The 57,671-nt window shown below is 63.5% G+C and carries 45 protein-coding genes and 1 pseudogene (2 of these 46 only partly in view); 29 read left to right on the top strand and 17 right to left on the bottom strand.

Annotated features, from left to right (window positions below; all coding sequences use genetic code 11):
• The 5 genes from EN869_RS20010 to EN869_RS19990 all read left to right on the top strand — a co-directional run.
• Window positions 1-1,137: the 3' portion of an acid phosphatase gene (locus EN869_RS20010; protein ID WP_245489437.1), read on the top strand. The gene continues 408 nt to the left of window position 1, outside the view; only the last 1,137 of its 1,545 coding nucleotides appear in the window; the start codon falls outside the window, past its left edge; the stop codon is at window positions 1,135-1,137.
• Between the two features lie 23 nt (window positions 1,138-1,160).
• Window positions 1,161-1,373: a hypothetical protein gene (locus EN869_RS20005; protein ID WP_127227366.1), complete on the top strand. Its 213-nt coding sequence runs from the start codon at window positions 1,161-1,163 to the stop codon at window positions 1,371-1,373.
• A gap of 134 nt (window positions 1,374-1,507) precedes the next feature.
• Window positions 1,508-2,308, top strand: a complete 801-nt coding sequence (locus EN869_RS20000; protein ID WP_127227367.1) for a MipA/OmpV family protein — start codon at window positions 1,508-1,510, stop codon at window positions 2,306-2,308.
• A 247-nt stretch (window positions 2,309-2,555) separates the two neighbouring features.
• Window positions 2,556-5,519, top strand: coding sequence for an isoleucine--tRNA ligase (gene ileS, locus EN869_RS19995; protein ID WP_127227368.1), 2,964 nt, complete (start codon window positions 2,556-2,558; stop codon window positions 5,517-5,519).
• A gap of 304 nt (window positions 5,520-5,823) precedes the next feature.
• Window positions 5,824-6,498 carry a hypothetical protein gene (locus EN869_RS19990; protein WP_127227369.1) on the top strand — a complete coding sequence of 225 codons (675 nt, stop codon included), beginning with the start codon at window positions 5,824-5,826 and terminating at the stop codon, window positions 6,496-6,498.
• A gap of 21 nt (window positions 6,499-6,519) precedes the next feature.
• On the opposite strand, the gene EN869_RS19985 is transcribed toward EN869_RS19990, so the two are convergent.
• Window positions 6,520-6,972, bottom strand: a complete 453-nt coding sequence (locus tag EN869_RS19985) for a nucleoside deaminase (protein ID WP_127227370.1) — start codon at window positions 6,970-6,972, stop codon at window positions 6,520-6,522.
• A 181-nt stretch (window positions 6,973-7,153) separates the two neighbouring features.
• On the opposite strand from EN869_RS19985, the gene EN869_RS19980 reads away from it, so the two are divergent.
• From EN869_RS19980 to EN869_RS19960, 5 genes are all read left to right on the top strand, one after another.
• Complete coding sequence (locus EN869_RS19980) at window positions 7,154-9,103, top strand: pseudouridine synthase (protein WP_127227371.1); 1,950 nt, start codon at window positions 7,154-7,156, stop codon at window positions 9,101-9,103.
• 17 nt (window positions 9,104-9,120) lie between these two features.
• The gene (gene rsmD, locus EN869_RS19975) at window positions 9,121-9,675 is read left to right on the top strand and encodes a 16S rRNA (guanine(966)-N(2))-methyltransferase RsmD (protein ID WP_127227372.1); all 555 of its coding nucleotides are present in this window, start codon (window positions 9,121-9,123) and stop codon (window positions 9,673-9,675) included.
• A 94-nt stretch (window positions 9,676-9,769) separates the two neighbouring features.
• Complete coding sequence (locus EN869_RS19970) at window positions 9,770-11,131, top strand: pitrilysin family protein (RefSeq protein WP_127227373.1); 1,362 nt, start codon at window positions 9,770-9,772, stop codon at window positions 11,129-11,131.
• A gap of 242 nt (window positions 11,132-11,373) precedes the next feature.
• The gene (locus tag EN869_RS19965) at window positions 11,374-12,687 is read left to right on the top strand and encodes a pitrilysin family protein (protein WP_245489438.1); all 1,314 of its coding nucleotides are present in this window, start codon (window positions 11,374-11,376) and stop codon (window positions 12,685-12,687) included.
• Complete coding sequence (locus EN869_RS19960; protein ID WP_127227374.1) at window positions 12,684-13,538, top strand: patatin-like phospholipase family protein; 855 nt, start codon at window positions 12,684-12,686, stop codon at window positions 13,536-13,538. The genes EN869_RS19965 and EN869_RS19960 overlap by 4 nt, the downstream gene beginning before the upstream one ends.
• 186 nt (window positions 13,539-13,724) lie before the next feature.
• Here EN869_RS19960 and EN869_RS19955 read toward each other — a convergent pair whose 3' ends face one another.
• A complete protein-coding gene (locus EN869_RS19955; protein ID WP_127227375.1) occupies window positions 13,725-14,378 on the bottom strand; it encodes an outer membrane protein in 654 nt (217 codons plus the stop codon).
• A 289-nt stretch (window positions 14,379-14,667) separates the two neighbouring features.
• Here EN869_RS19955 and EN869_RS19950 point away from each other — a divergent pair, with 289 nt between their 5' ends.
• On the top strand, window positions 14,668-14,940 hold the full coding sequence (locus EN869_RS19950; RefSeq protein ID WP_245489439.1) for a class I SAM-dependent methyltransferase: 273 nt from the start codon (window positions 14,668-14,670) through the stop codon (window positions 14,938-14,940).
• 197 nt (window positions 14,941-15,137) lie between these two features.
• Here EN869_RS19950 and EN869_RS19945 read toward each other — a convergent pair whose 3' ends face one another.
• Window positions 15,138-16,907, bottom strand: coding sequence for a winged helix-turn-helix domain-containing protein (locus EN869_RS19945; protein WP_189341242.1), 1,770 nt, complete (start codon window positions 16,905-16,907; stop codon window positions 15,138-15,140).
• Window positions 16,908-17,041: 134 nt separating this feature from the next.
• Between EN869_RS19945 and EN869_RS19940 the strand changes: the two genes are divergently transcribed.
• On the top strand, window positions 17,042-17,896 hold the full coding sequence (locus tag EN869_RS19940; RefSeq protein WP_167507053.1) for a DUF1194 domain-containing protein: 855 nt from the start codon (window positions 17,042-17,044) through the stop codon (window positions 17,894-17,896).
• Between the two features lie 107 nt (window positions 17,897-18,003).
• On the opposite strand, the gene EN869_RS35110 is transcribed toward EN869_RS19940, so the two are convergent.
• Complete coding sequence (locus EN869_RS35110) at window positions 18,004-19,284, bottom strand: HNH endonuclease signature motif containing protein (RefSeq protein ID WP_245489440.1); 1,281 nt, start codon at window positions 19,282-19,284, stop codon at window positions 18,004-18,006.
• Between the two features lie 126 nt (window positions 19,285-19,410).
• Here EN869_RS35110 and EN869_RS35105 point away from each other — a divergent pair, with 126 nt between their 5' ends.
• From EN869_RS35105 to EN869_RS19905, 6 genes are all read left to right on the top strand, one after another.
• Window positions 19,411-20,154 carry a hypothetical protein gene (locus EN869_RS35105; RefSeq protein ID WP_245489441.1) on the top strand — a complete coding sequence of 248 codons (744 nt, stop codon included), beginning with the start codon at window positions 19,411-19,413 and terminating at the stop codon, window positions 20,152-20,154.
• Between the two features lie 721 nt (window positions 20,155-20,875).
• The gene (locus EN869_RS19925) at window positions 20,876-21,925 is read left to right on the top strand and encodes a LacI family DNA-binding transcriptional regulator (RefSeq protein WP_127227378.1); all 1,050 of its coding nucleotides are present in this window, start codon (window positions 20,876-20,878) and stop codon (window positions 21,923-21,925) included.
• 75 nt (window positions 21,926-22,000) lie between these two features.
• Entirely contained in the window at window positions 22,001-23,248 is a 1,248-nt protein-coding gene (locus EN869_RS19920) for a sugar ABC transporter substrate-binding protein (protein WP_127227379.1), read from the top strand.
• 421 nt (window positions 23,249-23,669) lie between these two features.
• Window positions 23,670-24,584, top strand: coding sequence for a sugar ABC transporter permease (locus EN869_RS19915; protein ID WP_127227380.1), 915 nt, complete (start codon window positions 23,670-23,672; stop codon window positions 24,582-24,584).
• Window positions 24,584-25,441 (top strand): carbohydrate ABC transporter permease, encoded by an 858-nt coding sequence (locus tag EN869_RS19910; protein ID WP_127227381.1) that lies wholly within the window; start codon window positions 24,584-24,586, stop codon window positions 25,439-25,441. Before EN869_RS19915 ends, EN869_RS19910 begins: the two co-directional genes overlap by 1 nt.
• Before the next feature lie 25 nt (window positions 25,442-25,466).
• Entirely contained in the window at window positions 25,467-27,449 is a 1,983-nt protein-coding gene (locus EN869_RS19905) for a glycoside hydrolase family 127 protein (RefSeq protein WP_127227382.1), read from the top strand.
• Window positions 27,450-27,520: 71 nt separating this feature from the next.
• Here EN869_RS19905 and EN869_RS19900 read toward each other — a convergent pair whose 3' ends face one another.
• Window positions 27,521-28,177 carry a TetR/AcrR family transcriptional regulator gene (locus EN869_RS19900; RefSeq protein WP_127227383.1) on the bottom strand — a complete coding sequence of 219 codons (657 nt, stop codon included), beginning with the start codon at window positions 28,175-28,177 and terminating at the stop codon, window positions 27,521-27,523.
• 76 nt (window positions 28,178-28,253) lie between these two features.
• On the opposite strand from EN869_RS19900, the gene EN869_RS19895 reads away from it, so the two are divergent.
• On the top strand, window positions 28,254-28,784 hold the full coding sequence (locus EN869_RS19895) for a quercetin 2,3-dioxygenase (RefSeq protein ID WP_127227384.1): 531 nt from the start codon (window positions 28,254-28,256) through the stop codon (window positions 28,782-28,784).
• A 6-nt stretch (window positions 28,785-28,790) separates the two neighbouring features.
• Here EN869_RS19895 and EN869_RS19890 read toward each other — a convergent pair whose 3' ends face one another.
• Complete coding sequence (locus EN869_RS19890; RefSeq protein ID WP_167498624.1) at window positions 28,791-29,600, bottom strand: endonuclease/exonuclease/phosphatase family protein; 810 nt, start codon at window positions 29,598-29,600, stop codon at window positions 28,791-28,793.
• A 24-nt stretch (window positions 29,601-29,624) separates the two neighbouring features.
• The gene (locus tag EN869_RS19885) at window positions 29,625-31,085 is read right to left on the bottom strand and encodes a phospholipase D-like domain-containing protein (RefSeq protein WP_127227385.1); all 1,461 of its coding nucleotides are present in this window, start codon (window positions 31,083-31,085) and stop codon (window positions 29,625-29,627) included.
• Window positions 31,086-31,452: 367 nt separating this feature from the next.
• Between EN869_RS19885 and EN869_RS19880 the strand changes: the two genes are divergently transcribed.
• From EN869_RS19880 to EN869_RS19870, 3 genes are all read left to right on the top strand, one after another.
• Window positions 31,453-33,030 (top strand): HD domain-containing phosphohydrolase, encoded by a 1,578-nt coding sequence (locus tag EN869_RS19880; protein WP_127227386.1) that lies wholly within the window; start codon window positions 31,453-31,455, stop codon window positions 33,028-33,030.
• Between the two features lie 90 nt (window positions 33,031-33,120).
• Entirely contained in the window at window positions 33,121-33,393 is a 273-nt protein-coding gene (locus EN869_RS19875; RefSeq protein WP_027024197.1) for a hypothetical protein, read from the top strand.
• A gap of 81 nt (window positions 33,394-33,474) precedes the next feature.
• Complete coding sequence (locus EN869_RS19870) at window positions 33,475-34,608, top strand: substrate-binding protein (protein WP_127227387.1); 1,134 nt, start codon at window positions 33,475-33,477, stop codon at window positions 34,606-34,608.
• A 150-nt stretch (window positions 34,609-34,758) separates the two neighbouring features.
• On the opposite strand, the gene EN869_RS19865 is transcribed toward EN869_RS19870, so the two are convergent.
• Window positions 34,759-35,406: a class I SAM-dependent methyltransferase gene (locus EN869_RS19865; protein WP_127227388.1), complete on the bottom strand. Its 648-nt coding sequence runs from the start codon at window positions 35,404-35,406 to the stop codon at window positions 34,759-34,761.
• A 33-nt stretch (window positions 35,407-35,439) separates the two neighbouring features.
• A complete protein-coding gene (locus EN869_RS19860) occupies window positions 35,440-36,498 on the bottom strand; it encodes an aminopeptidase (RefSeq protein WP_127227389.1) in 1,059 nt (352 codons plus the stop codon).
• 317 nt (window positions 36,499-36,815) lie between these two features.
• Between EN869_RS19860 and EN869_RS19855 the strand changes: the two genes are divergently transcribed.
• Window positions 36,816-42,470, top strand: a complete 5,655-nt coding sequence (locus EN869_RS19855) for a HAMP domain-containing protein (protein WP_348630821.1) — start codon at window positions 36,816-36,818, stop codon at window positions 42,468-42,470.
• Between the two features lie 6 nt (window positions 42,471-42,476).
• On the top strand, window positions 42,477-44,531 hold the full coding sequence (locus tag EN869_RS19850; protein ID WP_127227391.1) for a response regulator: 2,055 nt from the start codon (window positions 42,477-42,479) through the stop codon (window positions 44,529-44,531).
• A 24-nt stretch (window positions 44,532-44,555) separates the two neighbouring features.
• Here EN869_RS19850 and EN869_RS19845 read toward each other — a convergent pair.
• Both EN869_RS19845 and EN869_RS19840 read right to left on the bottom strand, forming a co-directional pair.
• Window positions 44,556-44,744 (bottom strand): annotated as a pseudogene (locus EN869_RS19845) (hypothetical protein); the annotation flags it as partial.
• Window positions 44,745-44,894: 150 nt separating this feature from the next.
• On the bottom strand, window positions 44,895-45,644 hold the full coding sequence (locus EN869_RS19840) for a DUF899 family protein (RefSeq protein WP_127227392.1): 750 nt from the start codon (window positions 45,642-45,644) through the stop codon (window positions 44,895-44,897).
• 121 nt (window positions 45,645-45,765) lie between these two features.
• Between EN869_RS19840 and EN869_RS19835 the strand changes: the two genes are divergently transcribed.
• Window positions 45,766-46,986, top strand: a complete 1,221-nt coding sequence (locus EN869_RS19835; RefSeq protein ID WP_127227393.1) for a helix-turn-helix domain-containing protein — start codon at window positions 45,766-45,768, stop codon at window positions 46,984-46,986.
• A 65-nt stretch (window positions 46,987-47,051) separates the two neighbouring features.
• The gene (locus EN869_RS19830) at window positions 47,052-47,693 is read left to right on the top strand and encodes a DUF5074 domain-containing protein (RefSeq protein ID WP_127227394.1); all 642 of its coding nucleotides are present in this window, start codon (window positions 47,052-47,054) and stop codon (window positions 47,691-47,693) included.
• Between the two features lie 20 nt (window positions 47,694-47,713).
• On the opposite strand, the gene EN869_RS19825 is transcribed toward EN869_RS19830, so the two are convergent.
• The 3 genes from EN869_RS19825 to EN869_RS19815 all read right to left on the bottom strand — a co-directional run bounded on the left by EN869_RS19825 (window position 47,714) and on the right by EN869_RS19815 (window position 50,903).
• Entirely contained in the window at window positions 47,714-48,802 is a 1,089-nt protein-coding gene (locus EN869_RS19825) for an acyltransferase family protein (protein ID WP_127227395.1), read from the bottom strand.
• A 107-nt stretch (window positions 48,803-48,909) separates the two neighbouring features.
• The gene (locus EN869_RS19820; protein WP_245489442.1) at window positions 48,910-50,175 is read right to left on the bottom strand and encodes an MFS transporter; all 1,266 of its coding nucleotides are present in this window, start codon (window positions 50,173-50,175) and stop codon (window positions 48,910-48,912) included.
• A complete protein-coding gene (locus EN869_RS19815) occupies window positions 50,172-50,903 on the bottom strand; it encodes an MBL fold metallo-hydrolase (protein WP_127227397.1) in 732 nt (243 codons plus the stop codon). Before EN869_RS19815 ends, EN869_RS19820 begins: the two co-directional genes overlap by 4 nt.
• Window positions 50,904-51,015: 112 nt before the next feature.
• Here EN869_RS19815 and EN869_RS19810 point away from each other — a divergent pair, with 112 nt between their 5' ends.
• Complete coding sequence (locus EN869_RS19810; protein WP_127227398.1) at window positions 51,016-51,687, top strand: metalloregulator ArsR/SmtB family transcription factor; 672 nt, start codon at window positions 51,016-51,018, stop codon at window positions 51,685-51,687.
• A gap of 3 nt (window positions 51,688-51,690) precedes the next feature.
• Here EN869_RS19810 and EN869_RS19805 read toward each other — a convergent pair whose 3' ends face one another.
• Window positions 51,691-53,685: a BTAD domain-containing putative transcriptional regulator gene (locus EN869_RS19805; RefSeq protein WP_245489443.1), complete on the bottom strand. Its 1,995-nt coding sequence runs from the start codon at window positions 53,683-53,685 to the stop codon at window positions 51,691-51,693.
• A 170-nt stretch (window positions 53,686-53,855) separates the two neighbouring features.
• Here EN869_RS19805 and EN869_RS19800 point away from each other — a divergent pair, with 170 nt between their 5' ends.
• A complete protein-coding gene (locus EN869_RS19800; protein WP_127227400.1) occupies window positions 53,856-54,098 on the top strand; it encodes a DUF1127 domain-containing protein in 243 nt (80 codons plus the stop codon).
• Between the two features lie 376 nt (window positions 54,099-54,474).
• Complete coding sequence (locus EN869_RS19795; RefSeq protein ID WP_245489444.1) at window positions 54,475-55,221, top strand: DUF4239 domain-containing protein; 747 nt, start codon at window positions 54,475-54,477, stop codon at window positions 55,219-55,221.
• A 410-nt stretch (window positions 55,222-55,631) separates the two neighbouring features.
• On the opposite strand, the gene EN869_RS19790 is transcribed toward EN869_RS19795, so the two are convergent.
• Window positions 55,632-56,951, bottom strand: a complete 1,320-nt coding sequence (locus tag EN869_RS19790) for an epoxide hydrolase family protein (protein ID WP_127227402.1) — start codon at window positions 56,949-56,951, stop codon at window positions 55,632-55,634.
• A gap of 659 nt (window positions 56,952-57,610) precedes the next feature.
• A protein-coding gene (gene efp, locus EN869_RS19785; RefSeq protein WP_127227403.1) for an elongation factor P crosses the window boundary here: on the bottom strand, window positions 57,611-57,671 show its end. The gene runs 509 nt beyond the window's last position; 61 of the gene's 570 nt are visible here — the last part of the coding sequence; the start codon falls outside the window, past its right edge; its stop codon occupies window positions 57,611-57,613.

Genomic DNA, 57,671 nt, shown 5'->3' with positions numbered 1-57,671 from the left:
TACCAGAACCAGATGCAGATCAACGGCGGCAAGAACGACATGTTCGTTGCCTGGGGTGATTCAGGCGCCATGCCGATGAGTAACTGGGACACCTCCAAGGGCGACATGTGGGCGGTCGCACAGAAATACGTGCTGGCCGACCATTTCTTCATGGGTGGCTTCGGCGGCTCGTTCTTCAATCACCAATGGCTGATCTGCGCCTGCGCACCCTACTACGCCAATGCCGATAAAAGCCCGGCCAAGCCATCGATCGCGGTGACGGACGATAGCGGCACGGCGCTAAAGATCGCCGACAATTCACCGAAATCAGCGCGCGACGGCATCCCGAAATTTGTCTCCGACGGCAATCTCACGCCGGATTTCTACGCCGTGAACACGATGCAGCCACCCTACCAGCCAAGCGGCAACGACCCGGCGGCCGGCGGCGACCCACTGCTTGCTGATCCGGCCAAGCCCACGACATTGCCGCCGCAGAGCGAGCCGACCATTGGCGACATGCTCAGCCTAAAGCACGTCACCTGGGCCTGGTATTCTGGCGCCTGGCAATACACGCTTGACCACGGCAACCATACGCCGATGCCGAATTTCCAGTACCATCACCAGCCGTTCAATTACTACGCCAACTATGCTCCGGGCACCGAAGCCAGGCGTGAACATCTTCGCGACGCCGGGCTGAGTGGCGTGAGCTTCATCCAGGCGATCGACGACGGCGTGCTGCCGCAGGTTTCGTTCTATAAGCCGCAGGGCAATCTCAACGAGCATTCCGGTTATGCCGACATCCAGGCCGGCGATCGACACATCGCCGATGTCGTGGCGCATCTGGAGAAAAGCCCGCAATGGCCGCATATGCTGGTCGTCGTCACCTATGACGAGAACGGCGGCATCTGGGATCACGTCGCTCCGCCCAAGGGCGATCGGTGGGGGCCAGGCACGCGCATCCCCGCGATCATCGTTTCGCCCTTCGCCAAACACGGCTATGTCGATCATACGCCCTATGACACGACTTCGATCCTGCGGCTCATCACCGAGCGCTTCGAATTGCCGGTGCTGCACGGCATCGTGGTTCGCGACCGGGCGGTTGCCGCCAATGGCGAGCCGCCTCTCGGCGACCTTACCGGTGGGCTCGACCTGAATTGAAGGGCCGTCTCCGGAGGACGAGGATGGACGCTGACAGGATTGTCGCTCTGGTTACCGCTGCCGGTATCGAGCTAACCGACCGTCGCCGCAACGTCAAGGGCGACGGCTGGTCGCTTAGCTTCGCCAGCGGTGCGACGGTGGAAGTGGGTGACGACGGAACGGTTCGCGTCGCCGGGAAGGGCGCCAAGGCCGTGATTAGTCTGCTCGACCTGTCGATCCCGGCGCGCGGCACCTGATCCGCGTGGTCGACCTCGTGCATCGCTTACCGCTGCCCGACGTTACCAATTTTAAGTCAAATTTTACCGAACGCACGGCATGGCTTGGGCGCCGGCGGGTGGTGTTGCCGGCGCGTTTCGCGTAAGGGGTGACAATGCGTATCGTCGGGAAGATTCCGCTGGCCGTCGCCATGGGCCTGCTCGCCGCGCCTGTCGCCCAGGCGGGCGAGGGCGGCAGCTGGATAACCGGCGACTGGTACCTGACGCTTGGCGCCACCGGCCTGGTCGCGCCGAATTTCGAGGGCGGCAAGAAATACATGCTGAGCGCCCAGCCGATCATCTCGCTCGGCAAGGTCGGCCCGGAGGCTCGCTTCACCTCGCGCAACGACAACATCTCGCTGGCGTTGATCGACGATGGCTCCGTGCGCGCCGGCCTGACCGGCAAGTTCCTGTTCCACCGTACCAGCAAGGACGAGCTCCAGGGCCTCGACCCGGTGCGCTTCGGCGGTGAGGTCGGCGGCTTCTTCGAGTTCTATCCGCTGGACTGGCTGCGCGCCCGCGCCGAGTTGCGGCATGGCATCCGCTCCCACAATGGCTTCGTTGCCGACATCGCGGCCGACGCGTTCTACGACATCACGCCGACCGTGCGCATCTCCGGCGGCCCGCGCGTGACCTTCGCCTCGGCCAACTATTTCGACGCCTATTACGGCGTCAACGCCACCGAGGCGGCCGCCTCGGGACTCAGCGAATACCATCCGGGCGGTGGCGTGAAGTCGACCGGCCTTGGCGGCGCCATCACCTGGAAGGTGACCGAGCCGATGACCGCGAGCGTCTTCACCGAATATTCGCGCCTGATGGGGCCGGCAGCCGATTCCAGCTTGGTCAAGGAACGCGGCGACCGCAACCAGTGGATGTTCGGCGTGTCGACCACCTACCGTTTCGATTTCACCATGTAGGCCGCGAGAGCGGCCTCATGCCTTGAATTCCGCGCTTTATTCCTGTCGCGTCATCCGCTAAAAGCCACGCCATGACGAGCTTTTCGCGCCTTTTTGCGATCGCGATACGAATTACGGGCCCGGTGTTCCGGGCGGCCTGAGCCGCCGGAGCCGCCGGGAGTTTTCGCGCGCACCCCTCGCGCATTTTCAGAAATCAACGCACATCGCCCGGGCTTTTCGCCACCGGGCACCCTGAGATGGCAGATCAATGACCGACACCGTTGAAACGATCGACTATTCCAAGACGCTTTATTTGCCGCAGACGGATTTCCCGATGCGCGCCGGCCTGCCCGAGAAGGAGCCCGGCCTGGTCAAGCGCTGGCAGGACATGGAGCTTTACAAGAAGCTGCGCGAGGAGGCCGCCGGCCGCGAAAAATTCGTGCTCCATGACGGCCCGCCCTACGCCAACGGGAACATCCATATCGGCCATGCGCTGAACAAGATCCTCAAGGACGTCATCAACCGCTCCTTCCAGATGCGCGGTTACGACGCCAACTATGTGCCGGGCTGGGACTGCCATGGGCTGCCGATCGAATGGAAGATCGAGGAGCAGTACCGCGCCAAGGGCAAGAACAAGGACGAGGTGCCGGTCAACGAGTTCCGCAGGGAATGCCGCGACTTTGCCGCGCATTGGATCAAGGTGCAGGGTGGCGAGTTCCAGCGCCTCGGCGTCATCGGCGATTTCGACAATCCCTACACGACCATGGCTTACCACGCCGAGTCGCGCATCGCTGGCGAGCTGTTGAAATTCGCGATGTCCGGCCAGCTTTATCGCGGCTCGAAGCCGGTGATGTGGAGCGTGGTCGAGCGCACGGCGCTGGCCGAGGCCGAGGTCGAGTATCAGGACTATGAGAGCGACACGATCTGGGTCAAGTTCCCGGTCGCCAGCCTTGCGCAGCCGGTCGACGGCGCCGCGCCGGCACTGGACGGCACCGCGCTCGACCTGGTCGAGGCGCACGTCGTCATCTGGACGACCACGCCCTGGACCATCCCCGGGAACCGCGCCGTCAGCTATTCACCGCGTGTCGCCTATGGTCTCTATGAGATCAAGTCTGCCGAGAACAGCTTTGGACCGCAGCCTGGCGAAAAGCTGATCTTCGCCGATGCGTTGGCCGAGGATGCTTCGGCCAAGGCAAAGGTGACGTTGACGCGTCTTCACGGCGTCTCAAGCGAGCAGCTTGCAAGCCTGACGCTTTCGCATCCGTTCCGGGGGCTGGGCGGCGGCTATGAATTCCCGGTGCCGATGATTGCCGGCGAGCATGTCACCGACGACGCCGGCACCGGCTTCGTTCACACTGCGCCAAGCCATGGCCGCGAGGACTTCGACGCCTGGACGGACGCGGTGGCCGAGCTCATCAAGCGCGGCGTCGATACCGCGATCCCGTTCCCGGTCGACGATGCCGGCTTCTTCACCCGGGATGCGCCTGGCTTCGGCCCGGACCGCGAGGGCGGAGCCGCGCGCGTCATCGACGACAACGGCAAGAAGGGCAACGCTAACCAGGCGGTGATAGACGAGCTGATCAAGCGCAACGCGCTGTTCGCGCGCGGCCGGCTGAAGCACAGCTACCCGCATTCCTGGCGCTCGAAGAAGCCGATCATCTTCCGCAACACGCCGCAATGGTTCGTCTACATGGACAAGGATCTCGGCGACGGCACGACGCTGCGCAGCCGCGCGCTGAAGGCGATCGACGACACCCGCTTCGTGCCGGCCGCCGGCCAGAACCGCATCCGCGCCATGATCGAGGAGCGCCCCGACTGGGTGCTGTCGCGCCAGCGTGCCTGGGGCGTGCCGATCGCCGTCTTCGCCGACGAGGACGGCAATGTGCTGAAGGACGAGGCCGTCAACCAGCGCATCATGGACGCTTTCGAGAAGGAAGGCGCCGACGCCTGGTTCGCCGAGGGCGCCAAGGAGCGCTTCCTGGGCAATCACGACGCTTCGAAATGGCACCAGGTGATGGACATTCTGGACGTCTGGTTCGATTCCAGCTCGACGCATGTCTTCACGCTCGAGGACCGTCCGGATCTCAAATGGCCGGCCGACGTCTATCTCGAGGGCTCGGACCAGCATCGCGGCTGGTTCCATTCCTCGCTGCTGGAAAGCTGCGGCACCAGGGGCAGGGCGCCTTACCAGGCGGTCATCACCCATGGCTTCACCATGGATGAGGAAGGCCGCAAGATGTCGAAGTCGCTCGGCAACACGGTGGTGCCGCAGGACGTGATCAAGCAGTCCGGCGCCGATATCCTGCGGCTCTGGGTGGTGACGACCGACTATTGGGAAGACCAGCGGCTCGGCAAGAACGTGCTGCAGACCAATATCGACGCCTACCGCAAGCTGAGGAACACCATCCGCTGGATGCTGGGCACGCTCGCCCATGACGACGGCAAGGATGTGCCGGTCGAGACGATGCCGGAACTGGAGCGGCTGATGCTGCACCGGCTGTCCGAGCTCGACGAACTGGTCCGCCAGGGCTACGACGCGTTCGAGTTCAAGCGCATCACCCGCGCGCTACTCGACTTCATGGTGGTGGAGCTTTCGGCCTTCTATTTCGATATTCGCAAGGACGCGCTTTACTGCGACGGGCCGTCGAGCCTGCGCCGCAGGGCGGCCGTGCAGGTGGTGCGCCACCTCTTCGAATGCCTGGTGAAGTGGCTGGCGCCGATGCTGCCCTTCACCACGGAGGAGGCCTGGCTCGACCGCCATCCGGAAGCCGTCTCGGTGCATCTCGACCAGTTCCCGGCGATCCCGCCGAACTGGCGCAACGAGGCGCTGGCCGAGAAATGGCGCAAGGTGAGGCAGGTGCGCCGCGTCGTCACCGGCGCGCTGGAAATCGCGCGCGCCGAGAAGCTGATTGGCTCTTCGCTGGAAGCCGTGCCGGTGGTCACTATCGACGATGCGGCCCTGGAAGCGGCCATCGCCGACGTCGACATGGCCGAGATGGCGATCACCAGCGATCTCGTCATCAAGCACGGCCAGGCGCCGGAGGGCGCCTTCACGCTGGACGACGTCAAAGGCGTGGCGGTGGTGGTGGAGAAGGCCGAGGATCGCGGCCTGGTCAAATGTGCGCGCTCCTGGCGCTACACCGCCGATGTCGGGCAGGATCCGGAATTCCCGGATGTTTCGGCTCGTGACGCTGCTGTGCTGCACGAGCTCAAGGCGCTCGGGCGGCTCTAGCCGCATGTCGCCCAAAAGTGTGCGGCGGTTTTGGGAAGACGACATGCGCCAAGCCAAAGCGCATGTCGTCCAAAAGTGTGCAGCGGTTTTGGGCTAACGACATGCACCCATCAAATAAGTGCAAAAGTGCCACGCCGGGCGGCCTGAATCCGCCCGCGCGTTGCCCTTAACAAGTGGTTGAGGTAAACACGCGACACTCCGGCAGACAAATTGTCGCCGGATTTCCATCGCAAGTGCGGGGAAGAAGGGGACCGTGCCCTTGGCCGGTGGCGACCGAAAGGCTGTTAGAGTGGGACTTTTTGGCATGACCGACAGAACGTTTGCGCGCGCCGCGCTGCTGGCGCCGCTTGTGGTATCGGCCATCGCTTTGTCGGGCTGCATGAGCTCTCCGACATACGGAACCGACAAGACGGCCGCTGCGCAGCTCTTCGACGATGTTTCCGGCGCAGCCTCGATCACGCCGAAGCACCGCGATCCGATCGACTACAAGCCGCGTCCCGATTTGGTGAAGCCCGCCCCCGGGCAGAAGGAAACCCTGCCGCCGCCGCAGGAGAGCATCCAGACCGCGAGCACCGACTGGCCCGAATCGCCCGAGGCGCGCCGCGCCCGCATCCGCGCCGACGCCACCGCGCATCAGAACGACCCGAATTACCAGCCGGAAGCCGTCGAGGATGTGCAGACCGATCCCGCGTCGGTGAAGAAGGCGATGGCTGACTCGGCCTCCAGCCACCCGCCGCGCTGGACGCCGGATGATTCCAGCGTTACGCGCCGCAACGAGATCCAGCGCCGGCTTGCCGAGCAGAAGCAGGGCGACCCGACCACTCGCAAATATCTGAGCGAGCCGCCGCTCGCCTATCGCCAGGCCGCCGCCACCGCGCCGCAGAACGAGCTCGGCGAGGACGAGTACAAGAAAGAGCGCCGGCTGAAGGCCCAGGCCGAAGGCAAGAAGGGCGGCTGGTTCGACTGGCTGGGGCTGTAGGCCGGAACTAGCCACGCACGCCTACGTTTCCCGTCTCTCGCGAAAGAAATCCTTGAGGATAAGGGCGGCGTCGCTCTCGCCGATTCCCGGATAAATGTCCGGCGTATGGTGGCAGGTGGGGGAAGCAAAGAAGCGCGCGCCGTTGACCACCGCGCCACCTTTCTCGTCGGCAGCGCCGAAATAGAGCCGGCGCAGCCTGGCGAAGGAGATCGCGCCGGCACACATGGCGCAGGGCTCCAGCGTCACATAGAGGTCATGGCCGGTGAGCCGCTCGCTGGCGAGTTTTTGGCAGGCCTCGCGGATCGCCAGCATCTCGGCATGCGCGGTCGGGTCCGCCAGTTCACGCGTGCGGTTGCCGGCTTTCGCCACCACGGTGGCGCCGTTGACGATCACCGCGCCCACCGGCACTTCGCCGCGGTTCGCCGCCGCTTCGGCCTCTTCAAGCGCCAGGGCCATGAAATCCGGCCGCTTCACGCGATTTCCATTCCGAATACTCCTCGCCACCCGCCGGTGATCCTGTTATCTAGCGCGAGACCCTGAAAACCGGAATCGGTTTTTGCCGCGCTGGCATAGGCGCAAAAATCAAGATGACACCGCCTGCGTTGGGCGTCCGCAAGGGCGCGCGGCGCTGTAGCAGGTGAAAACGAGCAAAGTAATGGACGACGACAAGAAATCTTCACGCGGGCCGCGCAAAGGCGGCTCGAAACCGGCGGGCCAGCGCAACGGCGATGGCAAGCCGGGCTTCGGTCCCAAGAAACAGTTCGTGAAGCGCGAGCGGCCAATGGCCGCCGAAGGCGAGCGTCCCGCACGCGATTTCAAGCGCAGTCACAAGCCGCGTGAGATGGGCGAGGGCGCGGAACGTGGCGACCGGCCGTTCCGCAAAGGCCCGCCGCGTGAGGGCAAGCCCTTCGAGAAGCGCGAAGGCCGCAAGCCTTACTCATCGCGCGGTGACCGGCCGTCGGCTGCGGAAGGCGAGCGCGGCGATTTCAAGCGCAGCTATAGGCCGCGTGAAATGGGCGAGAGCGCGGAGCGCGGCGACCGGCCGTTCCGCAAAGGCCCGCCGCGCGACGGCAAGCCCTTCGAGAAGCGCGAAGGCCGCAAGCCTTACTCACCGCGTGGTGACCGGCCGATGGCCGCCGAGGGCGAGCGCGGCGAACGCCGTTTCGAACGCCCCAAGCGCGAGATCAGCGATCGGCCCGGACGCGACTTTGCCGACCGGCCGAAGCGTGACTTCAGCGATCGTCCGCGCGGCACCGCTGGAAAGCCGGAGGGCGGCTTCAAGCCGCGCCCGCGTCCTGCCGAAGCGGCACCAGAAACCGGCGAGCGCATCGCCAAGCGGCTGGCGCGCGCCGGCATCGCCTCGCGCCGCGACGCCGAGGAACTGATCGCCGCCGGCCGCGTCAAGGTCAACGGCAAGGTGCTGGACTCGCCGGCCTTCAACGTCAGCGCCAACGACGTCATCCATGTCGACGGCACCGAGATCCCGCCGATCGAGCGGACGCGTCTCTTCCTGTTCCACAAGCCGGCCGGAGTCGTTACCACCAACCGCGATCCGGAGGGCCGCAAGACCGTCTTCGACGTGCTGCCGGCCGACCTGCCGCGGCTGATGACCATCGGCCGTCTCGACATCAATACCGAAGGCCTGCTGCTGCTCACCAATGACGGCGGGTTGGCGCGCGTGCTCGAACTGCCTGCTACCGGCTGGCTGCGGCGCTATCGCGCGCGCGTCCATGGCAAGGTCGAGGAGAGCGCGCTGGCCGGCCTGCGCGACGGCATCGCCGTCGATGGCGTCTTCTACGGCTCGATCGAGGCCTCGCTCGACCGCGAGCAGGGCACCAATGCATGGCTGACGCTGGGCCTGCGCGAAGGCAAGAACCGCGAGGTGAAGAACATCCTCGGCGCGCTTGGCCTCGACGTCACACGGCTGATCCGCATTTCCTACGGACCGTTCCAGCTCGAGGACCTGCCCGAGGGCCATGTGCTGGAGATCAAGGGCCGGGTGCTGCGCGAGCAGCTCGGCGAGCGGCTGATCGAGGAAGCGGGCGCCAATTTCGATGCCGAGATCCAAAAGCCTTTCTCCAACAAGCCGGTGCGCGGCAGCGGGCCACGCCGTGAAGAGGCCGACCGGCCGAAATTCGCGCGTGACGGCGACCGCCGGCCGATCGGCGAGGGTGGACTGATCAAGGCGCGCAAGCGCCGCGAAGGCAGCCGCGACGAGGCGCTGAGCAAGCTCTCGACGAAGCCGGACCGGGCATTCGGCGAGCGCGGCGCGAAGTCTGATCGCGGCGGGTTCGGCGACAAGCCGCGCGGCGGGTTCGGCGACAAGCCCCGTTTCGGCGGCAGGAAATCCGAGCGCGAGCAGCGGCCGATCGAGCCGCCGGGCCAGCGCAAGGCCAATGTCTGGATGGCGCCGGGCGCCCGGCCGATCGGCAAGGGCAGGGCGGAAGCCGACGCCGCCAAGGCCGCCGAGGCGAAGGCGCGCAAGGCATCCTACAAGCCGGGCGGCAAGGGTAAGCCGGGTCCAAAGCCATTCGGCAAGCCGCGTGGCGAGCGCCCGGATGGCGGCGGCGGGCGTCCGCGCGGCCCCAAGGGTCCCAGAAGCTAGATGAGGCCCGGACTTAAATGAGAATCGTCGGCGGTGAATTTCGCGGGCGTCCGCTGGCGACGCCGCGTTCGAATGCCATCCGCCCGACCACCGACCGCACCCGCGAGGCGGTGTTCAACGTGCTGGCGCATCGCCATGGCGAAAAGCTCGAGGGCGGCCGCGTGCTCGATCTCTTCGCCGGCACGGGCGCGCTCGGGCTCGAGGCGTTGTCGCGCGGCGCCGCCTACTGCGTCTTCATCGAGGAATCGACGGAAGGCCGCGGCCTGATCCGAGAGAATGTCGAGGCCTATGGCCTGACCGGCCGCACCAAGATCTTCCGCCGCGATGCCACCCATCTCGGCGAAGCCGGCACGATCTCGCCGTTCGGCCTGATCTTTGCCGATCCGCCCTACGGCAAAGGGCTTGGCGAGCGCGCGTTGCGCTCGGCCAAAGCCGGCGGCTGGCTTCTGCCCGGCGCGCTCTGCGTCGTCGAGGAGGCAGTCGCGGCGCCGTTCGATCCCGGCGCCGGTTTTTCGGTGATCGATGAGCGCAACTACGGCGAAACGGTCATCCGGTTCATCGAGGCCAGCTAGCTTGTTCCGGCCGCGCCTCGAAAATGCCGAACAATTCACTTTGCCTCGCCAGCCAACCTTGCCTATCGTCGCGCAACCGGGACCGGAGAACTTGATGACATCTACGCGGATTGGGCTGCGCGCGGCGCTTCTTGTCGGCACGCTGGCGCTGGCGGCGTCGGCCCCGGCCCGTGCGGCCGACGATGGCGACGTCAAGGATTTCCTGCTCGACAACGGCATGGAAGTGGTCGTCATCCCGGACCACCGTGCGCCGATCGTCACGCATATGGTCTGGTACAAGATCGGCAGCGCCGACGAGCCGCCTGGCAAATCCGGCATTGCGCATTTCTTCGAGCATCTGATGTTCAAGGCCACGACCACCCACGCCGCCGGCGAGTTCGACCGTGCCGTGTCCGAGATCGGCGGTTCCAACAACGCCTTCACCTCCTACGACTACACGGCCTTTCACGAGACGGTGCCGCCATCGGCGCTCGAACAGATGATGGGTTTCGAGGCCGATCGCATGCGCAACCTCATCTTGACCGACGATGTCATCAAGACCGAGCGCGACGTCATCCTGGAGGAGCGCCGCTCGCGCATCGACAGCAACCCGCAGGCGGTGCTCGACGAGGAAGTCGATGCGACGCTCTGGCAGAACCAGCCCTACCGCATTCCGGTGATCGGCTGGATGCAGGAAATGGAGCAGCTCAACCGTCCGGATGCGAAAGCCTTCTACGACAATTATTACCGGCCGAACAACGCGGTGCTGGTGGTGGCGGGCGACGTCGAGCCGGATGCCGTCAAGGCGATGGCCGAGCGCACCTACGGCAAGGTCGCGCGCGGCCCCGACCTGCGCCCGCGCATCCGTCCGGTCGAACCAGAGCAAAACACCAGACGCACGGTGACGCTCGCCGACGCGCGCGTCTCGGTGCCGAGCTTTTCGACGCAATGGGTCGTGCCATCCTATCATACGGCCAAGCCCGGCGAGGCGGAGGCGCTCGACCTGCTGGCCGAGATACTCGGCGGCGGCAACCGCAGCCGGCTGTACCAGGAACTCGTCGTCAAGCAGGGGATCGCCTCCGACGCGGCCGCCTTTTTCCAGGGCACCATGCTCGATGCCACCAACTTCACCGTCTATGGCGCCCCGCGCGGCGACGCCAGGCTTGCCGATGTCGAGGCGGCGGTCGATGCCGAGATCGCGCGCATCGTCAAGGACGGCGTGAGCGACGATGAGCTGGAACGGGCCAAGACCCGCTATGTGCGCTCCATGATCTTTGCCCGCGACAAGCAGGACGACATGGCCAACATGTATGGGTCCACGCTTGCCACCGGCGGCAACGTCAAGGACGTTCAGGAATGGCCGGACCGCATCCGCAAGGTCACCGCCGATGACGTCAAGGCGGTGGCTGCCCGCTATCTGGTGCTCGATCGTTCGACCACCGGCTATCTCTTGCCGCAGCAGCAGGCGGGGAATTGATGATGAGCATGGTTCTTGGCCGGACGAGTGTCTTTCCTTCTCCCCTTGTGGGAGAAGGTGGATCGGCGCGCAGGGCCGAGACGGATGAGGGGTGCTGGAAGAAACGCGACCTTTCCCGTCGGGCATTGAGAGTTGGCAGTCTCCAAGGTCGCACTCCGTCCAACACCCCTCATCCGTCGCCTTCGGCGACACCTTCTCCCACAAGGGGAGAAGGTGGGCGGATCTATCGCGCCGTCGTCACCTTGTGTTTCGCCCTGTTCTTCCTGCTTTTGCCGGCGCTCGCCGCGCGCGCGGAGATGAACATCCAGGAGGTGAAGTCGAAGAAGGGCATCACCGCCTGGCTGGTGGAAGATCATTCGATCCCGCTGATTTCCGTCCGCTTCGTTTTCGACGGCGGCAGCGCGCAGGACCCGGCCGGCAAGGAGGGTCTGGTCAATCTTATGACCGGCCTGTTCGACGAAGGCGCCGGCGACCTCGGCAGCGACGCCTTCCAGCAGAAGCTCGACGATGCCGGCGCCGAGATGAGCTTCCAGGCGGCGCGCGACGGCACCTATGGCTCGATGCGCATGCTGTCGGAGGAGAAGAACGAGGCTTTCGACCTGCTGAAGCTGGCCGTCAACCAGCCCCGCTTCGACCAGGCGCCGATCGACCGTATCCGCGCCCAGGTGCTCTCCGGCATCCTTGCCAACGAGCGTGATCCGAACACGGTGGCGCAGCAGCGCTGGCTGCGCGCCATTTATGGCGAGCATCCTTATTCGCGTTCCGACCAGGGGACGAAGGACAGCCTGACGACCATCTCCGCCGGTGACATCAAGGCCTTCCATAAAGCCAATTTCGCCCGCGGCGGCCTGCATGTGGCGGTGGTCGGCGACATCGATGCCGCGGCGCTGAGCGACAAGCTGGACGAGGTGTTCGGCGATTTGCCCGAAAAGCAGACATTGGCTCCGGTGGCGGACGTCACGCCAAAGCTCGGGCAGCAGCTCGAAGTGAATTACGACTTGCCGCAGACTTCGCTGCAGCTCGCCTGGCCGGGCGTGAAGCGCAGCGATCCGGATTTCTTTGCCACGGTCCTGATGAACGAGATCCTCGGCGGCTCGACCTTCACCTCGCGGCTCTTCGCCGAGGTGCGCGAGAAACGCGGCCTCGCCTATGGCGTCAGTTCCGATCTCGTCGACAATGAGCACTCCCACGCGCTGCTGGTGACGACGGCGACGCGCTCCGACCGCGCCGCCGAAACGCTTGCGATCGTGCGGCAGGTGGTGAAGGACATGGCTGAGAATGGTCCCACCGAGGAGGAGCTCGCGGCGATCAAGAAATACCTGATCGGCGCCTACGCCATCAACAATCTGGATTCCTCAACCGCCATCGCCTCGACGCTGGTCGAGCTGCAGGTCGATCATCTCGGCATCGACTATATGAAGCGTCGCGCCTCGCTCATCAGCGCGGTGACGCTGGCCGACGTCAGGGCGGCGGCGAAGAAGCTGCTGTCGGCCGATCCCGCCGTGATGGTCATCGGCCCGCCGCTGGTTCAGGAGGCGGGAGGCGGCAAGGGATGAGCCCGACCTTCGGGGTGGCCTTTGGCGGCGGCGGTGCGCGCGGTCTCGCGCACATCCATATCATCGAGGCTCTCGACGAGCTTGGCATCAGGCCGGTGGCGATCGCTGGCTCCTCGATCGGCGCCATCATGGGCGCCGGCATGGCGTCGGGCATGACGGGCGCCGAGATCCACGGCTATGCGCGTTCGATCCTCGGCAGCCGCGCCGAAATGGCGGCGCGCATGTGGCGCTCGCGGCCGGGCACGATCGCCGAAGCCATGCAGGGCGGCATCCGCGTCGGCCAGTTCAACATCGAGCGGATCCTGAAGGCTTTCATGCCCGACGATATTCCCGCTACTTTCGAGGAGCTGAAGATCCCGCTCAAGGTGACGGCGACCGACTATTTCGGCCACAAGCTCGCCGTGTTCGCCGAGGGTGAATTGCATTCGGCGCTCGCGGCCTCGGCCGCCATTCCGGCGGTGTTCCGGCCGGTGGTGCGCGATGGCTGCCTGCTGATCGATGGCGGCATCTACAATCCAGTCCCTTTCGATCTGCTCGAGAAGGATGCCGACATCATCATCGCGATCGACGTGGTCGGCGCGCCGAGCGATGCCGAGCGCAGGCATCCGACCACGGTCGACCTGATGTATGGCGCCTCGCAGCTGATGATGCAGTCGATCATCGCCAACAAGCTGCAGCAGTCTCAACCCGACATCCTGATACGCCCGAAAGTCTCGAAATACCGCGTGCTCGATTTCCTCAAGATCGAGGCTCTGATGGCCGAGACCGTCGAGATCAAGGACGAACTGAAGCGCGCCGTCGAGAAGGCGGCGGAGGCGCATGGCGGCAGACAGGGCGAGGAGGTTAACTGAGCGAATCAGCTCCGTCCGATTCACGCTGCCCGTAGCCAACCTCCGTTGTTGGTAGCTCATCGTGCTCGATCGCCGCGCTCACCCCCGAGCCATTGCTGAACAAAGAAAAGCCGCGACTGGTGAACTAACCGCCTTCGAGGGGGTCAGTTCACCATGTCGCGGCTTTGTGTCCTGTCCGCTAATAGATCAGAATTTGTAATTCAGACCAACGCGAACGGTGTGGAAGGGGACTTTGACGTCGGCACCCACTGGCCCGCCGGTATCGAACGTCTCTTTACCCAGGTCCGTGTAAAGATACTCGGACTTGAGCGACCATTTGTCGGTGAAGGCGTATTCGGCGCCTGCACCAACGGTCCAGCCGACCCTGGTCTTGGAAAAGCTAGGCCCGCCGAGCCCGGATATGTCGAGCTTTTCGTGACCGTAGGCCAAGCCGCCAGTGCCATAGACCAGGAAGCGATCGACGGGCGTATAGCCAATGCGAGCACGCACCGTGCCGAACCAATCAACCTTTGTTTCCAGAGAGGGGCCGCCGAACGACAGCTCGCCCTTAACGTCGGAACCCTGGAAGTCGGCTTCCACGCCGTAGACGAATTGGCCAACCTGCCAGTTGTAACCGGCCTGAATGCCGCCCAGGAAGCCACTCGCGCTGAGGTCGAAACCACCAGGGCCACCGTTGGAAGGATCAAGACTAAACGTGCCGAAACCGCCGCCGGCGTTCACGCCGATATATGCGCCGGTCCAGTCATAGGAAGCAGCAACCGGTGCCTCCTGCAAAGCGTCGGCCGCGTAGGCGGTGCCGCTGGCGAGGACGAGAACGGTTGCAAGAAGAAGCTGTTTCACAGGATGGACCTTTCGTTGCCAAAAACTGCAGAGCTGGAGGGGCTTGACCGCAGGATTTTATGCGATGCGCCCACTACAAACCTCTCGGTCTGCTTCCATGCTCAGTCGGATAACGCCCCCCAGAAGGGCCTATCTACCACCTAAGCGCGAGTAGCCTTGCCGTCGAACCCGGCAGGTTGTCAATCTTGTCAATTCGAAGGCGCGGGTAATTTTTTCAGGAGATGCGAGAAAGCCACACACGTTCGAGCAGGCGGTCGCCCGGTGGCGGCGTTGAAGCGATCTCGTCGCCATGTTCGACATGCTCGAACACATCCCGGATCTGAGTTTCCTCAGCCGCCTTAAGACCCGGCACCTGGCCGTCGCCCTCCCTTACTGCCGCTGGCGCGAGCTCGGCGCCGACGGCGACGCCTGGTTCAAAACCTGGCGCATGCGCCTTCCCAACGAGCACCTGCACCACTTCGACCGCGACTCGCTGGTGGCGCTGCTCGCGCATAACGGCTTCGACTGCGTGACGCTGAACGGATTCGAGGACGGGATTAGAGCAATTCCAGGAAAAGTGTGAGCGGTTTTCCGTCCGGAATTGCGTAGAAACAAAGAGATAGAGCGGCTCGCCGTTTCCGTGAAACGGTGAAACGCTCTAGACTGCGGCCCGGCGAGGCGGGGCCGAATATTCTGTCGGGGTTTTCAGGAAAGTGTAGGCCGGTTTTCGCCACTGCGCCCGCTGCCGCAGCGGCGCCTTTCGGCATCGTGACAAGTGCCTTAGCCTTTCCCGCGGCCGGCCTCGCATTCCGGCAATCGATCTTTCGGTTCGATGCGCGCCACGTCTCTGGCGCAGATCGGCAAGCCGGCTTTGCGGGCTCCTTCCACAAATAGCACTGCCGAGCTGCTGCCCGGCTGGTAGATGTCGTTGGCGATCCAAGCTTCGGCGGAGAAGTCCGGATCGAGCTTCATCACCTCCGCGGCCTGCGCCTTGGCCTTGTCGGCAACACCCGCTTGCGCAAAGGAAAGCGCCAGCATGAGGCGCGGCTCCAGCCATGGTTCGGGCACCTTGCCCAACGCGTCGGCCGCTTCGGGGTAGCGCCCCGCAAAATAGAGAGCGATGCCGAGGTTGACCTCTTGAAACGGCGGATGCAACGGATCGAGCTCGTTGAGAGCCCGCTCGACCAGCTTGACACCGTCCGCCGCATGTTCGGTGCCAAGCGCGAGCGGCAACTGCGCACCGATCGCGCGGTTGACGAGATTGTCGTTTGGAGCGAGTTGCAGCGCGCGTTCCCAGGCCTGCCTGCCAAGCTGCACTTCGCCTCGCTCGAAATACATCACGCCGAGACTCTCCTGTATGGAACCGTCCTGAGGATCGAGAGAGGCCGCCTTCTGGACTGCGTCGCGGTAATTCTGCCACGAACCGGCGCGGTCGCCATTCCAGCCGTTGATCGCGTCCTGCATGTAGGTATTTGCGAGGTAGTTCCAGGCAGCGGCAAATTGCGGATCGAGGTCAATCGCCTTCTCGATTAAATGGCGGGCCTCCAGATTCCCGTCCTCGTGATGACGCCGATAAGGCTCCTTGGCCAGCAGGAAGTAGTCGAAGGCCTGCAAGCTGCCCGGGGTCCGGCGTTTCGCCGATTGAGTCCACTGCGCCCAGAGCGGGCCATCGTAACCGGTCAATGTTCCAACAAGACGAGTGACGACGTCATCGCGAACGATGAAGAAGTCGTCGGCCTTGCGGTCATAACGTTCGGACCAGAGATGGGTCCCGCCTTCCGCATCGATCAACTGCGCGGTGACGCGCATCTGCGTTTCCCGCATTTCGAGGCTGCCTTCGAGCACGTAAGTCGTGCCGAGATCGTGTGCGATCTGCCTGACGTCGACGCTCTTGCCCTTGTAGGCATCGACGGAGTTGCGGGCGATCACCTTGACGTAGCGGATCCGGGCGAGCTCGGTGATGATGTCGTCGGTAAGAGCGTCGGCCAGGCGGGACTGTTGTCCGCTGCCGCTGAAATCGTCGAACGGCAGGACGGCGATCGACAGGTTTCCGCGTGTCGCCGCTGGCCAATTGATGCGCCAGACGATCGCGCCGGCCGCGACAAGGCCGACGACGGCTGCCGCTATGAGCGTCGGCCGAGCCGCCCGGCTCCGCCCGGACGCCGTCTGCGGCGGCAGCACGAACCGATAGCCGCGCTTCGGCACCGTCTGCAGGACGGATTGCCTGTCGTCGCGCAATGCTGAACGGATGTCGCGGACGCACTGCACCAGGCTGTCGTCGGTGACCGCAACCTCGTGCCAGACCGCCTTCATCAACTCGTCCTTGGTCACAAGGCGATTGGGATTCATCAGAAAATAACGAAGCACGGCAAAGGACTGCGGCCGCAGGGCCAGAGCGTTGCCCGATTTGTCAAGCAGCGTTTCACTGCTCAGATCGGCAACCACGCCGTTGATGGCGAACCTCGTGGGCATGGAGGATGTCACCTTGGGCTCCCTCCGGGCGCTACCATGCCTCGACCCGTTCAGCTTCTTTAGCACAAAGGCCGGCATAGGTCCCGCCGCTCCGTCGCCGGCGCCGCGATTTTCGCCACGTCTTCGGCGGAATACCGGCAGCCTTTCGTGACATCCGCGCAGGCCGGCCGGTAGCTTCGCATGCACCGACATTTGCTTCGCGGAGCATGCAAATGGCCTTCACGGCGGCCCGGCCGGTCACCAACGGAACGGCAACGTTCCGACGCATTCGACGCGGCGCCGCTTGCCTGCTCGCGCTGTGCGCGGTCGAGTGGGCAGCCGCCGCACCCCGGCCGAACGTTGGCGTCGTCGACGTCGACCTCGCGCTCGTTCTCGCAGTCGACGTTTCACCCTCGATGAGCCGAGCCGAGCAGCGGGCACAGCGCGAGGGCTACATCAGCGCCTTCCGCCAGCCCAGACTTGCACGGGTGTTGGCATCGGGGCCGACAGGCAGGATAGCTGTGCTGTACCTTGAATGGGCGGGCCCGCGGCAACAATCGGTGATCATTCCGTGGACCGTGCTGTCGGACGGTCGGGATGCGATCGCATTGGCCGACGCCCTGCAGGGACAGCCGTTGACGCAGGGGGTTGGGACCTCGATATCCGGCGCACTCTCGGCGGCGGGCCAGCTGCTCGACCGGAGCGGCGTGCGCAGCATGCGGCGGGTGATCGACTTGTCGGGAGACGGCCCCAACAACATTGGTCCATCGGTCACCGCAGTCCGGGCCGCCCTGGTTGCGCGCGGCATCACCATCAACGGGCTGCCCATCGCCATCTCCCGCGACACGGCAACGGACCCTTTCGCGTCATACGGAGAAAGCTACCTGGAACGCTACTTCGAGCATTGTGTCATCGGCGGGCCCGGCGCGTTCACCGTCGGCATCACGGATGCCGGCGACTTCGAGTCGGCGATCGCGCGCAAGCTCATGCTCGAAATCGCGACCCGGCCGCTACCGGCAATCCCAGCCGCATATTCGAGACCGCCAGGCTTTGATTGTGCGTCGGCAGGTGAACGGCCCGGCCGATGAGCCGAAAATGCTTCGCGGCAGCTGTGCGGCAGCGTGCGCTTCGAATGCGCCTGCTTGGAGGCGGGCGACTGTGCGACAAAGAGCTGGGACGCAAATCTCCTGACTGGTTAGGGCCGAAATCGACTTCGATGATGCGCGAGAAAGGGCCGGTGCCGCATATCGAGACCCGAGATTCGACAGGCCGGATCGAGCCCCAAGCGAGCGCGATTCTCGGCCGATAGCAGCGATGAGATCTTTATCAGGCCGTCGTCTTCGAACGTGATCAGATTGCGGTCGAACAGCGCATCAATATGGGCACACAGGAGAAGCCCGTTGAACGGATCGAGGCGCTCGGCGTTCGAAGCCTCGCGCCAGGGCTTGATGTGTGAGGCGCGAAGCAGCGCTAGATGATCAACGCCGGCGACCGGGCAAGCGCCTTTCCAGTAAATCATCAGCGCGTCGCGAAATTCGCCCTGTCCGATCCTCGCGGCCTGCAACCGCTCTTGCTCTGTAAGCGGATCTTCTTCCGACGCGACCACGCGCACGTCGCCGTCCGGCGTGGAGATCGTCGCACCCTGCTCCAGTAGGTTAACCAGAGCGCGAAGGCGGCTTGCATCAACTCCGATGGCAAAGCCATGACGTCCCCCACTGTCGCGATGATCGGCATGGAAGGCTGGAAAAGCTCGCAGGTTACTGTTGACGTAGGTTCGCGCCGGGTTGGGAACTTCCACACCGCCAAGGGCGCGGAAATCCTCTGCACGATCGATATAATGTGGATGCACAACCATGGGCCGTGTCTCGATATCCCGCTTCACGTAGACAACGAGCTCGCCACGGCGCAACTGGATGAGCTTCTGGGTAGCATGAGTGGTTGAGAAGCCTAGACTGGATAGGGCGCCAATCAATGCTTCCCCGGCTATCGGTCCGGTGGGCGCGGCAGGCTGCCGAGTAGAAAGTGGCAGTATTAGCCCTTCCGCTTTTCGCGCCCAGGTTCGCCGGTTTTCATCTGGCCAATCGACACGCAGAATGCCGATACGATCGGAAAGCTCGGGGCGTGGCCGCGTCATAAAGATATCGACTGGTTCGCCTCCACGAGGTTTGTCGCCTCGGTAGTCGCAAAGCCAATCCGCCTTCCGCGTCCCCGCCAGGGTCGCATCGAACAGACCGATGAACATGGTCTCATCGGCCATCGGCTTTACGAAAGCAGCCCAAATCTTGCGCTGGCGGAAGATCGGCCGTCCGGCCTCCTGAGTTGCCTGATAACGCGTAAACCCCGCAAGATTGTCACGCCATAGATCGTGCAGCGTCGCGAAGTCCTTGCCGCGCTCGGCTGTGTGGTGGCGAATGACGCAGACATCGGTCGGCGTGATTCCTACGGCGGTCAGCAGTTCATTGAACGTCTTGGCCATAAGTGTCTTTGGCGAGTGATACTTGGAGGTGATTGCCAGCAATGATACGTACAGAGTGATGCCATATCAAATCTTCTTCTCTTAGCAATTCGCCTGGCGAACCCACGAATCGACGTGAGAAAACCGATGAAAGACATAGCCGCTGACCCCGAACAATACCTCGCCGCCGCATGCGATATGCTGATTGCAGAAGGTATGAACGAGGCCGCTGAACTCCTTAAGAAGTCGGCGCCAAGGTTCGATGAGACCGGCTACGACAATTGGAACGGCGGGACTGCAATATGGACAATATACCTACTAATCGACCCAGCGGAGTACGCGCGCCTCGGAACGAAAAGAGAAGGACTGGAAGAACAGGTTTCAGCGCGGCTCAAACCAATCCTTGAACAATATACTTCCGATTGGTTTGGGGTGAAAATTGCCCCACGGATAGCCCAACGGGAAGACTGGCGAAGTGGTGAGGGAGAGGTATCTATCGCCATCCGGCAGAACATCTTCGATGGGCTTCGGCTCGATTCTGTGTTTGGAGTGGACGACTGGACGAAGTCGAATTTCTCCAAAGACTCTATGACCTCCAGAACCTTCGCTCTTTCGACAGTCGCTTCAAAGACTCCGCTGGAGATATCTGGCAGCATCGCGTCAACAACGAAGACTGGGATAATGACTGGGTCTATAGTGATTCGCGCTTCAATCTTCTACATGGGCCGACCGACCTGTTTCTTCGGTTTCTATGCGAAATGGTGCACCCCGTCGTTCGACCGGATCGGAACGAAACATTGGCGCTCGTCCAGCAGTTTAATGACCAATTGCGCCGAGAAGGCTGGCATTTGGTCGAAGAAGAGAGAATCGCAGGCCGTCCGCGTTTCGTAGCGATGTGCTTCCAGGGCACGAGCGCACGGTCGGTGTCGAGAGCGAGGACGGTTGCCGACGCCCTTGACGCCGCTTGGATGCAGAAGGAAATCGAGCGCCTAGAGCAATCCGTAGAACGTGATCCTGCGCTGGCAATAGGAACGGCCAAGGAACTCGTCGAGTCGTGCTGCAAGAGCATCCTCGCAAAGCGAGGTATTGAGGTGCCCAAGAAGGCTGATCTCCCGGAACTTACGAAGACTTTGGCGAAGGAATTGCGGCTAGTCCCGGAGGGTATTTCGGATGAGGCAAAAGGAGCGGAAACCGTCCGGTTGATCTTACGAAACCTCGGTTCGCTCACCCAATATCTAGCAGAGCTGCGAGGCCTATATGGATCTGGTCATGGCAGAGATGGACAGCACAGAGGACTCGAACCTCGTCATGCTCGCCTCGCCGTCGGTGCTGCTGTTGCGTTCATAGATTTTGTCACCGAGACACACAATAGGCGCAACGATCTGGTTCAAACACATCCGCAGCCGGCTATACAGAACTCGGCAACCTCACGCTAACAAGCTTTCATCGTCGCCACCCTCGTGTTCCCCCTTGCCAACCCCTCCACCTTCGCCTAATCTCTCTCTGAGAAAACCTTTTCCCAAATCGTTCCGCGCTTGCTGACCTCACCCGTCATCACCGCGCAGGGCGATAAGAGAAAACCTTTTCCCAACTCAGGGATGCGCCTCGAGAAATGTCCGCCGACGCCGAGCCAGCGCCAGTTTCAGCCAAGCCGCCGGTCACACTGCGCGAGGTGGCGGCCGCGGCCGGCGTCAGCGTGGCGACGGCGTCCAAGGCGCTGAACGGGCAGGGGCGCATGACGGCGGAGACGCGCGAGCGCATCCGCGAGACGGCGCGGCTGCTCGGCTTCCGGCCGAACAGCCTGGCGCAGAGCCTTTTGCGTAAGCGCTCGTTTACCGTCGGCCTGCTCACCAACGACACCTATGGCCGCTTCTCGCTGCCGCTGATGGCCGGCGTCTCGGATGCGCTGGTCGACAATGGCGTGTCGGTGTTCCTGTGCAATGTCGAGGACGACACCCGTCTCGGCCAGCTGCATGTCGAGGCCATGCTCGACAAGCGCGTCGACGGCATCATCGCCACCGGAAAACGCATCGACCGCCATCTGCCGGTCGACCTCTCCAACCTGCGCGTGCCCGTTGTCTACGCCTTCACCCAGCCCGATCCCGGCGCGGTCGGCCTCGTCTCCGACGATGCCGGCGGCGCGCGGCTGGCGGTCGAGCATTTTGTGCGGCTCGGGCGCCGCCGCATCACCCATGTCAGCGGCCCGGAGAGCTTCGCGGTGGTGCATGCGCGGGCCGAGGCTTGCCGGGAGGTACTTCAGGAGCACGGCTTGCCCACGGCCGAGCCGCTGCTTGGCGCCTGGTCGGAAGCCTGGGGCCATGAGGCGGTGGCAAAGCTGTTCGGCAAGGCGGGCAGGGAAGGCTGGCCGGACGCCGTCTTCTGCGGCAACGACCAGATCGCCCGCGGCGTCATAGACGCGCTGCGCGAGCGCGGCATTCGCGTGCCCGAGGATGTCGGCGTCATCGGCTTCGACAATTGGGAGATCGTGGCCGAGGCGACGCGCCCGCCGCTGACCTCCGTCGACATGAACCTGGCGAGCCTCGGCCGCGAGGCCGGACTTGCCCTGCTTTCGCTCGTGGGCGGCCGGGCGGCCGTGCCGGGCATCAGGAAACTGCCGTGCCGGCTGGTGGTGCGTCAGTCATGCGGAAGTCCGCCGGAATGAAGCAACAAGGCTACGCGCCCGGTTCCGCCGGGCGGCGTGGCCGAAACTGGGAGGAGAACCATGAGGAGGAATAACGTGAACACCATGCTTGCCAAGCTGGCGCTTGCCGCCGCCGTCATCGGCGGCGGCCTCGGGGCGGCTTCCGCCGAGACCGCCAACATCTGGGTGCGCGCCGACGGCTCGAATTTCATGCCGCGCATCGTCGACGCCTTCAACAAGGCGCATAAGGACCAGATCAAGCTCGACATCATTCCAAACGCCGAGATCATCCCGAAATATGGCGCGGCCGCGGCCGGCGGCACGGCTCCCGACGCGCTGTCGCTCGACCTGATCTACACGCCGTCCTTCGCCGCCGCAGGCCAGTTGGAGGACATCACCGACTGGGCGAAATCCTTGCCCTATTTCGCCAGCCTGTCGCCGGCGCATGTGAAGACCGGCACCTATAAGGACCATATTTACGGCCTGCCGTTCTCGGCCGATGCCTCGGTGCTGATCTGGAACAAGAAGCTGTTCAAGCAGGCCGGCCTCGACCCGGAGAAGGGGCCGACCAACTGGGCCGAGATCGAGGCCGACGCCGAAAAGGTCAACGGGCTCGGCGGCGATATCAAGGGCTTCTATTTCTCCGGCAATTGCGGCGGCTGCAACATTTTCACCTTCACGCCGCTGATCTGGGCCTCGGGCGGCGACATCCTGTCGGAGGACGGCTCGAAGGCGACGCTGGACAGCCCGCAGCTGCGCGGCGCGATCGACCTCTACCGCTCGATGATCAAGAAGGGGCTGGTGCCCGAGGGCGCGCAGACCGACACCGGCGCCAATTTCTTCGCCGCCTTCGCCGGCGGCAAGATCGGCATCTCGCCATCCGGCGCCTTCGCCATCGGCGCGCTCAACACGCAGTACCCGGACATCGACTACGGCATCACCTTCCTGCCGGGCAAGGATGGCGGCTGGTCGTCCTTCGCCGGCGGCGACAATTTCGTCGTCACCAAGGGCACCAAGAAGATCGCCGTGGTGAAGGAGTTTTTGGACTTCGCCTATTCGCTCGAAGGCCAGACCATCCTCGCCAAATATGGCAGCCTGCCGGTGCGCAACGACATCGCCAAGGACGCGCTAAAGGATCTCGATCCGCGCTACCAGGTGGCGGCCGAGGCCATGGCCAAGGGCAGGACGCCCTATTCGGTGGTGTTCAACGACCTGATCAACTCCGCCAACGGTCCGTGGACGCAGATGATCAACGAGGTGTTCTTCGGCGACGACGTCGACGGCGCCATCAAGAACGCGCAGGACACAATGCAGTCGATCATCGACCAGGCGCCGAACAAGTAGACACCAGGGCCAGCCGGCGGTGGGGAACGCGCAACGCCTCGCCGCCAAGGCTCTGACCGGCCGCCCGCCCCGTCTCCCTGGCCGGGCGGCCGGATGATGTATCGTCCAACTGCAGGACCACCGCGTTGAGACAGCTCACTTTCACTACCTTCGTCAATTTGAGGGCGCCGCGAGGCTCGCTCCCCCTTCTCCCCTTGTGGGAGAAGGTGTCGCCAAAGGCGACGGATGAGGGGTGTTCCAGCGGAGTGAGACGCTGGTGTTCCCTGGAACACCCCTCATCCGTCTCGGCGCTTCGCGCCGATCCACCACCCGACCCTTCGCAGGCTCAGGGCGTTCGAAGCTCGAAAAGCCAAGCAATTGGCTTTTCGTCCGCTGCGCGGACCGCTTCTCACCCCACAAGGGGAGAAGGGGGAGTCCAGCCATGACCGCCATCACAGCCTCAGCGCCTGCGCGAACACACGCCACCAGCCGCCGGCAGTGGGTGGGCCTGCTCTATGTCCTGCCGGCTGTGGCTTTCGTCGTCGTCTTCTTCGTCATCCCGCTCGGCATGACAGCCTGGATGTCGCTCAACAACTGGCCGCTGATGGGCGAGCATTCCTTTATCGGTCTCGACAATTACGTCGCGATCCTGCGCGACACGCGCTTCTGGAACGCGCTGAAATTCACCTTCTACTACACGGTGATCGTCACCATCGCGATCTTCGCCGTCGCCTTTCCGCTGGCGATCTTCATCGAAAAGCCGCGCCCGCTCACCAATCTCTACCGCACCGCCTTCTTCATGCCGGCGGTGGTGGGCTTCGCCTCGGCGAGCCTGCTCTGGTCCTGGCTGCTCAACGTCGATTCCGGCTTGTTCAGCCCCGCCGCCTTCGACCTCGGCCTGACCGAGAAGAAGGTCAATCTTCTGGCCACCTTCCAGCCAGCCTTCTGGTCGATCATCGCCATGGTGGTCTGGAAGGTCGCCGGCTTCACCATGATCATCCTGATGACCGGCCTGCAGTCGATCCCGCAGGACCTGCAGGAGGCCGCCGTCATCGATGGCGCCGGCCCGTTTGCAAGGTTCAGGGCGATCACGCTGCCGCTGATGCGCCGCACGCTGGCGCTGGCGCTGATCCTGTCTGTGGCGGGCTCGATCCTCGCCTTCGACCAGTTCTACATCATCCTGCGCGGCGGTCCGCGCAACCAGACGCTGACGGCGGTCTACTGGATCTTCAATCAGTCCTTCGTGTCGTTCAAGCTTGGCTATGGCGCGGCACTCTCCATGGTGCTGCTGGCCATCCTGGTGGCGCTGAGCCTCATCCAGCTCTGGCTGCTGCGCAAGCCCGAGGGGCTCGACTGATGGCCGAGGCGATGTCGCAGAACCGCAAGGCCGCCTTCAGCCTCGCCAGGCATTCCACCGGCATTATCGCCTCGGTGCTGTTCCTGGCGCCGATCGTGTGGACCGTGCTGTCGACCTTCAAGCCGGCGCAGGAGGCCCGCCAGCCGCCGCTGCCGCCCTGGCCGACCACCGGCTTCTCGGTCGAGAATTACGAGACGCTGAACTCCTTCGGCGATGGGTTGTGGGTCTCGGCGCAGAACAGCATCTATGTCTCGGTGATGACGGTGCTGCTTTCGGTGCTGGTCAGCGTACTGGCCGGCTACGGCTTTTCGCGCTTTCGCTTTCCGTTCCGGGACTTCTTCTTCGTCCTCATCCTGTCGACGATCATGATTCCGTTCCAGTCGATCCTGACGCCGATCTTCCTTGTGCTGACCAGGCTGGGTCTCCACAACACGCTGACGGGGCTGGTCTGCGTCTATGTCACGCTGCAACTGCCGTTCTCGATCTTCATGATGCGCAACGCCTTCGACGCCGTGCCGCGCGAGATCGAGGAGGCGGCGCGCATGGACGGCGCCAACAACGTCACCATGCTCATCAAGGTGATGCTGCCGCTAGTCTGGCCGGGTGTCGTCACCATCGCGCTGTTCGCCTTCCTCGGCGCCTGGAACGAGTTCCTGGCCGCCCTCGTGCTGATGACCGACCAGTCCAAATTCACCCTGCCGGTGATGATGACCGCGCTGCAGTCCGGCCGCTTCGGCGCCATCGACTGGGGCGCGGTGCAGGCCGGCGTCACGGTGATGATGGTGCCTTGCCTGATCCTCTTCCTGGCGCTGCAGCGCTTCTACATCCGCGGCCTCATGGCCGGGGCCGTCAAATAAATCGCATTCGAATGGAGTGAAGTTGATGACCGCAACGCAATCCGCCGCCGCAGCCCCGGCCGCCAAACCGAGGCTGGCCTTCCGGCCGCTGCCCGTGCCGCAGGTCGATGTCCGCGGTTTCTGGGGCGACCGCGTCGACGCGGTTGCCAGCAAGACGGCCGGCATCCTCTACGACCGCTGCGTCGAGGCGCGCATGCTGGAGCAGATCGATCCCGACCGGCCGTCGCCGGGCGTCGTCATCCCCTTCCATTCGCCGTCGCCGGACGAGGCAGCTAGTCCGACCTTCACCGGATCGACGGTGACGACGCAGATGTTCTGGGATTCCGACTGGGGCAAGACCATCGAGACCGCCGCCTATTCGCTCTACCGGCGCCGCAACCCGGATCTGGAGAAGAAGATCGACGCCGTCATCGACCTCTACGAAAAGCTGCAGCAGGAGGACGGCTATCTCTCCAGCTGGTACCAGCGCATCCAGCCCGGCCTGCGCTGGACCAACCTGCGCGACTGCCACGAGCTCTATTGCGCCGGCCATCTGATCGAGGGCGCTGTCGCCTACTTCCAGGCGACGGGAAAACGCAAGCTGCTGGACATCATGTGCCGCTACGCCGACCACATCGCCTCGGTGTTCGGCCCCGAACCCGGCAAGAAAAAAGGGTACTGCGGCCATGAGGAGATCGAGCTGGCGCTGGTCAAGCTCGCGCGGGTGACGGGCGAGAAGAGATACATGGATCTCGCCAAATACTTCATCGACCAGCGGGGCCAGCAGCCGCATTATTTCGACGAGGAGGCGCGCGCCCGCGGCGCCGACCCGAAGGCCTATCACTTCAAGACTTACGAATATAACCAGTCGCACAAGCCGGTGCGTGACCAGGACAAGGTCGTCGGCCACGCGGTGAGGGCGATGTATCTCTATTCCGGCATGGCCGATATCGCCACCGAATATGGCGACGACACGCTGCGCGTCGCGCTCGATCGTCTGTGGGACGATCTGATGACCAAGAGCCTCTACGTCACCGGCGGCCTCGGCCCGTCCGCGCACAATGAGGGTTTTACGAGCGACTATGACCTGCCCAACGACACAGCCTATGCCGAGACCTGCGCCTCGGTCGGCCTGGTGTTCTGGGCAAGCCGCATGCTCGGCATGGGGCCGAACGCCCGCTACGCCGACATAATGGAACGGGCCTTGTACAACGGCTCGATCTCCGGCCTGTCGCTCGACGGCTCGCTGTTCTTCTATGAGAACCCGCTGGAGAGCCGGGGCGGCCATCACCGCTGGAAGTGGCATCGCTGCCCGTGCTGCCCGCCCAATATCGGTCGCATGGTGGCGTCGATCGGCAGCTATTTCTACGGGCTCGCCGACGATGCGCTGGCAGTGCATCTCTATGGCGACTCGACTGCCCGCTTCGAGATCGCCGGACGGCAGGTCACTCTCGTCCAGACCAGCAACTATCCTTGGGACGGCGCGGTTGCGATCGAGGTCGGGCCGGACGCGCCGGTGGAGTTCACGCTCCATTTGCGCATACCCGCCTGGTGCCGCAAGGCGGCGCTCAAGGTGAACGGCAAGCTGATCGATCTCGAAGCGATGACAAGCGACGGCTACGCCGCGATCCGGCGCGAATGGCGCCAGGGCGATCGCGTCGAACTCGACCTCGAAATGTCGATGGCCCGCCTCTTCGCCAACCCGAATGTACGCCAGGACATCGGCCGCGTGGCGCTGGCGCGCGGCCCGCTGCTCTATTGTGTCGAGGAAACCGACAATGGCGGCGGACTGCACCGCATCGCCCTGCCGCGTACGGCCAGGCTGGAAGCACACAAGGAGCCGAACCTGCTCGGCGGCATCGTCACCCTTTCGGCCATCGGCAACCGGGCCGAAACAGAGAACTGGGGCGCCGATCTCTACCGTTCCGAGCCGCCGGCGACTGAGGAAACGAAGCTCAAGGCCGTACCCTATTTTGCCTGGGACAACCGCGAGCCCGGCGAGATGCTGGTCTGGCTGAGGGAAGGGTAGGCCTTTGTCGCGGAGAGTAAACTTGCGATGCTGGCGGGACAGCGCTGTCCTGCCGCACACGTAAAGGAACGCTACTTTGCCAGCCTATCCTTATTCTTTCGCCTCCCTGATGTTGGAGCGCCAGCCTTTTGCTCCTCCTCCAGCGCCGCCTTCACCAGCGCGTTGGCCGTCCATACCGACAGGTCCTCGCCCTCGGCCGCGCTGAGGCCGCAGATATCGCGCTGGACGATCAGCGCCTCCCAGCCGATCACCATGGCCAGCGCGCGGACGAGCCGGTTCCAGCGGTCCGGTTCCAGCCGGTCCCGCAATGGCGACAATGCCCGTTCGATCCATTCGATCCGCCGGTAGCCGCGGCGCGGCACGCCTTGCTCGGACGGCGCACCGTCTACGGTCAGGCGGATCAGTGAGCGCCCGAGGCGCTCGACCTCGGGACTGACGTGATGCAACGCACGGACCAGGTGCTCCAAGCGCGCTTCGCCATCGTCGGTCGCCTGTTCGATGGCACGATCGACCGAGGCCTGGCTAAGCGCGCCGACCGTTGCATCGAGCAGCAGCTGATCGAAGCTCGGAAAGTAGAGATAGACGGTTCTTCGCGAGACGTCGGCCGCCGCGGCCACGTCGTTGACGGTCGGCGTCTCGCCACCGGCGAGCAGCGCGATCGCCGCGTCGACGATCGCCTTGCGGGTGCGCCGTTTCTGCGCGGTGCGGGGGTGTGGATTGACATTCATGCGAGCTAAGTATACCGGAGTGCATTAATTGCACAAGAGTGCAATATAGACATTGCACATCTGAAAGGGGGCTTTAATGACGATCTCCAGCCATACCGCCGACGACGCACGGTTCCTGGGACCGGGTGAGGGGGAAGCAATCTGGTTTCTGAGGAACCGCATGACGGTGAAGGCCACCGAGGCCAGCACCGGGGGCGGCTTCGGCCTGCTGGAATCCCTTATCGCGCCGGGTTTCTCGCCGCCGCTGCATGTCCATCGCCGCGAGGACGAGTCCTTCTACGTGCTCGAAGGGGAGTTGACGATGAAATGCGGCGATCGCACCTTCCGGGCCGCCGCCGGGTCATTCGTGTTCCTGCCGCGAAACGTTCCCCACACTTTCGTGGTCGAGGGCGACAAGCCGGCGCGGATGCTGACGCTGCTGACACCAGGTGGCGGCGAGGGCGTTTTCATAGACGCCGGACGGCCGGCGGAGGCGGAAGGACTGCCTCCGGCGTCGCCGCCGGATATCGAGGCCCTGAAGCGTGTCAGCGCCCGCTATGAGGCCGAGATCGTCGGGCCGCCAATGGCGCCGACGGCCCAGCCTCCCGCAAGCCACGCCACGGCCTGACCTTCGCTAAAGATGCACGAAAGCCGTCAGCGGCAGGTGGTCGGAGGCGACGCGCGACAGCGGCGTGTCATGCGCCTCCACCGCTGAAACAAGGTCATGCCGGTTGCCCATGATGCGGTCGAGCGCCAGCACCGGCAGGCCGGACGGGAAGGTCGGCACCGCCGGCGGCGTCGGCCCGAAGGTCGTGTGCAGCGTGTTCAGCGCCGAGCGGTTGCCGAGCCGCCATTCGTTGAGGTCGCCAAGCAGCAGCGTCGGCCTCTCGTCGGCGCTGCTCATGATGTCGAGCACGACGCGCGCCTGTTCGGAGCGCGAGCGGCGCAAAAGGCCGAGATGGGCGGCGATGACGCGCAGGCTGCGTTTCTCGTCGAGATCGATCTCGGCGACCAGCGCGCCGCGCGGCTCCAGCCCGGGCAGCTTGATCTGATGGACGTCGCGCACGGTGCCGCGCTTGAACAGAAGCACGTTGCCGCGCCAGCCATGCCCCTTGCCGTTGCCGATGACCGGCACCGGCACCAGCCCGGTATCGTGTTCGAGGCGGTTGAGGTCGAGCAGCCCGGCCTTGTCGCCGAAGCGGTTGTCGGCTTCCTGCAGCGCAATCACGTCCGGGCTCATCTCGCGGATGACGCGGGCCGTCCGTTCGGGGTCGAATTTGCGGTCGGTGCCGATGCATTTGTGGACGTTGTAGGAGGCAACGACGATTTCGGCGCCATCGACGCGCTTGCGCGGCGTCGCCTTGGCCTTGCGCGCGTTTCTGCCGCGGATCGTAAGCAGCACGGTTTCGGGGAGGCTGCGGCCTTTTATGTCGTTTATCTCCATGATCCCGATGCTCGTTTTCCTGCTCTAAAGATAGGGCGATCCCAGCCACAGCAAGCGGTCGAAGACGCGGATTATGAACGGTCTTTCCTTCAGCGTCTGCAGCGTCACCGGTTGTGCCGTGGCGATGGCGGCCGCGATGCGGGCGTCGATCTCGGCGGCAAAGTTTTGATCCAGCACTTCCATGTCGATCTCGAAATTCAGCCTGAGCGAGCGGGCGTCCAGATTGGAGGAGCCGACATAGGCCCACACGCCGTCGATGGCCATCAGCTTGGAATGGTCGAACGCGCCTTCGTGACGCCAGACGCGGCAATAATGCTTCAGAACCTGGTCGAACTGCGCCGTCATCGCATGGTCGACGAGGAAAAGATTGTTCACCGCCGGCACGACGATGTCGATTTCGACGCCGCGCCGGCCGGCGGTGGTGAGCGCGCTGATGAATTCGCGATCCGGCAGGAAATAGGGCGACATGATGCGGATCGATTTGCGGGCCACTGAGAATGCGCCCATCAGCAACTTCAGGTTGGTTTCGTTTGACGCGTCGGGCCCGCTCGCCACCGCGCGCACCAGCATCGGCCGCCCGGGCGGCGGTATCGCCCGCTCGACCTGCCAGGGCCCGTCCTTCAAGACTTCGTTGCCGGCAAAGCGCCAGTCTTCGGCGGCAACCGCGAACAGATCGGCCACGACAGGCCCGCTGACCTCGAAATGCGTGTCGCGCGAGCTTTCCGAACCGGCGAATTCGGCCGAAAATCCTTTCCGGATATTCATGCCTCCCGTGAATGCGACCATACCGTCGACGATCAGGATCTTCCTGTGGGTCCTGAGATTGGCATAGGGAAGTCTCAAGCCCATGACGATGTTGCCGTTGAAGAGATCGACGGTGACGTCGGCCTCTCTGAGCTGCTTCAGGATGCTCGGCACCGAATAGCGCACGCCGACGGCGTCGATCAGCACCCGCACCGTGACGCCGCGCTTGACGGCGTTGCCGAGCGACTGGACGAAAACCGCCCCGACAGCGTCATTGTCGAAAATATAGGTTTCCAGAAGCACGCTTCTTTGCGCGGCGTCGATCGCCCGGCACATCGCCGCATAGGCCTCGTCGCCGGTCTTGAGCACGGCGATGGTGTTTCCCGAGGTGAGCGGTCGCCGCGCCACCCTGTCGCCAAGCGTCTTCAGCCCGCTGAAACGCTGGCCATATTCGGCGCCGATCAGGGCTTCGAGCGCGACGTCGCGGTCGTGCCTGGCGGCGGCCGCCTCGCTGGAGACGGGGCGCATGGCGCTGATCGTCGCGCGGCGGATGCGGTTGATGCCGGCAATGGCGTATATGATCGCGCCAAGGAATGGCGACAGGAGCATCACGCCGACCCAGCCGGTGGCGGCGCGCACGTCCTCCTTGGTCATGATGGCATGCACGATGCCGACCGCCGCCATCGCCAGCGAGAGGATCAGGATAAGCGTCGACCAGTGACTCGCGATCGCCTCAAGCATGGATGCGACTATTGGACAAGGCAGCGCCGAAACGCAATGCGGAGTCGGCAAGACGCCGGCGTCGGCCCCTGTCAGATGAGTGCTATCTCGGCATCCGCCATAACATACCGCTCGGATGCCAGGCGCAGCGGGCCTGAGGACGCGCCAATTGCCCGGCAAGGCCAGTGCTAGAGAGTCCTTGTCCTCAAATTGCGGCCCATCCGCCGATTGCGGGTAGCGGATTGGCCGCTTTGGGCATTCTGGTTCAAGCCAACGTTCGGGTTAGGGCCCAGGCAGTCTTTGCTGAAAAGGCAGCAGGCTCACGGCTTTCCCCTCTAGGTATTGCTGGATCGTAGGGGTAGCATAAGGAGCACTGGGGATGTGCACGATGACGGACGTCTCGATACGCCGCGCGGACTTCATGATGGTCCTGGCCTATGCTTCGGACCTCGCCACCGGCCATTCGCGCGATTTCGCGCTGAAATCCTGCGTGCTCGCAATGCGGATCGCCGAGCTTGCCGGCGTTTCGGAGCAGGTTCGGCGCAATGCCTATCACCAGTCCATGCTGCGTTATGTCGGCTGCAACGCCGATACGGACCTGCTCTCAGGTCTCTTCGGCGACGAAATCGCGCTTCGGCAGGATCTTGTCGGGCTCGACATGGGCAACCGTGCGGAACTGGGCAGGGTCTTCGTGCAGGCCTTCAAGCGGTTCTACTATGATCTCGCCCCTGACGCCCAGGCCAAGGCCCTCGAGGCCGCGATGTCGCAAGCGCTCGCCGTGGCGCGTCCGGTTCTGACGGCGCATTGTGAGGTGGCGCAGCGGATCGGCGAGCGGCTCGGCCTGTCTGACGAGATTCGGCGAAATCTCGGACAGATCTACGAACGCTGGGACGGCAAGGGCCTGCCGCGTGGCTTGAGCGGCGAGGATGTCCTGCCGGCCGTGCGCCTGATCACGCTGGCGCAGGACGCGATTGCGCTCAGCGATGCAGTCGGCATCGACGGGATGGCCGAGACCATCGCCAGTCGGGCCGACGGCCCGTACGAGGCGGATCTGGCCCGGCTCGTCTCGGCCAACGCGGCGACGCTGATGCGGGGTATTGGCGCCACGGTCGATCGCGAGACGATCCTGGCGCTGGAGCCCGATCCGCCGGTGACACTGGATGAGGGGGCTTGCGACGAGGCGTTCCTCGCCATCGCCGACATGATCGACATGCGCATGCCATTTACGCAGGGCCATTCGCGCATGGTGTCCGAGCTGGCCGCGGGTGCCGGGAAACGGATCGGGTTGCCTGATCCCGATGTCCGCGCGCTGCGCTGGTCGGGCTGCATCCATGACATCGGCGAACTCGTGGTGCCCGTGGCGACCTGGATGCGCAATGGCCCGCTGTCGGTGCGCGAGCGCGACGCCGCGCAGCTGCATGCCTACTACGGCGAGCGGGCGCTGGCTTCCTTCGGCCGTGACGGCGATGCGATGGGCGCACTCGTGCTGCGTCATCACGAACGCCTGGATGGGTCGGGATATCACCGCAAGGTCGGCGGTTCCGACCTGTCTCCGGCGGCCAGGATCCTGGCTGCCGCCGAGGCCTTCCAGACGTCGCGCGAGGAGCGTCCGCATCGCAAGGCGCTGTCCAGCGAGGCGGCGGCGACGCAGCTGCGCGCGGCTGTTCGTGACGGCTGTATCTGCCCGGACGCCGCCGAGGCCGTGTTGTCGTTCGCCGGGCAGCAGTCGCGCCGGGCCTTGCCGCAGGCGCTGGCCGGCATGACGCCGCGCGAGATCGAGGTGCTGCGCCTTATCGCCGCCGGCCTGACCGCAAAGGAGACGGCTCGCAGGCTCGATATCTCGCCCAAGACCGCCGACCACCATATCGAGAGCGTTTACTCCAAGATTGGCGTGGGGACCCGCGCCGCCGCCGCGCTCTATGCGGTCGAGCACGGCCTTGTCCGGCCAGGCGAAATGCCGGCATAGGGAATCCACCCCATGTGCGCCCGCTGCGGGGCGCGCATCGTGATCCTGTCGACGGGCCAATGGTGGCCGCGACCGACAGGAGGAAATCCGATGCTTCTCGCAACGACCAAGGTGGCGGACGTCGACCACTTCATCCGTATCTTTTCGACCAAGGGCGCCGACAAGCGCCGGCTGCATGGCTCGAACGGCGCAACCGTGTTTCGCGACCCCAGCGAACCCGACCGCGTCTGGGCGATCTTCGACTGGGACGCCGAGGGCTGGAAGAATTTCGTGTCGGATCCGGAGGTGCCGGCGATCCTGCAGGAAGCCGGCCATGTCGGCAAGCCGCAGGCGGCACTGTTGCTCGGCCACTACGAGGCCTGACGTCCACGCCGCGCGTCGCCCGCCGTCGGCGGCGGCGCCCGACAAAACCCCGAAGACGAACCCCATAATCGGAGAATTCAGATGGATCCGAAGCCCATCAAGATCGGCCTCATCGCCGAACTCACCGGCCCATTGTCCTTCATGGGCATTGCCAACGCCAACCTAACCACCATGCTCGTCGATGACATCAACGCCAAAGGCGGCCTGCTCGGCCGGCCGGTGGAACTCGTCATCGAGGATGGAGAAACGATCGACGGTGTCGCCAAGGCAAAGGCCGCGAAACTGGTCGACGTCGACAAGGTCGATGTCGTCATCGGCGGCATCTACAGTTCCACCCGCCTGGCCATCAAGAGCGAGGCGGTCACCCGGGGCAGGACGCTCTACATCTATACCGAACAGTATGAGGGACAGGAAAACGATCCCCTGATCTTCTGCACAGGTCCCGTGCCCGCGCAGCAGGTCGAGCCTCTGATCCCATGGCTTATGAAGTCCACCGGAGCCAGGAAATTCTATTTGCCGTCCGCCGATTACATCTGGCCCCATTTGCTGAACAAGGCCGCGAGCCGGGCGGTGCGCGCCAATGGCGGCGAGATCGTCGGCGAGGAGTATTTTCCCCTGGACACCGTCGATTTCCGACGCACGGTGCAGCAGATTATGGCGAGCGGCACCGACGTGGTTTTCAACACCATCGTGCCGCCGGGCCTGACGCCGTTTCTCGAAGAATTGCACAAGGCCGGTTTCGGCAAACGCGGCGGCAGGATCGTCTGCACTTACTTCGACGAGAACTTCTTCAATCTGGTGCCGTCCGAGCAGATCGAGGGCCTCTACAGCTGCCTCGACTACTACCAGGAACTCGACGAACCGTTCGGCCGCGCGCTCTTGCGCCGTTACAGCGAACGGTTCCCAGGCGGCGCCACCTTGACTGCGGGCAGCGGGTGCACCGGCCACTACCGGGCAATCAAGATGTGGGAAGTGGCGGTGAAGGAAGCAGGCAGCGTCGAGCGCGATACGGTTATCCGGGCGCTTGACCACGCCCGGATCAGCGAAGGCCCTGGCGGTCCGGCCGAGATGGTTCCCGGCCAGCACCATGTTCGCATGAACATGTACCTTGCTGAGGCGCAGGGCGGTCGATTCCGGGTCGTGAAGAATTTGGGTCCGATCGATCCCAATGAGAGCGTGCTTACCAATGAGTTCCGACTAAGCAATGTGGGGTAACCAGCGACCGTCGAGAGTTTTTCTTCCAATGGCGGGGGCAGCTGAACGGCGCCCCCGTTCTGCCATCCATCTTGGCAAGCACCGATGCGCCCGATATGCACATCATGTCATGGCCGCCATGGGCCGCGTGACTAACGCCAATCGCCGTCCCTACAGTTTTCGAAAGAAGCCCGACAAAATATTCGGACCGGCTTCGCCGGCCCGTAGCCTGATCCCGTCCTCGAAGCAGTTCAGCGTCACGCATTCGAAGCCGTAATGCGCAAGCAACCCCACCAGCGAGTCACGGTCGAAATGGTGCAGGTGCTCGTTGGGCAGGCGCATGCGCCACTTGGCAAACCACGAGTCGCCGTCGGCGCCGAGTTCGCGCCAGCGGCAATAAGGCACGGCGACGGCCAGGTGGCGGGTCTGAAGGCGCGAGAGGAAACTCAAATCGGGGATATGCTCCAGTACGTCGAACATGGCGACGAGATCCCACGCGCCGGCTAGCGCCTGATCCCAACCGACGAAGCGGACGCCCTTGGGCAGGGGGAATTCAGCGATATCGCAGCCGGCGCAGTCGGCGACGCCGGTTATCTTGGCGGCTTCGATGAAGGTGCCCGTGCCATATCCGATCTCCAGCACCGAGCGAGGAATCTCGCCGGTGACGCCAAGCACCCAGCCAAGCCGCTGATAGCCGAGCTTGATGGTCCGGTCGCTTAGGTCCTCGTAATAGGAAATGTATTTCTTGTCGTACTTGATCGGCGTGAAGTCGATCTGGTGGATCACGCCGAACCTGTCAACCTCATAATTGTCCAGCATCTGCCCGCGCGGCCTCCGGAATTCCTTACATGGTCAACGACAGGTGGTTGCGGCCTTGAGCGCTTCGGCTCGGGAAGGTCCGTGCAAATTTCCGATCCGTCGAACAGCGGCGTAGAACCTCGGATAGTCGCCGGAGCACAGCTCGAACAGGCGAAGAAACGCCGGAACCTGTTCGCCATAGACGGCGGTCGCGGCGAGCTTTGCGTTGTTGATCGGGCTGTCGAACCAGGCGTCGTAGCCGCGATATCCGCCCCAGCGCTTGTCGCGCATTTGCCGGTAGCGCATCCGCAGCCTGTCGATGGTGGCGGCCTTGGCGGCGGCCATCTGCGCGGCGCTGCGCGGGCTTCCATAGACCTGCTTCAGCTCTTCCCGGGTTTTCGCTATCAGCTCGAGAAAATCGGCCTTGCGCTTGCGATCGGCTTCGTAGCTGCGCAATCCGGCGCGATTGCCGGTGGCGCGGAGCCATTTCCTTGTGCCGGTGGTCTCGACGGAAACCGCGAAAGCCTCGTTGAACGCCGAGTCGCCATTCACATAGATTTTCTGATGCGCCAGCTCATGGAAGACAAGGCTCGCGATATAGGTGTCGTCCTGGCGAAGCATGGTGCTCAGCAGCGGGTCGCTGAACCAGCCCAAAGTGGAATATGCAGTGACACCTGAGACATAAACGTCCAGCCCCCGCTGCCGTAGCTCGGTGGCGCTTGCAATCGCATCCTTCCGCGAAAAGTAACCCCGGTAGGGAACGCAGCCGAAGACCGGAAAGCACCATGTTACCGGCGTGAGCGAGAATTGCGGCGCGGCGAAGACGGCCAAGGTCACATTGTCCCGGCCGATGTCGACATAGCTGCGGTAGCTATTGTTGTCGGGCAGCGCCAGCTCTTCCGTGGCAAAGCGGCGTATGGCGCTCGCCGACGTCAATTTGGCGCGCAATGCCCTTGGCGTCGACGGATCATGGATCAGTTTTCCCACATCCTTTCGCGCGGCCATGATCTCAACATGGCCCTTGAGCGACTGCGCATAGTAGGAAATGCTGGTGCACCCGGCGACGCCGGACGCGATGATCGCCGCGGCAAGCAATCGAAAAACGCGCTTCACTGCTTGCCCACCGCTTGCTTATCCCCCCGAAGCAAATGTCCCCATTTGCTTCCCGAGTCTCAAACAGTCGCAACTGCTTTCGTCAAGACGTGAGGCGGAGGTCCGGGCTCTATTTTGGTTGATTGACATTCGACCACTCGACATGCGGCGGCTCGCTACCCACCAAATGGAACCGAAATACGCTCCGCGCGTTGTGCCCCTCGCGGGAGTTTGGCCGCGAGGGGCATTTTCATTCACGACCGTCGTATCAGCCGGGGCTGTGAGGGGGCGCTGTGAGTACGCTTAGATCCAAGCCGCAATTGGACCGCCGTCAGATTTTGAACGCTCTCAAGGCCTTCCGGCGCGGTGACTTCTCTGTGCGCATCGACAATGTCTATGAAGGCCTCGATTCCGATATCGCGGACGCCTTCAACCAGATCGTCGAAATCAACGATCAGGTCACTCGTGAATTCGAGCGATTGAGTAGGGTGGTCGGTAAGGATGGGCGGATCGGTGAACGTGGCCACGTTCGCAATGCCACGGGCAGTTGGGAAACCAGCGTTCGTTCTGTCAACGATCTCATTGAGGACATGGTCCAACCGACTACGGAGGTGGCCCGCGTCATTGGCGCTGTCGCCAAGGGCGACCTGTCCCAAACCATGATGGTGGAGATCGACGGCAGGCCCCTGCGAGGCGAGTTCCTCCGTATCGGCAAGGTCGTCAACACGATGGTCGGGCAACTGGGGTCCTTTGCTTCGGAAGTGACGCGCGTTGCCCGCGAGGTGGGCACAGAAGGCAAGCTCGGCGGCCAAGCGCGGGTGAAGGGCGTGGCCGGCACCTGGAAAGACCTCACTGACAACGTCAACGCCATGGCGACCAATCTCACTGGGCAGGTCCGCAACATCGCCGAGGTCACCACGGCTGTCGCGTCAGGCGACCTTTCGAAGAAGATTACCGTGGACGTGAAGGGCGAAATCTTGGAGTTGAAAAACACCATCAACACGATGGTAGACCAGCTCAATTCATTCGCCTCGGAAGTCACACGCGTGGCTCGCGAGGTCGGTACCGAAGGCAAGCTCGGCGGGCAGGCGCGCGTCGAGGGCGTCGGCGGCACCTGGAAAGACCTCACCGATAACGTCAATTCGATGGCCGAGAACCTGACGGGTCAGGTCCGCAACATCGCCGAAGTTACTACGGCGGTTGCGCTCGGCGACCTTTCGAAGAAGATCACCGTCGATGTGAAGGGCGAAATTCTCGAACTGAAGAACACCATCAACACGATGGTGGACCAGCTCAACTCGTTTGCCTCCGAGGTGACCCGCGTGGCGCGCGAGGTCGGTTCCGAGGGCAAGCTGGGAGGCCAGGCCCAGGTGCGTGGCGTCGCGGGCACCTGGAAGGATCTGACGGACAATGTGAACTCGATGGCCGAGAACCTGACCGGGCAGGTTCGCAACATCGCGGAAGTGACGACGGCGGTCGCGTCTGGCGATCTGTCGAAGAAGATCACCGTGGCCGTCCAGGGTGAAATTCTGGAGCTCAAGGACACCATCAACACGATGGTGGACCAGCTCAATTCCTTTGCGTCGGAGGTGACACGCGTTGCCCGCGAAGTCGGCACCGAGGGCAAGCTCGGCGGCCAGGCCGACGTGAAGGGCGTCGGCGGCACCTGGAAGGACCTGACCGACAGCGTCAACCTGATGGCTGCCAACCTCACCGGCCAGGTGCGCAATATCGCCGAGGTGACGACGGCGGTCGCGCGCGGCGACCTGTCGAAGAAGATCACGGTGGACGTCAAGGGTGAAATCCTGGAACTGAAGGACACCGTCAACACGATGGTGGATCAGCTCAACTCCTTCGCCTCGGAGGTGACGCGCGTGGCCCGCGAGGTCGGGTCGGAAGGCAAGCTCGGCGGTCAGGCCCATGTCGAAGGCGTCGGCGGCACCTGGAAGGATTTGACCGACAACGTGAACGCCATGGCCGGCAATCTTACGGTGCAGCTGCGCGACGTCTCCAAGGTCGCGACGGCAATCGCGACCGGCGACCTTACCCAGAAGATCACGGTCGATGCTCTGGGCGAGATTCTGCAGATCAAGGACGTCATCAACACGATGGTCGACCAGCTCAATTCGTTTGCCTCGGAAGTGACGCGCGTCGCGCGCGAGGTGGGTTCGGACGGCAAGCTGGGCGGGCAGGCGCAGGTGCGTGGTGTGGCCGGTACGTGGAAGGACCTGACCGACAATGTGAATGCCATGGCCGCGAATTTGACGGGCCAGGTGCGCAACATCGCCGAGGTGACGACTGCCGTTGCGCTTGGCGACCTTTCCAAGAAGATCACCGTCGACGTCAAAGGCGAAATCCTGGAGCTGAAGTCGACGATCAACACCATGGTCGACCAGTTGAACTCCTTCGCCGGCGAGGTGACGCGTGTCGCCCGAGAGGTCGGCACCGAGGGTAAGTTGGGCGGCCAGGCCCAGGTCCGCGGCGTCGCCGGGACCTGGAAGGATCTCACCGATAACGTGAATTCCATGGCCGAGAACCTCACCGGCCAGGTGCGTAACATCGCTGAAGTGACCACCGCGGTCGCGCGCGGCGATCTGTCGAAAAAGATCACCGTGGACGTCAAGGGCGAAATCCTGGAGCTGAAGTCGACGATCAACACCATGGTCGATCAGCTGAACTCCTTCGCAGGGGAGGTGACGCGCGTGGCGCGCGAGGTCGGTACCGAGGGCAAGCTCGGCGGCCAGGCCCGCGTCGAGGGCGTTGCCGGCACCTGGAAGGACCTGACCGACAACGTCAACCTGATGGCCACCAACCTTACGAACCAGGTGCGCGGCATCGCGGATGTTGTGACCGCCGTGGCGCAGGGAAATCTGCGCCGCAAGCTCACCGTCGACGCCAAGGGCGAGATCGCCTCGCTGGCCGACACCATAAACGGCATGATCGAGACCCTCGCCACCTTTGCCGACCAGGTGACCAATGTCGCGCGCGAGGTCGGCATCGAAGGCAAGCTCGGCGGCCAGGCCCGCGTGCCGGGCGCGGCAGGGCTCTGGCGCGACCTTACCGACAATGTCAATCAGCTGGCTGCCAACCTCACCACCCAGGTGCGTGCCATCGCGGAAGTCTCGACCGCGGTGACCAAGGGTGACCTGACGCGCTCCATCAGCGTCCAGGCGTCAGGCGAGGTGGCGGCGCTCAAGGACAACATCAACGAGATGATCCGCAATCTCAAGGATCAGACGCTGAAGAATGCGGAACAGGACTGGCTGAAGACCAATCTGGCGCGGTTCTCGCGCATGCTGCAGGGCGAGCGCGATCTGGCGACGGTGTCGCGTCTGATCATGTCGGAGCTGGCACCGCTGGTGAATGCGCAATACGGCGTGTTCTATGTGACCAACCGGGAAGAAGACGAGTCCTATCTCGAGCTTGCCGCGTCCTACGGCGCCGAGAGCAGGGCGGTGATGAAGCAGCGCCTTGATCTACGTGAGGGGCTGATCGGCCAAAGCGCTGCCGACAAGCGTGCGATCGTTCTCGACAATGTGCCGCCGGACTTCCTGCGCATCACATCGGGCCTCGGCAACGCCACGCCGGCCAATGTCATCATCCTGCCTGCGCTCTTCGAAGACGAAGTAAAGGCGGTGATCGAGCTTGCCTCCTTCAGCGAGTTCCGCGACACGCACCAATCGTTCCTCAACCAGTTGATGGAATCGGTCGGCATCGTGCTCAACACAATAGCGGCGACGATGCGCACCGAAGGACTGCTGAAACAGTCGCAATTGCTGACTTCCGAATTGCAGGCTCGCCAGACGGAACTGACCAAGAAGCAGGAGGAACTGCACGCCACCAACGAGGAGCTGCAGGAAAAGGCGCAGTTGCTCGAAAACGAAAAGAAGCAGGTGGAGAACAAGAATCTGGAAATCGAAATGGCGCGGCGAGCACTTGAGGAGAAAGCCGAACAGCTCGCCCTGACCTCCAAATACAAATCCGAATTTTTGGCCAATATGAGCCACGAGCTTCGCACGCCTCTGAACTCGCTGCTCATTCTCTCGAATCTGTTGGCCAGCAACCAGCAGGGAAATCTCAACGACAAGCAGGTCGAGTTCGCCCGCACCATCAATTCGGCCGGGACCGACCTGCTCAGCCTCATCAACGACATTCTCGACCTGTCGAAGATCGAGTCCGGCACCGTTTCCGTCGAGATCAACGACATGCCGCTGGCGCATCTGCGCCAGCATATGGAACGCACGTTCCGTCAGTTGGCCGCCGACAAGGGATTGGGCTTCACGATAGAACTTGACCCGGGACTTCCGGAGACGGTGCGTACCGACGAGAAGCGGCTGCAGCAAATCGTCCTCAACCTGTTGTCGAACGCATTCAAATTCACGTCGAGCGGCGAGGTCAGTCTCATTTTCAGGCCCGAGAACGCTGGGCGGCGCAACGGTGCCCAGGCGCCCAAGGCGCTCGCCATTGCTGTTACTGATACCGGGATTGGCATTCCCGACGACAAACAAAAGCTGATCTTCGAGGCTTTCCAGCAGGCGGACGGCACCACCAGCCGCAAATACGGCGGAACCGGGCTGGGCTTGTCAATCAGCCGCGAAATTGCGCGGCTGCTGGGGGGCGAACTGAGGGTGGAGAGCACTCCCGGCAAGGGGTCGACATTCACGCTCGTTATCCCGCTCGAAGGGCCGAGAGCGGTTCCGCAACCTGTGATCGTCGAACAGGACGTGATCGCTCCCGTGGCTGATGTTTCCGTGCCGGAGCTGATCGACGACCGGGACGCACTGTCCCCTGAGGACAGGATCGTGTTGATTGTCGAAGACGATCCAACCTTTGCGGGTCTTCTGCTGGGTATGGCCCGCTCGGCGGGCCTCAAGGGCGTCCTGTCCACCGCGGGCTCCGGCACGGTGGCGCTGGCGCGCAAGCTGGTCCCGGATGCAATCACGCTTGATCTCGGCCTCTCGGATATTGATGGTTGGGTCTTGTTCAATCTGCTGCGCCACGATCCCAAGACGGCAGGCATCCCGATTCATGTCATCTCGGGTGCGGAAGACACTGCGGGTCTGTTGCGCGATGGCGCTGCCAGCGTCTCGACCAAGCCTGTGTCGTCGGACGGTCTGATCAAGGTCTTCGATGAAATTAACTCAAGCAAGCTGCGCGTGCAGCGCAATGTCCTGGTCGTGGATGCCGATCCTGAGCGGCGGCTCGCCCTGGTCGAGGCGATTCGCGATGGAGTCACCTCTGTAACGCCCGTCGGCCGGATCGTCGCAAAAGGCCAAAGGATAGAGTTCCAAGCATATGATGCAATTGTGTTGGGCTTTGGGAGATCAGGCAAGGACAATGCCAAAATGATCGAGGAACTCGCGGCTGCGATCGAAGGCTTGTCACCCAAACTTGTATTCTTCGCGCCCTATCCTGAGGCTCTTGAGCAACTAATCGGCCTGAAACCGGAACTGGCCGAGGTAGCCAGAGCCGAGAATTTCGGCCAATTGGCGCTGCTGATGTCCGCAACGCTGCCGCGGGATAGTCTCACGAACGGCGGCGCGGTCCCCCAACGATCGGACAAGACCGACCTTGCCGGCGCCAAAGTCCTGATCGTCGACGACGACATCCGCAACATTTATTCGCTGACCAGCGTCCTAGAAACGTACGGAATCCAGGTTTTGCACGCCGAGCGCGGACGCGACGGCATCGCGCTGCTGGAGCAAAATCCAGATATGGATGTCGCACTCATCGATATAATGATGCCTGAAATGGATGGCTACACGACGATGCGGCAGATACGTGGCTTGCCGGCAATCGCGCATGTCCCCCTGATCTCCGTAACGGCCAAGGCGATGAAGGGCGACCGACAAAAATGCCTTGATGCGGGTGCTTCGGATTACATCGCGAAACCTGTGGATCTCGATCTTCTGCTGGCGCTGCTCCGGGTCTGGATTGGACGATCGAGGCAGCACGCCGACCTGTCGGCCGAAAAGCTCGTGGCAGCGGTGTGACGGTCAATGCAAAGACTGGCCAAGACCAAACCGAAGCATCAAAACGCCCAGTCAGAGGCGGCGGAGCGCACCAGGATACTTGCCGTTGACGATGATGAGCGCAATCTCCTGGCGATCAGCGAAGTTCTCGCAGGGGTGGGCGAGGTTGTCTGCGCGCAATCTGGCGAGGAAGCGCTGCGGTTCCTCCTGAAGGAAGACTTCGCCGTCATTTTGCTGGATGTGCTGATGCCAGGGCTGGACGGATACGAGACCGCCTCATTGATCCGCCAGCGGGAGCAGTCGAGGCTCACTCCCATCATCTTCTTGACTGCGATTAACAAGGAAGAAGGGCACATGCTGCGCGGCTATGATGCCGGTGCAGTCGATTTCGTTTTCAAGCCGTTCGATCCAGTCATGCTGCGTTCGAAGGTGGCCGTATTTGTCGAGTTGCATGAGAAGACTCTGGAAATCCGGCGCAAGGCGATCGTGGAGCAGACACTGCTGGAGCAGGCGCTGAACGCGCAAAAGTCGTTGCTCGAGGCGGAGCGTGCCTTGCGCGCCTCGGAGCAGCGTCAGGAAGCCATCCTGCAATCGGTTCCGATTTGCTTTCATGCCCGTTCCCCGGAACCGCCCTTCGACGCGCGCTTCGTCACTTCCGGCTTCGAGAGGCTGACCGGATTTTCGCCCGAGCGGCTGACGTCTCAGCGGGGTTTCGGACTTAGCCGCGTGCATCCGGAAGATTTGCCGGATGTCGAAGCCGCTCTCCTCGGCGCCAAAGAGGCCGGATCCTACAGCTGTGAATTCCGCTGGCAGTGCGCGGACGGCAAATATCGAAGCTTTCTGGATCAGGGCGTCATTTTCCGCAATCCCGTGGAAAACACGGACGAAATTGTTGGCACGTTGCTCGACATCACCGAGCGACGCGAGCTTGAGGATAGGCTGCTTAGGGCACAGCGCATTGACGCCCTGGGCAAGCTCACGGGCGGCCTTGCCCATGATTTCAACAATCTGCTTGCGGCAATCCTCAGTGGCTTGGGGCTGCTCGAGCGAAGTGCCGAACTCGACGACGCGGGAAAAAAAGTGCTCGATCTTACGAGGCGTTCCGCCACGCAAGGTGCCGAACTGGTCAATCGGATGCTTGCCTTCTCGCGGCGCCAGCGCCTGAAGCCGGAACCTGTGCGGTTGGCGGGGTTGGCTGAGACAATGAACGGGCTCGTCGCGCCGGTTCTCGGGGGGCTGGTGCGCTTCGAATGGCAAATCGGAAATTCGGTCTGGCCGGTTCTGGCGGATGCCAGCCAGCTTGAACTCGCGCTGATGAACTTAGTCTTCAACGCGCGTGATGCGATGCCTTCGGGAGGTTCGATAACTATCCGAGGTCAAAATCGCACGGCCGAACATCATTCCGACGAGCTTGGCCCCGGCGACTATGTCGTCATCTCGGTCATCGATACCGGTTCAGGCATTCCAGCCGATCTTGTCACGAAAGTCATAGAACCCTTCTTCACGACAAAGCCCGTCGGCAAGGGCACAGGGCTGGGCCTGAGTACCGTCTACGGCTTTGCGAAACAGTCGGGTGGCACGCTCAGGATTGAAAGCGTCGTCGGGCGAGGCACGGCGATGCATTTGTGGCTCCCTCGGTCGCTTGAGCAGCCGGCGCCGTTGGTTGAACAGGAGCAGGTTGGTCAACGTCGGATGAACGGCCATGAAGCGCAGTCTTCCGTTCTGTTGGTCGACGACAGCGATGCCCTGCGTGAGTTGACAGCTGCGTCATTGAGGCAAGGCGGCTTTCATGTGACATGCGCGGCGGGGGGTGCGGAGGCGCTCGCTACGATCGAAAAAGCGCCTGATGATTTTGATGTGATCGTGACCGATTTCGCCATGCCGCTCGTTTCCGGTCTGGAAGTGATCCGGTTCGCCCGCAACCTGAGGGCGAACTGGCCGGCGGTCATCATTACTGGCTATGCCGACACCAAAGCAATCGGCGACTTGCCGGCCGATGTGCCTCTGCTCGGAAAACCTTTCCTGGAACACGAACTTATCGAGTCGATACGGCAAGCGAAGCAGGCGCGTGGCCGCGCTTGAGATCGGCCTCGTGCGAGATCGTTCTCACCCCTGCCTGGCAACCAGCCGCAGCCACGGCGCGAGATGGAATGCCGCCATCAGCAGATACATCGGCACCATGCCGCCGAGCACGGAAGCACCCGACATGCACGTCATGTCGTGGCCGCCATAGGCAGCCGTGACCAGCGCCATCGTTGCGAAGGTCGGCGCCGCGGCAAGGCACAGCCAGTCGGCGAGGCCGAAGCCGCTCAGGCCGGTCGGGCGAGGGGAGTCGATGCTCATGATATCCACCTTCTGAAGCGGTCAGGTCTTCAAGCGCATAAGAACAAGGCAAAGTGATCGGCTCCGGCGGCGCGCGGGTGCGCCGCCGGAGTCGCTTCATGCTCAGGCGTTCTTGTTGCGGAACGCCGCTTCGCCGGCATCCGACACCTCGACCCATCTCTGGTCGGGCGCGGCGCCTTCTTCGTAATTGTCGTGCCAGTTCCACCATTTGTAGGTCTGCGTCTGCGGATAGCCGTCGGGCGAATCCTCCCACACCTCTTGGCGGCCCAGCGGCGTGACGTCGAGATAGCTCCAGACGGTGCCGAAAGCTTCGTCGCCACGGTTGTTGACGAAATAGGTGCGGAAGATGCGATTGCCGTCATGGATGAAGACATTGTGGCCGTGCCATTCGTCGACGCCGAAATCCTTGTCCCAGCTGTCTGTGATGGTGTACCAGGGCATCTTCCAGTCCATCCGCTGCTTCACCCGCTGGATGTCGGCCTGCGGTGCCCGCGAGGCATAGGCAAGCGTGGTGTCGCGGGCGTTGAGATGGGCGAGGTTGCCGACCTGGTCGGCGCCGAGCGAGCAGCCGCGGCAGGCATGTTCGGGCCAGCCATAAACGCCCGGTTCGAAGAAGGCGCGGTAGACAATCAGCTGGCGGCGGCCTTCGAAGAGGTCGAGCAGGCTCGCCTTGCCGTTCGGGCCTTCGAACACATAGTCCTTCTTGACTTCCATCCACGGCATGCGGCGGCGTTCGGCGGCTAAGGCGTCGCGGGCGCGGGTGAGGGTCTTTTCCTTCACCAGCATCTCTTCATACGCGCCTTCCCACGCTTCCTGCGAAACGACCGGCGGTGTCTTCATGTGTTGGGTCATTGCTCTTGTCCCGTTCTTGGGTTTGGTTGGGGGTGACAGCGACAGACATAGGGCCGCATGCTGCGATGGTGAGAGTTACAAGTGTGACGCGATTTGCTGCGGCGGGCCCCGAGGCGATGGCATGGATTCGCTGATCAACGCCGCCGGGCGCGCGCTTGCCGCTGGCGATCCGCTCGGGGCCTTGAAGCGTGTCGCGCTGCGCGACGACGCGCCGGCGCTGGCGCTGCGCGGCATCGCGATGGCGCAGCTCGGCGATTTCGCCAAGGCCAAGGCGCTGTTGAAGGACGCGGCGAAGGCCTTCAGCTCAAGGGAGACCGTCGCCCGCGCGCGCTGCGTCGTCGCCGAGGCCGAGATCGCGCTGGTCTCGCGCGACCTCGGCTGGCCGGAGAAGGCTTTGCGTTCCGCGCGCGCGACGCTTGCCGCGCATGGCGACCGGCTGAATGCCGCCTATGCCGGCAGCCTCGAGGCGCGCCGCCTCATCCTGATCGGCCGCCTCGACGAGGCCGAGCGTCTACTTGGCAGTTTCGATCCGACGCCGCTGCCGCCGGTCGCGCGCGTCGCGCATGAGCTCGCCGCAGCCGGCATCGCGGTCAGGCGTCTGAGGACGAAGGCCGCGCGCTCGGCTTTCGGCCGGGCATCGCTTGCCGCCTACCAGGCCGACATCGCGGCGCTGAAGACCGAAGTTGAAACGGCGTCGCTGGTGCTGAACACGCCCGTCGGAAGGCTCATCTCGCAGGGCACCGACAAGCCGCTGCTGCTCGATGAGGTCGAGGCGCTGCTGGCCTCCGGCGCACTGGTCGTCGACGCCTGCCGCAATGTCGTGCGCAAGGCCGATAGGGTTGTTTCGCTGGCCAGCCGCCCGGTGCTGTTCGCGCTGGTGCGTACGCTTGCCGAGGCATGGCCGGCGGATGCCTCGCGCGAGACACTGTTGAGGCGCGCCTTCCGGGCAAGGCATGCCGATGAATCGCATCGCGCGCGGCTCAGGGTCGAGATGGGTCGCCTGCGCGCCGAACTATCGGCCCTTGCGGAAATCAACGCCACGACTGCCGGTTTCGCGCTCACGCCGCTTGACGCCAGCCAGGTCGTCGTGCTGGCGCCGCCTGTCGAGGAAGAGCACGGCGCGGTGCTCGCCTTCTTGACCGACGGCGAATCCTGGTCGAGCTCGGCGCTGGCGATCGCGCTTGGCGCCAGCGCGCGCACCGTTCAGCGCGCGCTGGAGCAGCTGTCGGCCGAGCACAAGGTGCAGGCGGTAGGCCGCGGCCGGGCGCGTCGCTGGATGATGCCGCCCGTCACCGGATTCCCGACCGTCTTGTTACTCCCGGGTCCGCTGCCGAGCGACTAAGCATATCTGCGGAAATGGCGCGGAACCGATTGTCCGGCGCTTTGTTCGGATCAATGGAGAGAACGATGAAACGAGCGGCTGCTGAAATCCTGCGTGAATACGGACCGTTCCCCGGCGTCGAGCGCGTCAACGGCGTTACCTATGACGGCGAAAATGTCTGGTTCGCGAGCGACGACAAGCTGAATGCGCTCGACCCCGACAGCGGCTTGATCGTGCGTTCGATCGATGTCGCGGCGCATGCCGGAACTGCCTTTGACGGCGAGTATCTCTACCAGATCGCCGAGGATCGCATCCACAAGGTCGACCCGAAGATCGGCAAGGTCGTCGCCACCATTCCGGCGCCCGGCAATGGTGGTGACTCAGGCATGGCCTGGGCCGAGGGCTCGCTGTGGGTCGGCGAATATAGGGCTCACAAGATCCATCAGATCGATCCTGAGACGGGCAAGGTGATCCGCACCATCGAATCCAAACGCGTCGTCACCGGCGTCACCTGGGTCGACGGCGAGCTCTGGCATGCCACCTGGGAAGGCGAGGAGGGGGATCTGGTGCGCATCGATCCTGAGACGGGCGACGTGGTGCAGGAACTCGAAATGCCCTCCGGTGTGTCGGGGCTGGAGTCGGACGGCGCCGGCTGCTTCTTCTGCGGTGGCGGCAGCAGCGGCAAGATCAAGGCCGTGCGGCGCCCGGGTCACGACGCTGGTAAGTAGCGGGTCGGAAGAAGGCAGCCTCAGGCCGCCTCGCGCGCCGGCCGCGACATGGCCTTGCCGGGCGCCCTCGTAGCGTTCGGCCCGTCAATATGCGCCCAGGCCGGGCGCTCGAACAGGAAGGCGCCGAAGCCGATCCGCTTGACGATGAAGTAGAGCACCACCGGGCTGACGACCGAGACGAGCAGCACCGCGAAGCTCAGCATGCCGGTGTCGGTCAGGAGGCCGCTCGCCAGCATGACACCGCGGAAGATCGACATTGGGATGGTGAAGGCGACATAGACGACCAGCGAATGCTCGCCCAGCCAGCGCAGCCATTCCATCGATGCGAATTTCGACAGGAAACCGCCGGCGACGCAAAGCGCCACCGCGCCGGCAATGGCGAGCGCCAGATGCAGCGGCGGCCAGGCCCCCAGCCCCATCTGCATGCCGACCGGATGCACGGCATAGCCGGGCGAATAGACGAGCAGGCCGTTGACGAGCGCCCAGGCAAGCAGCCCCGCCACGGTCACTGCTGGCCGCGCTTGCGTCCACTCGACCAGCCTGAACACCAGCGGCGCCAGAACAAAGCCGATATAGAAGAACACGAAATAGGCCGCAAACTGCTCCAGCGCATAGCTGTCCGGCTTCGGCGCCCACGTCTGTAGCGCGGCGGCGAGCGGGATGACGACCCAGTGCGGCACGTGAAGCTCGCGCAGCACGCGTATGACGATGCCGAACACCGCGAGCATGTAGATGAACCACAAGACGCCGTATGGCTCGACGGTGGCCACTGCGAGGTCGTGCAGCATGCCGACCGGATCGCCGCTGAAGATGCCGATCTTCAGCCCGATCGAGATCAAGGCCCACAGCACGTAGAAATAGAGATAGTGGACGACGCGCCGGTCGATATAGCGCCGCCACGGCCGGTCGATCACCTGCGACAGGAACAGGCCCGAGATCAGGAAGAATTCCGGCATGCGAAACGGCGTCGCGAAGCCGATGGCATAGTGCAGGAAGCCGATACCGTTCGTGTATTCGCCGGTGTTGTAGGCGGCATACATCATCACCACCAGGATGATGGAAAGGCCCTTTGCCGTGTCCACCCACGGCATGCGGTTCGGATTGCTCATGCAGGATCTCGAGGAAATCTACCTGTCCAAATTGTAGCGGACGGGCAAATCCCGCGCAGCATCAAGCTTCCATTAACGTAAACGCGGCCCTCGTTTCGGGGGCGGTGTCAACGATCGGCTGACGTCGGAACCACGGCGGCGGAACGCGGCTCGCGCATCGCCACCGCGACGATCGCGCCCGACAGGAAGGTCAGCGTCGCAATAGCTGCTATCGCGGCGGCGAAGCCGAAGAAATCGGCGATCAGGCCGGCGGACAATGCGCCGATCGCATAGCCGAGATCGCGCCAGAAGCGGTAGACGCTGAGCGAGCGAGCCCGCCAGGAGGGGTGCGATGCATCCGACACCGCCGCGATCAGGCTCGGATAGACCATCGCCGTGCCGAGGCCGAGCAGAAGGCTGGCCAGCAGCCACCAGCCGAAATCGCGCGTCATGGCGGTGGTGAGCAGCCCCGCCGCCTGCACCCACATGCCGGCGACGATCAGCCCCTTGCGGCCCCAGCGGTCGCTCAACGGCCCAGTCGCCACCTGGAAGATGCCCCAGACCGCCGGGTAGACCGCCTTGAGGATGCCGATCCGCTCGATGCCGAGCCCGTTGGCGACGAAGAACAGCGGAAACAGCCCCCAACTCATGCCGTCGTTGAGATTGTTCACCAGGCCGGCTTGCGAAGCGGCGAACAGGTTGCGGTCCCCGAACGAGGTCAGCATGAAGATCTCGCGGAAACTGAGCGGTGAAGCCTGTTTTTTTGGGTGGTTGGCCAGTTCCAGCCGGACATGCTCGCGGGTGTCGCGCACGAGCAGGATGGACAGCGTCGCACCCAGGATCGCATAGCCGACCCCGAGGTAGATCGGCACCGGCCGCAGCCCGTAGCGGCTGGCGAGATAGCCGGTGAGGAAGGCGGTGACGCCGACGGCGAGGTAGCCGGCGAATTCGTTGAGGCCGACGGCAAGCCCGCGCGATTTCGGTCCGACCAGATCGACCTTCATGATCACCGTCATCGACCAGGCGAAGCCCTGGTTGATGCCGAGCAGCGCGTTGGCGGCGACGATCCAGCCCCAGCTCGGCGCTGAGATGATGATGAAGGGCACCGGCAGGCCGAACAGCCAGCCGAGGATCAGCACGCGCTTGCGGCCCCATGTGTCGGCAAGCTGGCCGGAGACGAGATTGGCGCAGGCCTTGACCACGCCAAAGCTGACGATGAAGGAGGTGACCAGCGTGGTCGAGGCAACGCCGAATTCCTCCGCGCCGATCAGCGGCACGACGGTCCGTTCGATGCCGACCATGCCGCCGACGAACGCATTGATCAGCACCAGCAGCGAAAACTGCTTCCAGTTGGCCTTGAGGCCAAGCGCGACGGCGGGCGCCGCTGCGCTCAAGATTTCACTCCGGCGTTGAGCGCCCGGGTCCGGGCGGCCTCCGGCGGCGGGGGAGGGATGTCGGCGGTCATGGTGGCGACGAACTCACCCTCGTCCTCGATGCGGAAGGCCTTGTTGAAGCGCCGCTCGAAGCCGATCGTCGATGTCGGCTTGCCGCTCAGCGAGCGGCCGCAGACCGAGCCCGAATAGGCGCCGGGCAGCACCTCGATATGGTCGGGCAATTCCTTCAGCCGGCGCACGCTGGCGAAAAGCTCACGCGCCCCATCCTCGGCACTGGAGGCGAGTTCGGTGCGGCCTAGGTCGCCGACCATCAGTGTGTGCCCGGTGAGCACGAACCAGGGCTCGGGCGATCGCGTCCGGTCGGTGACGAGGAGGCTGAGATGCTCAGGCGTATGGCCCGGCGTGTGCATCACCGTCGCCGTGACATTGCCGAGTTCCAGCACCTCGCCGTCCTTCGCGCGCCGGAACGGAAAGCCCGCTTCGGCGCCCTCGAACATCACGTATTCGGCTCCGGTCGCCTCGGCGAGTGCCCGACCGGCCGAGATGTGATCGGCGTGGATATGCGTGTCGACGACATAGAGGATGCGCATGCCGGTCGCGCGCGCCGCCTCGACATAGGGCGCGATGTCGCCGACCGGGTCGACGACGGCAGCGGATGCCTTGCCGCCGCAGCCGAACAGATAGGAAGCGGCAACCGGATCGGTGTGCAGGAATTGCCTGAGAATCATTGCTTTTTCCTCCGAGCAGATGAACGCGCCGGGCGGGCATCCCCAGCTTGACAGCGGTCGAAAACCATCATTCAATTATTCTGTTGAATGACGATGCGTCGCAGAAAGGCCGATGTCAATCCGCAACCCGAAACAGGCGCTGTACGAGCAGTTCGCGATCGTCGCCAAGGCGCTCGGGCACCCGCTGCGCCTGGAGATGATCGAGCATCTGGCGCAAGGCGCGCGGAGCGTCGAGGTACTTGCAGCGAAGCTCGGCCAGCCGGTCGCCAACATCTCCCAGCACCTGCAGGCGCTGCGCCGCGCCGGCATCGTTTCGGCCGAGCGCGACGGCAAGTTCGTTCATTATTCGCTTTCCGATGCCAGCGTGCTGTCGGCCGTGGCTTCGGTGCGCGGCGTTGCCGAGCGGCAGCTTGCCGAGGTCGATCGCATCGTGCGCGGCTACTTCGATGCGCGCGACGACATGAGGCCTGTAAGTCGGGACGAACTTCAAGCCCTCATGCGCGATGGGTTGGTGACGCTGATCGATGTCCGTCCGGCCGACGAGTTCGCGCTCGGCCATGTGCCGGGCGCCATCAATGTCCCGCTAGGCGAAATCAAAGCGTGGTCCTGCAGCGCCGATACCAGCAAGGAAGTCGTCGCCTATTGCCGAGGCCCGTGGTGCGTGATGTCTTTCGAAGCGGTCGCGGCCCTGCGCTCGCAGGGGCTTACGGCGCGCCGCCTCGAGGACGGCATGCCGGAATGGAAAGCCGCCGGCCTGCCTGTGGAGGTGGCCGATCGATGGTGATAGTCAGCGCTCGGGCAATCCTGCCAACTTCAAGGCTTCGACCACTTGGTCCGCCCATTCCGGTGTGCTTCGAAGAATAGGCAGAGATCGGTATCGTTCGATCGTGAAGTCCGGCTGGGCGCTAAGCAGTTTTTGCGCGGCCCAGCGGGCGGTCTCCAGGTCGCCGCTCATCGCCGACCATGCGGCGAGGTATCGATAGGACATGATGATGTCGGGATGGGCGGCGATGACCTCACGGGCAATCGCGACAGCCTGAGAAGGGGAACCTGTCTTGGCCATCGCGGTCGCCATTCCCAGTCTCATGGAGAATGTGAACGGATCCATTGGACTCAACGCCATCGCCCGCTGGAACCGCTCTGGTGCGCGGGCAGCCTCGCCCGTGTAGGTCGCGATCCAGCCCTGGCGCGCCCAGGCCCACGCATTGTTCGGATCGAGCGTGAGCGCCCTTTCGATGAAAGTGGCGGCGCGCTCCTGGTCGCCGCACATGCTCAATGCCGAACCGGCGGCGGCCAATGCGGTCGGATCATCGCCGATCGAGCCAGCGGCTTCGACCGCCGCACGCGCCTTTTGCAGCTCGCTCTCGGGATGCTCGGTCCACAGATACGAGGCGTTCGAGGCGTGGCACCACGCCAGGAGCGCATGGGCGCGGCCATAGGCTGGATCGACCGTGATCGCTTTCTTGAGCAATTCTATCGCCTGGTCATTGGTGTCTTTGCGGCGGCCCCAGATGTTCGGATAGGCGCGCATGACGATGTCGTAGGCTCGCAGGCTGGTCGGCGGCTTGCGCTTGGCCAGCTCGATCTCCGCGCCGCGGATGGCCGGATGGATGGCGCCGGCCACTTGCGCCGCGATCCTGTCCTGGAATTCGAAAACGTCCTCGATCGCGCCCTCGTAGCGCTCGGACCACAATTGTGTTCGCGTCTCGGCATCGACCAGCTGCACGGAAATGCGCAGCCGGTCACCGCCCCGCCGTACCGTGCCTTCGACCACGTAATTGACGCCGAGTTCCCTGCCGACCTGACGCACGTCGACGAAACGTCCCTTGTAGGTGAAGGCGGACTGGCGCGCGATGACGAAGAAGTCGCGCACGCGCGAAAGCGCGGCCGTTATTTCCTCGACGACGCCGTCGGCAAAATACTCGTCGTCCGCCCCGCCAAGATTGTCGAAGGGCATCACCGCCACCGACGGCTGGTCATGTGGCCTCGCGGGGACGGAGGCAGGCTGGACCGGCTGGACGGTGTCGCGCATCGACGCAGTCTGGCGACCGCCACCCTTAGTCTGCAGCGACGCCATTAGTGACTGCGTCTGCGCCTCGGGTTCCACGCCCAAATGCTTCTTCAGCAGCGCGCGGCAGGATTCGAACTGGCGCAGGGCCGCGTTTTCGTGGCCCCTGGCGGCGTAGACCCGCATCAGCGCCCGATGCGCCGCCTCCGCAGTCGGGTCTGATGCGAGCAGCCTTTCCGCGAGCCGTTCGCAGGCCGTTTCGTCCGCGGTTCCGGCTTCAGCCAGCGCGAGGCTCAGGCGCTCCACCAATTGCAGCGCCTTCTGCCGGTATCTCAACTGAGAGGGGCTGAACCACTCATCCAGACCGTCGGGAATGGCTTCGCCCGCAAGCACGTCACCACGGTAGAGCTCGGCGGCGAAAGCGAGGTCCGCCGTGCCGCTTTCGGCAAGCTTGCGCTCGAAGAGCCAAATATCCGCTTCGTCCGGACCTGCCGTCAGCGCGACCGCTTCCTGATCCCCATCGATGGAAATGGCCGCATTGCCGGCGGCGGGGAACCATCGCCTGATGTCGGCCAGCGCCTGGCGCAGGCTGTTGCGCGATTGCGCATCGCCTCGTCCAGGCCAAAATCCTTCGCAAAGCCGTTCGCGATGGTGGCCGCGGCGACCTGCCAGGACGAGGGCGGCAAAAAGCAGCGCGGACTTGCGCGTTGCGAAGCGGACGGGCTGTCCCTCCGCGGAAGTCACTTCGAGACCGCCAAGCAACCGGATGCGCACGCCGCCCCTCCGAATTCGAACGCGCCGGCAGAATAGCACCTTCGCCGGTCGATTTAACGCGGATTTAACGGCGCTCCGCCGGGCTTTCCTCGACGGTTCACGCTTGGCTGAACACCCGCAAATCGCCCCCCGTGGCAAGCTCCTGCCGTAACCTGGAACAGGAGAGTGAAATGGCACACACGGAAGCTCACCCGAAGACCGGCGCATCGAGACATCCGCTGCTCGGGAAGGCCTCAAGCAGCATGGCAGCGGCGGTCGCCGCCTTCGTGGCATGGCGGCGCACCATTGCAGGACGCAGAGCGTTGGCAGACCTGACGCCCCATGAGTTGCGGGATATTGGCTGTCCGGAACTCTCTGCGCCGAAGTTCGTCGTCAGGGTCGGGCTCATGACGGACCTGATGTCGATGAGATGAGGTTCGCCACCTATCTCGCGTCACTCGAAAACCTGCGCGTCGCTGCCACCGCCAATAGATGGAGGGCAATCATGCATGTGAGGGCTGACACGTCGATTGCACCCACGACACTTTCTCGGGGGGAAGCGGTGGCCGATTCGGCGGGCAATTGGGAATCCTCCCATTGCAACCACCCACTGCGGTGCGATTAATAAAGCAGGTCTTTCGACCGGCGTTGGCAGCATTGTATGGAGGTTGTTCATAAGATGGGACACAGCGGCATTGCCACGAGTGGAACTACGGCCATACAAACGCCTGCCGACGAATTCTCAGGATAACGCGCGGTACTATGAGTGGCTGGTTGCATACTCTTCCACTGGCTTGGATGGCTCTCGTCGTGTTCGGGGCCACCTATATCGTCGCGTTCATCCTGCACCAAGGCATCGCCGCTCTTTCCGCGGGCTCCACGGCGCGGTCATTCAAGGCGCTCTCGCCTGGCATGTTGCCGCCGCTCGGTATCATCTTCGGCTTATTTGTGGCGTTCACCGCAGCTCAGGTCTGGAGCGACAACGATCACGCCAGCGCGGCAGTCAATCGCGAGGCCAGTGCGTTGCGGTCGGTCGTGGTTCTGGCGAGCAGTTTTCCCGGGGAGGCCGAGGCCCGCTTACGGACGCTGGTGCGCAGCTATATCGAGGAAACGACGAGTCAGGAATGGCCGCTGATGGCCGAGGGCGCGGCGACCCTCACCATAATCCCGCCGGCGCTTAACGAGGCGCTGCGGACGACGCTCGCCTTGACGCCAAGCAATCCCGGCCAGGAGATCGCGCAGCGCGAGATGACGAGATGGCTTGAAGACGCCTTGGAGGCGCGTCGCCAACGGATTCTCGTCAGCTCCGCGCAAGTTAATCCCACGAAGTGGGCCTGCCTGGTCTTGCAAGCCTTCTGTGCTCTTCTCGCGATTGCGGTCGTTCATAGTGAAAATCGAATGGCGTCGGCGATCGCTCTTGGAAGTTTTGCGACCGGCGTGGCGGCGTCCGTTCTCTTGATTCTCGCCCACGATCGCCCCTTCACGGGAGAGATCGCAGTATCGCCGCAGCCGTTGCTGCAAGTCATGCCGGAAGCCAAAGCGGGCGGCGGCGAATGATACAAGCAGGAGTGCAGAGACCGGGTAGGTTCCACTTCGGTGTAGCGACGTCTGCTTTCAGGCAGCCGCTAACCCAATCTCTGCGGGCGGCATGCGGCGCAAAGCTGCCAGCTAGAAGCCGATGTTCTTCCGACGGACGATCCATGCTGACATTGTGGCTAATTAAGCGACGAGTGTTGATCGAAGGCGGAAAGAGCTGTCGCCGGCCAGACTGGACTTTTGCCGCCATTTCGAATCGCCGAATTGGGGCGGTAGCGGTCAGACCGGTTATGGCAAGAACGCGCACGAATACAGACATTCAATCCGGTGGATCCGAAGTCGCGAACTGACCCTAAGCGGAAGCTCGTTCGCGCTCGCCCAAATCAAGCTAATGACCCAACGCTGTTACCGGATACGTCGCTCTTGATCGCTCAGCGTGCGGGCCGAAGTGATCTGAAGGCGGCTCGGAGTTCGGTAGAGAAGAGCTCAGGCTCCTCCCAGGCAGCGAAGTGGCCGCCTCTGTCGACCGCATTGAAGTAGGCCAGGTTGGGGTAGACCGTCTCGACCCAGCTACGCGGGGCAGCCCAGATCTCTCCGGGGAACGTCGTGAAGCCGACCGGTACCGAGACCGCGGGAGGAGCCTTACCTGTCTCACGGGCTGCGGCCAGGACCCGGCCCAATTCCCAGTACCAGCGGGCAGCCGAGGCGCCGGTGCCGGTCAGCCAGTACAGGGTGATGTTATCGACGATGTTGTTGCGCGTGAGATTGCCCACTGGCTTGCGGTCGACGAACGCGCGGGAGATCTTGTAGTAGCTGTCGGTGTCGTGGTCGAGCATCCAGGCTGCCAGCCCGACAGGTGAATCCAGCAGGGAATAACCGATCGTCTGCGGCCGAGTGGACTGCTCCAGGAAATAGCCGTAGCCATCAGCCGCGAACATGTTGAGCTTGTCGTGCGCCGCGCGTTCCTGCGCGGACACCGCCGGCAGTTTGTCCTTGATACCGATCACCCCGGAGAGCAAGTTGAGGTGAATGCCGAGCAAACCATCGGGCGCTTGGCGGCCCATCGCGTCCGTGACAGAGGCGCCAACGTCGCCCCCCTGGGCCACGTAGCGCGTGTAGCCGAGGCGATCCATCAGCTCCGCCCACGCGCGCGCAATGCGGCCGGAGTTCCAGCCAAGCTCGGTCGGCTCGCCGGAGAAGCCGTAGCCAGGCAAGGACGGCAGCACTAGGTGGAATGCGTCCTCGGGGGCGCCACCATATGAGGTCGGGTCGGTCAGGGGACCGACGGTCTCGAGAAGCTCGATGACCGAGCCGGGCCAGCCGTGTGTCATGATCAGCGGTAACGCGTTCTCATGCCGGGACCTGACGTGGAAGAAGTGGATATCCACCCCGTCGATCTCGGTCGTGAACTGTGGCAGTGCGTTCAGTCGCGCCTCGCACGCGCGCCAGTCGTACTCGGTCGTCCAGTAGCGGGCGAGCTCCCGCAGTGTCGCCAACTGCACGCCCTGCGACCGATCCTCGACGAGCTCCTTGTTGGGCCAGTGTGCCGCGGTGAGGCGCCCGCGAAGATCGACAAGTTGCTCCTCCGGGATTTCGACTTTGAAGGGCTGGATGTCATCCCGCTTCGCCGCAAATGCCGAATTTGTGGGAAGCCAGCTGGCCGTACCGGCAACGGCAATCCCCGTTGCGGTTGTCTTTAGAAGAAGACGACGATCGACTTCGACAGTTTCAAGCGGATTAGTCTTGACCATGAGACCTCTCCTGTATCTGCCAAATCCAAACCGGATCGAATGGGACACACAGATCAACCGTCAGCCGACGGCAAATCTATTGTACCATGGATCATACCATAGTTTTTGGCAGGCCCCGTTGCGATCTGGGTGACAGTCTGCGGAATTCTAGTCCCGCGTCTGAGGGAGCGGCTCGGCACGCAACCAGTTGTGCCAATAAATGGATATGGCGCGAAGCGCTGGTCAAGCGGGCGAAGGGCCTGGCCCAGCAAATCCTAACTAGGGGACAAGCGAACGTCGGATTCGACCCTTGCGGCCGCATGTCGACGCAGACGGTGTCGTGCGCCCGGATTCGGCGAGCTGGATTGTAACGGCACAGTGCCTAGAAGCATGATCCGACCCCAAGGTCAGCGATAGTCAGCAATGGGACGCATCGCGACCTTCGCTATTGTCTTGCATAAACGTCAGGAGCTGGCGCTACCGCGAGCTCCGACCTGGTCGCCGGAGATGTCTGGTTTCGGGCAGTCCCAAAATTGAACTCTACGACCGAGATCAGGCGCAAAGCTGCCGTCGAAATCGGATTTGCCTACGCCTCGATCTACGATCCGGCGGGTCAGCCATGCTGATGTTCGGCCCGCCCGGTCGCAGGCGAGCCGTGGCAACCAGCCTGCCGTGAAATCTCAGTCCTTCGCACGCTCGACATACGACCCGTCGGCAGTCATCACCACGATGCGCGTGCCG

This window comes from Mesorhizobium sp. M2D.F.Ca.ET.226.01.1.1 (assembly GCF_004022705.2).
Lineage (GTDB): Bacteria > Pseudomonadota > Alphaproteobacteria > Rhizobiales > Rhizobiaceae > Mesorhizobium.
The sequence above is the reverse complement of the archived record's forward strand: the minus strand, read 5'-3'. Positions and strand labels throughout refer to the sequence as shown.

Bases quoted from the DNA above. Each gene is read 5' to 3' on its own strand.
- EN869_RS35110 (WP_245489440.1), bottom strand. From the start codon at position 19,284: ATGGCCAAGACGTTCAATGAACTGCTGACCGCCGTAGGAATCACGCCG.
- EN869_RS19830 (WP_127227394.1), top strand. From the start codon at position 47,052: ATGAAACGAGCGGCTGCTGAAATCCTGCGTGAATACGGACCGTTCCCC.
- EN869_RS19950 (WP_245489439.1), top strand. From the start codon at position 14,668: ATGTTCGACATGCTCGAACACATCCCGGATCTGAGTTTCCTCAGCCGC.
- EN869_RS19870 (WP_127227387.1), top strand. From the start codon at position 33,475: ATGGATCCGAAGCCCATCAAGATCGGCCTCATCGCCGAACTCACCGGC.
- EN869_RS19880 (WP_127227386.1), top strand. From the start codon at position 31,453: ATGACGGACGTCTCGATACGCCGCGCGGACTTCATGATGGTCCTGGCC.
- rsmD (WP_127227372.1), top strand. From the start codon at position 9,121: ATGAGAATCGTCGGCGGTGAATTTCGCGGGCGTCCGCTGGCGACGCCG.
- EN869_RS19905 (WP_127227382.1), top strand. From the start codon at position 25,467: ATGACCGCAACGCAATCCGCCGCCGCAGCCCCGGCCGCCAAACCGAGG.
- EN869_RS19825 (WP_127227395.1), bottom strand. From the start codon at position 48,802: ATGAGCAATCCGAACCGCATGCCGTGGGTGGACACGGCAAAGGGCCTT.
- EN869_RS35105 (WP_245489441.1), top strand. From the start codon at position 19,411: ATGAAAGACATAGCCGCTGACCCCGAACAATACCTCGCCGCCGCATGC.
- EN869_RS19910 (WP_127227381.1), top strand. From the start codon at position 24,584: ATGGCCGAGGCGATGTCGCAGAACCGCAAGGCCGCCTTCAGCCTCGCC.
- EN869_RS19865 (WP_127227388.1), bottom strand. From the start codon at position 35,406: ATGCTGGACAATTATGAGGTTGACAGGTTCGGCGTGATCCACCAGATC.
- EN869_RS19885 (WP_127227385.1), bottom strand. From the start codon at position 31,085: ATGCTTGAGGCGATCGCGAGTCACTGGTCGACGCTTATCCTGATCCTC.
- EN869_RS19925 (WP_127227378.1), top strand. From the start codon at position 20,876: ATGTCCGCCGACGCCGAGCCAGCGCCAGTTTCAGCCAAGCCGCCGGTC.
- EN869_RS19840 (WP_127227392.1), bottom strand. From the start codon at position 45,644: ATGACCCAACACATGAAGACACCGCCGGTCGTTTCGCAGGAAGCGTGG.
- EN869_RS20005 (WP_127227366.1), top strand. From the start codon at position 1,161: ATGGACGCTGACAGGATTGTCGCTCTGGTTACCGCTGCCGGTATCGAG.
- ileS (WP_127227368.1), top strand. From the start codon at position 2,556: ATGACCGACACCGTTGAAACGATCGACTATTCCAAGACGCTTTATTTG.
- EN869_RS19890 (WP_167498624.1), bottom strand. From the start codon at position 29,600: ATGGAGATAAACGACATAAAAGGCCGCAGCCTCCCCGAAACCGTGCTG.
- EN869_RS19960 (WP_127227374.1), top strand. From the start codon at position 12,684: ATGAGCCCGACCTTCGGGGTGGCCTTTGGCGGCGGCGGTGCGCGCGGT.
- EN869_RS19940 (WP_167507053.1), top strand. From the start codon at position 17,042: ATGGCCTTCACGGCGGCCCGGCCGGTCACCAACGGAACGGCAACGTTC.
- EN869_RS19915 (WP_127227380.1), top strand. From the start codon at position 23,670: ATGACCGCCATCACAGCCTCAGCGCCTGCGCGAACACACGCCACCAGC.
- EN869_RS19895 (WP_127227384.1), top strand. From the start codon at position 28,254: ATGACGATCTCCAGCCATACCGCCGACGACGCACGGTTCCTGGGACCG.
- EN869_RS19815 (WP_127227397.1), bottom strand. From the start codon at position 50,903: ATGATTCTCAGGCAATTCCTGCACACCGATCCGGTTGCCGCTTCCTAT.
- EN869_RS19800 (WP_127227400.1), top strand. From the start codon at position 53,856: ATGGCACACACGGAAGCTCACCCGAAGACCGGCGCATCGAGACATCCG.
- EN869_RS19790 (WP_127227402.1), bottom strand. From the start codon at position 56,951: ATGGTCAAGACTAATCCGCTTGAAACTGTCGAAGTCGATCGTCGTCTT.
- EN869_RS19945 (WP_189341242.1), bottom strand. From the start codon at position 16,907: ATGCCGGCCTTTGTGCTAAAGAAGCTGAACGGGTCGAGGCATGGTAGC.
- EN869_RS19835 (WP_127227393.1), top strand. From the start codon at position 45,766: ATGGATTCGCTGATCAACGCCGCCGGGCGCGCGCTTGCCGCTGGCGAT.
- EN869_RS19875 (WP_027024197.1), top strand. From the start codon at position 33,121: ATGCTTCTCGCAACGACCAAGGTGGCGGACGTCGACCACTTCATCCGT.
- EN869_RS20000 (WP_127227367.1), top strand. From the start codon at position 1,508: ATGCGTATCGTCGGGAAGATTCCGCTGGCCGTCGCCATGGGCCTGCTC.
- EN869_RS19900 (WP_127227383.1), bottom strand. From the start codon at position 28,177: ATGAATGTCAATCCACACCCCCGCACCGCGCAGAAACGGCGCACCCGC.
- EN869_RS19970 (WP_127227373.1), top strand. From the start codon at position 9,770: ATGACATCTACGCGGATTGGGCTGCGCGCGGCGCTTCTTGTCGGCACG.
- EN869_RS19980 (WP_127227371.1), top strand. From the start codon at position 7,154: ATGGACGACGACAAGAAATCTTCACGCGGGCCGCGCAAAGGCGGCTCG.
- EN869_RS19990 (WP_127227369.1), top strand. From the start codon at position 5,824: ATGACCGACAGAACGTTTGCGCGCGCCGCGCTGCTGGCGCCGCTTGTG.
- EN869_RS19810 (WP_127227398.1), top strand. From the start codon at position 51,016: ATGTCAATCCGCAACCCGAAACAGGCGCTGTACGAGCAGTTCGCGATC.
- EN869_RS19850 (WP_127227391.1), top strand. From the start codon at position 42,477: ATGCAAAGACTGGCCAAGACCAAACCGAAGCATCAAAACGCCCAGTCA.